The 57,671-nt window shown below is 50.3% G+C and carries 46 protein-coding genes and 1 pseudogene (1 of these 47 running past the window's edge); 7 read left to right on the forward strand and 40 right to left on the reverse strand.

The window, feature by feature from the left end:
- Positions 1-150: 150 nt before the first annotated feature.
- From ACTHRH_RS20410 to ACTHRH_RS20485, 16 genes are all read right to left on the reverse strand, one after another.
- Positions 151-1,008 carry a MurR/RpiR family transcriptional regulator gene (locus ACTHRH_RS20410; protein WP_144939410.1) on the reverse strand — a complete coding sequence of 286 codons (858 nt, stop codon included), beginning with the start codon at positions 1,006-1,008 and terminating at the stop codon, positions 151-153.
- A 152-nt stretch (positions 1,009-1,160) separates the two neighbouring features.
- A complete protein-coding gene (locus ACTHRH_RS20415) occupies positions 1,161-2,900 on the reverse strand; it encodes a hypothetical protein (RefSeq protein ID WP_440417410.1) in 1,740 nt (579 codons plus the stop codon).
- A 43-nt stretch (positions 2,901-2,943) separates the two neighbouring features.
- Positions 2,944-4,200 (reverse strand): efflux RND transporter periplasmic adaptor subunit, encoded by a 1,257-nt coding sequence (locus ACTHRH_RS20420; protein WP_440417412.1) that lies wholly within the window; start codon positions 4,198-4,200, stop codon positions 2,944-2,946.
- 28 nt (positions 4,201-4,228) lie between these two features.
- Positions 4,229-7,330 carry an efflux RND transporter permease subunit gene (locus ACTHRH_RS20425; RefSeq protein ID WP_144939397.1) on the reverse strand — a complete coding sequence of 1,034 codons (3,102 nt, stop codon included), beginning with the start codon at positions 7,328-7,330 and terminating at the stop codon, positions 4,229-4,231.
- Between the two features lie 271 nt (positions 7,331-7,601).
- Positions 7,602-8,333: a glycerophosphodiester phosphodiesterase gene (locus tag ACTHRH_RS20430; RefSeq protein WP_440417414.1), complete on the reverse strand. Its 732-nt coding sequence runs from the start codon at positions 8,331-8,333 to the stop codon at positions 7,602-7,604.
- 257 nt (positions 8,334-8,590) lie between these two features.
- The gene (locus ACTHRH_RS20435) at positions 8,591-8,722 is read right to left on the reverse strand and encodes a hypothetical protein (protein ID WP_379286125.1); all 132 of its coding nucleotides are present in this window, start codon (positions 8,720-8,722) and stop codon (positions 8,591-8,593) included.
- Positions 8,723-9,195: 473 nt separating this feature from the next.
- On the reverse strand, positions 9,196-10,011 hold the full coding sequence (locus ACTHRH_RS20440) for a carbohydrate ABC transporter permease (RefSeq protein WP_440417416.1): 816 nt from the start codon (positions 10,009-10,011) through the stop codon (positions 9,196-9,198).
- A 14-nt stretch (positions 10,012-10,025) separates the two neighbouring features.
- Positions 10,026-10,883 carry a carbohydrate ABC transporter permease gene (locus tag ACTHRH_RS20445; protein WP_440417418.1) on the reverse strand — a complete coding sequence of 286 codons (858 nt, stop codon included), beginning with the start codon at positions 10,881-10,883 and terminating at the stop codon, positions 10,026-10,028.
- Between the two features lie 69 nt (positions 10,884-10,952).
- Entirely contained in the window at positions 10,953-12,287 is a 1,335-nt protein-coding gene (locus tag ACTHRH_RS20450) for an ABC transporter substrate-binding protein (RefSeq protein WP_440417420.1), read from the reverse strand.
- 19 nt (positions 12,288-12,306) lie between these two features.
- Positions 12,307-13,308, reverse strand: a complete 1,002-nt coding sequence (locus ACTHRH_RS20455) for a Gfo/Idh/MocA family protein (RefSeq protein ID WP_440417422.1) — start codon at positions 13,306-13,308, stop codon at positions 12,307-12,309.
- Positions 13,309-13,541: 233 nt separating this feature from the next.
- On the reverse strand, positions 13,542-15,218 hold the full coding sequence (locus tag ACTHRH_RS20460; RefSeq protein WP_440417424.1) for a response regulator: 1,677 nt from the start codon (positions 15,216-15,218) through the stop codon (positions 13,542-13,544).
- On the reverse strand, positions 15,208-16,992 hold the full coding sequence (locus tag ACTHRH_RS20465) for a sensor histidine kinase (RefSeq protein ID WP_440417426.1): 1,785 nt from the start codon (positions 16,990-16,992) through the stop codon (positions 15,208-15,210). Before ACTHRH_RS20465 ends, ACTHRH_RS20460 begins: the two co-directional genes overlap by 11 nt.
- 161 nt (positions 16,993-17,153) lie before the next feature.
- The gene (locus ACTHRH_RS20470) at positions 17,154-19,079 is read right to left on the reverse strand and encodes an FtsX-like permease family protein (RefSeq protein WP_144939393.1); all 1,926 of its coding nucleotides are present in this window, start codon (positions 19,077-19,079) and stop codon (positions 17,154-17,156) included.
- A complete protein-coding gene (locus ACTHRH_RS20475) occupies positions 19,054-19,833 on the reverse strand; it encodes an ABC transporter ATP-binding protein (RefSeq protein ID WP_144939391.1) in 780 nt (259 codons plus the stop codon). Before ACTHRH_RS20475 ends, ACTHRH_RS20470 begins: the two co-directional genes overlap by 26 nt.
- Before the next feature lie 102 nt (positions 19,834-19,935).
- A complete protein-coding gene (locus tag ACTHRH_RS20480) occupies positions 19,936-21,039 on the reverse strand; it encodes a sensor histidine kinase (protein ID WP_440417429.1) in 1,104 nt (367 codons plus the stop codon).
- A complete protein-coding gene (locus tag ACTHRH_RS20485) occupies positions 21,032-21,748 on the reverse strand; it encodes a response regulator transcription factor (protein WP_440417431.1) in 717 nt (238 codons plus the stop codon). Before ACTHRH_RS20485 ends, ACTHRH_RS20480 begins: the two co-directional genes overlap by 8 nt.
- 170 nt (positions 21,749-21,918) lie before the next feature.
- On the opposite strand from ACTHRH_RS20485, the gene ACTHRH_RS20490 reads away from it, so the two are divergent.
- Positions 21,919-22,236, forward strand: coding sequence for a hypothetical protein (locus ACTHRH_RS20490; RefSeq protein WP_440417433.1), 318 nt, complete (start codon positions 21,919-21,921; stop codon positions 22,234-22,236).
- A gap of 227 nt (positions 22,237-22,463) precedes the next feature.
- On the opposite strand, the gene ACTHRH_RS20495 is transcribed toward ACTHRH_RS20490, so the two are convergent.
- The 7 genes and pseudogenes from ACTHRH_RS20495 to ACTHRH_RS20525 form a co-directional block, all read right to left on the reverse strand.
- A complete protein-coding gene (locus ACTHRH_RS20495; RefSeq protein WP_440417435.1) occupies positions 22,464-23,033 on the reverse strand; it encodes a DNA-3-methyladenine glycosylase I in 570 nt (189 codons plus the stop codon).
- A gap of 228 nt (positions 23,034-23,261) precedes the next feature.
- Positions 23,262-23,450, reverse strand: a pseudogene (locus ACTHRH_RS20500) (NADPH-dependent oxidoreductase); the annotation flags it as partial.
- A gap of 126 nt (positions 23,451-23,576) precedes the next feature.
- Positions 23,577-23,879 (reverse strand): hypothetical protein, encoded by a 303-nt coding sequence (locus tag ACTHRH_RS20505; RefSeq protein ID WP_144939380.1) that lies wholly within the window; start codon positions 23,877-23,879, stop codon positions 23,577-23,579.
- A gap of 79 nt (positions 23,880-23,958) precedes the next feature.
- A complete protein-coding gene (locus tag ACTHRH_RS20510; protein WP_379286139.1) occupies positions 23,959-25,401 on the reverse strand; it encodes an MATE family efflux transporter in 1,443 nt (480 codons plus the stop codon).
- 335 nt (positions 25,402-25,736) lie between these two features.
- Positions 25,737-27,059, reverse strand: coding sequence for a DUF4129 domain-containing protein (locus ACTHRH_RS20515; RefSeq protein WP_440417461.1), 1,323 nt, complete (start codon positions 27,057-27,059; stop codon positions 25,737-25,739).
- A gap of 1 nt (position 27,060) precedes the next feature.
- Positions 27,061-28,164: a DUF58 domain-containing protein gene (locus tag ACTHRH_RS20520; protein WP_379286141.1), complete on the reverse strand. Its 1,104-nt coding sequence runs from the start codon at positions 28,162-28,164 to the stop codon at positions 27,061-27,063.
- Positions 28,165-28,167: 3 nt separating this feature from the next.
- A complete protein-coding gene (locus ACTHRH_RS20525) occupies positions 28,168-29,130 on the reverse strand; it encodes an AAA family ATPase (RefSeq protein ID WP_379286143.1) in 963 nt (320 codons plus the stop codon).
- 305 nt (positions 29,131-29,435) lie between these two features.
- Here ACTHRH_RS20525 and ACTHRH_RS20530 point away from each other — a divergent pair, with 305 nt between their 5' ends.
- Positions 29,436-29,972, forward strand: a complete 537-nt coding sequence (locus tag ACTHRH_RS20530; protein ID WP_144939369.1) for an FxLYD domain-containing protein — start codon at positions 29,436-29,438, stop codon at positions 29,970-29,972.
- A 109-nt stretch (positions 29,973-30,081) separates the two neighbouring features.
- Positions 30,082-31,428 (forward strand): hypothetical protein, encoded by a 1,347-nt coding sequence (locus tag ACTHRH_RS20535; protein WP_379286146.1) that lies wholly within the window; start codon positions 30,082-30,084, stop codon positions 31,426-31,428.
- Between the two features lie 170 nt (positions 31,429-31,598).
- Here ACTHRH_RS20535 and ACTHRH_RS20540 read toward each other — a convergent pair whose 3' ends face one another.
- The 4 genes from ACTHRH_RS20540 to ACTHRH_RS20555 form a co-directional block, all read right to left on the reverse strand.
- Complete coding sequence (locus ACTHRH_RS20540) at positions 31,599-34,760, reverse strand: MMPL family transporter (RefSeq protein ID WP_440417463.1); 3,162 nt, start codon at positions 34,758-34,760, stop codon at positions 31,599-31,601.
- Positions 34,760-35,224 carry a MarR family winged helix-turn-helix transcriptional regulator gene (locus ACTHRH_RS20545; RefSeq protein WP_144939365.1) on the reverse strand — a complete coding sequence of 155 codons (465 nt, stop codon included), beginning with the start codon at positions 35,222-35,224 and terminating at the stop codon, positions 34,760-34,762. Before ACTHRH_RS20545 ends, ACTHRH_RS20540 begins: the two co-directional genes overlap by 1 nt.
- 442 nt (positions 35,225-35,666) lie before the next feature.
- A complete protein-coding gene (locus ACTHRH_RS20550) occupies positions 35,667-36,494 on the reverse strand; it encodes an aldo/keto reductase (protein WP_144939363.1) in 828 nt (275 codons plus the stop codon).
- Between the two features lie 155 nt (positions 36,495-36,649).
- Positions 36,650-37,348 (reverse strand): hypothetical protein, encoded by a 699-nt coding sequence (locus tag ACTHRH_RS20555; protein ID WP_440417439.1) that lies wholly within the window; start codon positions 37,346-37,348, stop codon positions 36,650-36,652.
- A gap of 356 nt (positions 37,349-37,704) precedes the next feature.
- Here ACTHRH_RS20555 and ACTHRH_RS20560 point away from each other — a divergent pair, with 356 nt between their 5' ends.
- A complete protein-coding gene (locus ACTHRH_RS20560; RefSeq protein WP_379286151.1) occupies positions 37,705-38,760 on the forward strand; it encodes a CotH kinase family protein in 1,056 nt (351 codons plus the stop codon).
- 64 nt (positions 38,761-38,824) lie between these two features.
- Here the strand turns inward: ACTHRH_RS20560 and ACTHRH_RS20565 are convergent, their stop codons facing one another.
- Together ACTHRH_RS20565 and ACTHRH_RS20570 are read right to left on the reverse strand one after the other, a co-directional pair.
- A complete protein-coding gene (locus ACTHRH_RS20565) occupies positions 38,825-39,262 on the reverse strand; it encodes a hypothetical protein (RefSeq protein ID WP_144939357.1) in 438 nt (145 codons plus the stop codon).
- Positions 39,263-39,494: 232 nt separating this feature from the next.
- A complete protein-coding gene (locus ACTHRH_RS20570; protein WP_186328416.1) occupies positions 39,495-39,668 on the reverse strand; it encodes a hypothetical protein in 174 nt (57 codons plus the stop codon).
- 340 nt (positions 39,669-40,008) lie between these two features.
- Here ACTHRH_RS20570 and ACTHRH_RS20575 point away from each other — a divergent pair, with 340 nt between their 5' ends.
- Complete coding sequence (locus ACTHRH_RS20575) at positions 40,009-40,683, forward strand: DUF2642 domain-containing protein (protein WP_440417441.1); 675 nt, start codon at positions 40,009-40,011, stop codon at positions 40,681-40,683.
- A gap of 65 nt (positions 40,684-40,748) precedes the next feature.
- Here ACTHRH_RS20575 and ACTHRH_RS20580 read toward each other — a convergent pair whose 3' ends face one another.
- From ACTHRH_RS20580 to ACTHRH_RS20630, 11 genes are all read right to left on the reverse strand, one after another.
- Positions 40,749-42,116 (reverse strand): ABC transporter substrate-binding protein, encoded by a 1,368-nt coding sequence (locus ACTHRH_RS20580; RefSeq protein ID WP_440417443.1) that lies wholly within the window; start codon positions 42,114-42,116, stop codon positions 40,749-40,751.
- Between the two features lie 125 nt (positions 42,117-42,241).
- Positions 42,242-44,179 carry an FAD-dependent oxidoreductase gene (locus tag ACTHRH_RS20585; protein ID WP_440417445.1) on the reverse strand — a complete coding sequence of 646 codons (1,938 nt, stop codon included), beginning with the start codon at positions 44,177-44,179 and terminating at the stop codon, positions 42,242-42,244.
- Between the two features lie 78 nt (positions 44,180-44,257).
- A complete protein-coding gene (locus ACTHRH_RS20590; RefSeq protein WP_144939349.1) occupies positions 44,258-44,641 on the reverse strand; it encodes a DUF2304 domain-containing protein in 384 nt (127 codons plus the stop codon).
- Positions 44,638-45,369 carry a glycosyltransferase family 2 protein gene (locus ACTHRH_RS20595; RefSeq protein WP_222126706.1) on the reverse strand — a complete coding sequence of 244 codons (732 nt, stop codon included), beginning with the start codon at positions 45,367-45,369 and terminating at the stop codon, positions 44,638-44,640. The genes ACTHRH_RS20590 and ACTHRH_RS20595 overlap by 4 nt, the downstream gene beginning before the upstream one ends.
- Positions 45,370-45,384: 15 nt before the next feature.
- The gene (locus ACTHRH_RS20600) at positions 45,385-46,599 is read right to left on the reverse strand and encodes an ArnT family glycosyltransferase (RefSeq protein ID WP_440417448.1); all 1,215 of its coding nucleotides are present in this window, start codon (positions 46,597-46,599) and stop codon (positions 45,385-45,387) included.
- 485 nt (positions 46,600-47,084) lie between these two features.
- On the reverse strand, positions 47,085-48,161 hold the full coding sequence (locus tag ACTHRH_RS20605; protein WP_144934956.1) for a sensor histidine kinase: 1,077 nt from the start codon (positions 48,159-48,161) through the stop codon (positions 47,085-47,087).
- Positions 48,162-48,192: 31 nt separating this feature from the next.
- Entirely contained in the window at positions 48,193-48,885 is a 693-nt protein-coding gene (locus ACTHRH_RS20610) for a response regulator transcription factor (RefSeq protein ID WP_379286166.1), read from the reverse strand.
- Between the two features lie 157 nt (positions 48,886-49,042).
- Positions 49,043-49,387 carry an EamA family transporter gene (locus ACTHRH_RS20615; RefSeq protein ID WP_144934950.1) on the reverse strand — a complete coding sequence of 115 codons (345 nt, stop codon included), beginning with the start codon at positions 49,385-49,387 and terminating at the stop codon, positions 49,043-49,045.
- Between the two features lie 227 nt (positions 49,388-49,614).
- Complete coding sequence (locus tag ACTHRH_RS20620; RefSeq protein ID WP_144934947.1) at positions 49,615-50,622, reverse strand: alpha/beta hydrolase; 1,008 nt, start codon at positions 50,620-50,622, stop codon at positions 49,615-49,617.
- A 984-nt stretch (positions 50,623-51,606) separates the two neighbouring features.
- Complete coding sequence (locus ACTHRH_RS20625) at positions 51,607-52,140, reverse strand: hypothetical protein (RefSeq protein WP_260982037.1); 534 nt, start codon at positions 52,138-52,140, stop codon at positions 51,607-51,609.
- Between the two features lie 57 nt (positions 52,141-52,197).
- The gene (locus tag ACTHRH_RS20630) at positions 52,198-53,394 is read right to left on the reverse strand and encodes a ParM/StbA family protein (RefSeq protein ID WP_144934944.1); all 1,197 of its coding nucleotides are present in this window, start codon (positions 53,392-53,394) and stop codon (positions 52,198-52,200) included.
- Positions 53,395-53,823: 429 nt separating this feature from the next.
- Between ACTHRH_RS20630 and ACTHRH_RS20635 the strand changes: the two genes are divergently transcribed.
- On the forward strand, positions 53,824-55,500 hold the full coding sequence (locus ACTHRH_RS20635) for a hypothetical protein (protein ID WP_440417452.1): 1,677 nt from the start codon (positions 53,824-53,826) through the stop codon (positions 55,498-55,500).
- A gap of 369 nt (positions 55,501-55,869) precedes the next feature.
- A protein-coding gene (locus ACTHRH_RS20640) for an FIMAH domain-containing protein (RefSeq protein WP_379291137.1) crosses the window boundary here: on the forward strand, positions 55,870-57,671 show its beginning. Its footprint extends 2,488 nt past the window's final position; 1,802 of the gene's 4,290 nt are visible here — the first part of the coding sequence; it begins with the start codon at positions 55,870-55,872; its stop codon lies beyond the right edge, outside the window.

Here is a 57,671-nt window from a genome sequence, read left to right on the forward strand (position 1 = left end):
GCAATCCCGAGAATACCCTACTTTTTTGTCGCCTGTGAAGGCTCCAAATCTTGGTACACAGAATACTTTACGCCATCACTTTTAATCGGCACATTTTTCCATAAACGTGCAAAATTAAGTGTACTTATGCTCTTATTATCGGCAGGGAGCTTAGCCGTTTCTTTTGGAAAACCGAACGGCATTCCTTGTTTTCTCAAGAGCGAGAATATTCTCGTCGTAATTCTGGCTGGCAATGCCGACATATAAAATGTCAATGACATTAAGCTGCGCAATTCGGGAAGCCATCGCTCCGCTGCGGATGCTTTTTTCCAAGGAGCTGGTAAAAAGCCTTATTCCCGCCAATTCCATGACCGGGTTATTGCCGAATTTGGTCAAGGAGATGATCGAGGCCCCGCTCTCCCGGGCTACCGTCAACGCCTGGATGATATCCTCAGTCTGACCGGAATAGGATATCCCGAAGGCGACATCGGTTTCCATCAGATTAGCGGCAAGAGTTGCCATCGAATTGAAATCGTAGGCCGCCTCGCACCAGCGGTTAATTCGGGTCAGCTTCTGCTTGAAATCCTCGGCGATAACTGCGGACGCACCGACTCCGAACACCGTGATCTTACGGGCCGAGCTCATCGTTTGGATCGCGTTCTCCACATCGGCTACCCTCAGCACCGACATCGTATCCTGAATCGACTGAATATTGTTATGGGATATCGATTCGATGAGGGAGCTGGTCGAACCGTCCATCTGTATTTCTTGATAGGAATTGATTTCCCGTGTGTTCTGTGCCAAATCGGCAGCTATCTTGATCTTGAGCTCCTGAAACCCTTTGAGCTGCAGGGACCGGGATAACCGGACAATCGTAGCCACGCTCACGCCGGCCAGTTCGGCCAGCTTCTGTACGGACAAATTGACCACCTTGTCCGGATGCTCCAGGATATACTTGGCCGCCTTCTGCTCCATCGGCTTCAACGAGCTTAACGCTTCCCGCAAACTTACTAATCCGCCACTTATCATATTCAATCACTCTTTCCCCATAGTCTACTCCTATATCCTCTCAAAAACCGTTACTCAAATTATAATGAATATAATTTCCCTAATCAAATATTGCCTTGAAATTTTATTCCTTAACAAAAAAAGCCCCCGCCGAAAAGACAGGGGCCTTGGGATTAATGCTGTTTCAATGTTTTGACAAGCCGTTTGGCTTCTCCCTGCGGAGTTTCAATCGCTTCGTAGATTCGAATGGTTAATGGGTATTCGTACTGATCCGTTCGCAAATCTTTAAACTCTACCGTTTGCACCCCACTGATCAACCGGTTCATTCCCGTGAACGAGAAATGCTCTTGAGCAATAGTCCGTCCGAGTGTATCGATCAGTTCGACCTTCATGGTGGAGAAGCTCTGATCGAGAACCACTCTGTCCTTCCGTTGAATGTCCAGATCCAATTGAAGTTTATACGAGTAAGTGACATAGCCCGGCATCGGGTTCGTGCTGGTCAGGAGCGTCCAATCCTTCAGTTCGACATCGAACGGATAGAAGGACAAGCGCGAGCTCGTTTCGTCCTGCTTCATGATCTCCGTCTGATAGGCGCTGATCGTCGTACGATAAGGCTTTGCAGTCTGGCTGTCCACCAGGAATAACCCCAGCTTCTCCTCGTTCTCCGATTCCGGGATGGCAAATGAATAGCTGACGGTATAGCTTAAATTGGGCATCAGCTTCTCCGTGGAAGAGATTTGGCGGACCCCGCTGTACGTATATCCTCCGCTATTCTTCAAATCGACATCGAATACGGGCACGGGCACGGGCTGCTCGCCCTTGTTGCGAAGCTTGAATTTGGCAATCGCCGTCTTATAGCCTTCCCCTTGGTTCTCATGCATGTAAAGCTCGACCAGCGATACGTCCACATCCGGATGAATTAACGAATTCACGTCGTCCACCTTCATCGGGGTGTCCATCACATACCGGTTTAACCCGTGCAAGGAAAAGCCCGTCTTTCCCGGCAGAACCACGTTCAATCGTCCTATCTCGTACGGAATGGGAGTCAGCTTGCCGGTCGGATCGGCGACCATGAAGTTTTCCTGAGTGAGCAGGTTGAAGCTTTCCAGGTCCACATTATTTTTGACCGGGATGGCGTAATGGATATACTCCCGTTCCCCCGGCTCCAGCGTAATGGGCTCCGTCTCTGCCCGTTGTCCCTTGAACACGGACTTCCCCGACTTGCCTTCCAGCATAAAGTCGGGAACGGTCTCCATCGTCGTGCCCGGATTCTCGACAAGCAGCGTTATCAGCTTAACCGGACCGGTTGGCGTATTCTCTTCCTCCACTTTGGAAGGGGTATACCGCAGCGGGGAAGTCAGCGATGGAATCGTGAACGATTCTCCCCATTTCAGTACCGCGCCCTGCCGGTTAATTTCATCCCCGCTGCCCGTCCATTCCAACTGCTGAACCGGTACGGTCAGCATTTCGGTCTCCACCTTGGGGTATACATACATATCAATATCGACCCAACTGATTTCCGAAACGTTGAACCCGGTACGGTCGACCGAGGTCATATAACTGAGCTCAATCTTCTCCTTGGGCTGCACCGTCCTTGCATTCGTTGCGCTTGGCTGCAGCGTATATTGCAAGCCGTCCGACGTGCGCACCCTGACTTCATAATCCGGCACCCGCGCGTTGCGGCCGCTGTTATTCTCCATCTTGACCACAATTCCTATGCGCGAACCGGTATCGTTACGTTCGTTAAGGACGCTCTTCACTTCGACGGACAGAGCTTCCGTCAATGAATAGACCGCGCTCGTCTGCTCGGCTGCAGCCGGAAGGTCACCCGCCGCATAAGCACTGTATCCGGAAGACAGCAGGGAGGCGGTCAGAACGACCGCCGACAATGTTTTTTTCCAACGTACTACCATAGTTTCTCCTCCCCAGGACGTTCTTCTTGCTATTTCAACGTTTTTAGTCGGCTACTTTAACGGTTTCCTGATCCACCAGTTGATGCTGTCCCGATATGACCAGCCGCTCCCCTTCTTCAACGCCCGACAGAATTTCTTGATTCAATCCGTCCAGCCGGCCCAATTCCACTTTCCGTCTCTCCACATGGTCCTGCTTGAGGATAAAGACGTAGCTGTCGGAGCCTTCCCGAACAATGCTGGAGGTCGGCACGGCTAAGACAAGCTGCTCCTCCTCGGTAAGCATCAGTTGAACACGAGTTCCCGGCTTCAATTTATGCTCCTCGTTGGGCACCTCCACATTCAACTCGTAGGTTTTCGTATCCACATTCATGACATCCGCCAGGTAGGTTATGGTTCCCTGCATCTTCTCTCCGCTGTCCGGCACATAGAAGGATACCTGTTCTTGGCCACGCAGGTAGGAAGCCGCCTCCTCCGTAAGTCTGGCCGTTATTTTGGCGGGATTCAATTGCTCGATTCTTCCAACCTGTACCCCTGGAGCCAGGGTGGTCTTTTCGACAACGGACAATTCGGTCAGAATGCCGCTCACCGGCGCTTTAACTTCATAATACTGCAGGCTCCGGTCAATCTCCTGCAAGTTTAGCTGCGAGGACTCCAATTGAACCTCCAGGGCAGCCATCGAATTGGACGATTCCATCGTGGCAAGCTTCTTGCGCATAATATCCAGGTCCATTCGCTGGTTGTTCAGTTGGGTTTCCATCTGCTCCAGCTCCATCTTGGTGGCCTGCCCGAGATCATAATCGTTGCGCAGCTTGTTGTAGTTTTTCTCCATTTCGGCAATGGCCTGCTCCTGCTTCTGAATCGAATTCTTCATCTCGGTCAAGCCGTTGACGTAGTCTCGCTGCGCACGCTCCAACTCAGCCTGGGCGCTCTTCACGCTGAGCAGCCCTTTCTGCCGCTGTACCTGGACATCATGCTTATCGATCTTAAGGATGACATCCCCTTCGTTGACATAGTCCCCGCGTTTCTTTACCAACTGAACCACATCGCCGTTCGCTTTGGCGAAGACGTCCATTCTTAGAGACGGAACGACTTCGGCCACTTGCTCCAGCGGTTCTCCGATTTTCTGTTTCTCTATATTCATCGTCTTAACCGTCTTCACCTGCTGTTCTTGCTCCACAGACGGGTTTGCAGAGGTCACCGGATCGGCACTGCAGCCGGAGATTAGGGCCGCGCTGATAACAACCGCTCCAAGCACTGCGGAAACCTTAGTCCGTTTGTTCATTCGTTCCATGTGCTTCATTATGCCTGATTCTCCTTTACTCTTACGATTATTGGGCTGCGGAAGTTGCCGTTGCTTGGGACGCTTTCGGCGATCTGCGGAAGATCCGTGCCAGCCTTCTATTCACAGAATGAATTAAGTCATAGACGATCGGTACAATAACCAGCGTCAATATAGTGGAGGTAATTAATCCTCCAATGACGACGACGGCCAACCCTTTGGAAATCAAGGCTCCTTTGGAGAAGCCCATCGCCAGTGGCATGAGAGCAAATATGGTGGCTCCTGCGGTCATCAGAATGGGGCGCAAGCGCTCCATAGCTCCTTCGATAAGCGCGTCGCGAACCGGAAGGTTCTCTTCCCGCAGCTGCTGCACGCGGTCTATCATGACGATCGCGTTCGTTACCACAATCCCGATTAACATCATGAATCCGATCAAGGAAGTGACGTTCAGTGATTCCGAGGTAATCAACAAGCCCAGCAATCCGCCGATTACAGCCAATGGCAGAGAGAACAGAATGGCGAATGGCGCACTGGCATTTCCGAAGGTGAGAACCATGATCAAATAAACAATGAAGATGGCAGCTCCCATCGCGACGAACAAGTCACCAAATCCTTCGCTGATGTTATCCGATACACCGGACACTTCCCGGGTGACACCGGACGGAAGCTCCAATTGATCCAGGGCGGCAGCCACTCTGGCGCTTACTCCGCCTTTGTCCTTGCTGTCGATAGCAGCCGTTACCCGAAGCGTCTGACTCTGATTATCTCTGGCGATGGACACCGGAGCGTCAATCTGCCGGAGCTTGGCGATTTCGTTCAGCTGCACCTTGGCACCGGTAGGTGAAGTCAATTGGATCTTTCCTAATGCTTCCAATGAATCTTTGTATTTATCGTCTAGTTCAACTACAGTTTTGTACAGGACATTGTCAAATTTCAGATCACCCAGCTTTTCCTTGCCGATCCAACCGGCCACCGTCTGCATGACTTCCGCTGAAGTCAGACCGTATACTCTCGCCTTGTTCTGGTCCACCATCACTTCAACTTCGGTCTTCAATTCACTCAGACTGTCCTTGATCGACGTCATCTCCGGGAATTCCTTCAGCTTCTCCTTAACAAGAGCAGCCGCCTGCTGCAGGACCAATGTATCCTCGCCTTTAAGCAGATAGGAGAAGTCCACTCCCCCGCCGCCGTCTCCGCCGAACGAAATCAATGAGCCGGAAACCTGAGAGCCTTTGGGAAGCTCGTACAAGACTTGCTCTTTCAATTCATTCAATGCCTTCTTGGCATTCGTAGCTTCAGAGGCTGCGGTAAACAGGGTGGCCTTATAAGGAACCACATCTTCACTGAAATCATAGCCTACCAGCGATTCGATATAAGTGAATTTAGGCTGTCCGTTAACGTCCTTCTGTTCCCGAATCATATCTTCGATTTCCTTCATCTTCGCATCCATCATTTCCATGGACGTTTCCCTCGGCATGTTAACCGACAGATACATGTGCTTGTCTGATTCACTCTCCGGCATGAAGGAGATGGCCAGGTTGGGAACGATCAGAACAATGGACAGGATGAACATCAGCCCGGACAACAGCAAAGTTTTGATCCGATGCTTTAAGCTCCACTCCAAAGCGCTCTTGTAACGCAGAGTAACTTTGCCTACGGTATGTTCCTTCGCTATACTCTTGCTTCTCATGACCATCAATTTGGCCAGCATCGGAATGACCGTAAGTGCGACCAACAGAGAAGACATCAGCGCTACACCTAACGTAATGGCAAAAGGTCGGAATATCTCCCCGATCATGCCGCCTATGAAACCAAGCGGCCCAAACACTCCCACGGTGGTTATCGTAGAAGAAGTGATGGCGGCAGCCACCTGCTTGGTAGCCATCAATATAACCGATTCGTTGCGCTCATGCGCCTTCTGCAACTGGCTGTAAATATTCTCGATAACAACAATGGAGTCGTCCACGACCCGCCCGACCGCTATGGCCATTCCGCCTAACGTCATAATGTTAAGAGAGATGCCAAGCGGCGCCATGACCATTAGAGTGATCAATATCGATAGCGGAATGGAGACCAGCACGATCAAGGTCATTCGTACATTCCTCAGGAACAGCAGGATCATGATGGAAGCCAGCAGCGCACCGAGCGCTCCTTCTTGAACCATGCCATGGATCGAATTCTCTATATCGGTTGCGGAATTGTAAATCGTCTGGAAGGCGATGTTCGGATGAGTCTGCTTCCAGACTTCGATCATCCGGTCTACTTCGTTGCCGAATTGGACGGCGTTGGCGCTCTTGGTCTTGTATAAATGAACCCCAATAGCCGGCTTATCATCCAGCCGCCCGATAAATTTCGATTCGCTGATCGCCTCTATAGAAGCTATGTCCCTAAGGGTTAAGGTTTCTCCTGTCGGCGCGGTGAGCTTCATATTCTCCAAGCTGTAGATGGAATTAAACTCTCCCGTGATCCGAACCATCTGGTTATTTCCACGAAATTCAACGGTTCCCGCCGGACTGGACATAATGGAAGACTGGATATAACCGGCTACCTGTGCCGGTGTGAACCCGTAACGGCTAATCGCCGTCGCGTCCAGCTTAATGGTCAGCGCCGTCTCCTGATTCCCTATCGAATCGACGTGGTCCAGCCCGCTAACGGAGTTGAAGCCAGGCAAAATAACGTCCCGATAGATCTTGTCAAGCTCTGCCTGATTCATGCCCTCCTCACCATAGATGGCCATGTAATAGACCGGCGACGAAGCAAATCCGAATGTCTGTACTTTGGGCTTCTCCGCTCCCAGCGGCAGCCGAACGTTAGCGACCAGGCTTTCAATCTCTCTCTTCGCCTTGTCGAGATCGGCACCCTGCTTCAGCTCGACCATAATATTGGAGTAATTATCGCTCGAGGTTGAAGTCAGGTTTTTCAAGCCTTCCATGCCGGATATCGTCTTTTCCAACGGTTTAGTTACATGCTCAAGCACATCACTGGGCGGTGCCATATATTGCGTGTTGACCATAACCATGGGTAAGGAGATATCGGGCATACTTTCCACTTTCAATATAGATGAGGCATACATTCCCCCGCCAACGAGCATTATCATCATGATGATTAATGCCGCTACGTTTTTCATGGAAAATTTCGTAATACTCTCCATATTGGCTTGCTCCCCCCACTCCTGTTATTGGAACGGCCTTGGTCGGCCGAACCTTTCTAATTTTATTCACAAATAAGTATATCGATTGTCCCTATGGGTGACAGGTGGAAAAAGTCATAAAATGGCTATGATGCCGGTCATATTTTCCATATGACCCTTGTAATAAACCGATATGACCTATGATGCATTAATAAACTTTGCGTAAAAGAAAAGCAGCCCAAGGGGCTCCCCTGGACTGCTCATGCGAAGGATATATTATGAAATATCCGGGTTATTTCCCGGTCAGCAGCTTCTGCAGCTTAGCCGGGCAATCGGTAATAATCCCCGATACTCCGGCCTCAATCATCTTCCTCATATCATCCTCATTATTTACAGTATATACATAGACCTCATAGCCGCCTTCCCGCAAATCCCGGATATCCTCGGCCTGGATATAACGGAAGTGAGGATGAACCGAGTATAAAGGCGCCGGGCTTAAATCGGCATAGCCTCTGTGGCTGTACAGCTCATCGTAAAGAATCCCGATCTTCAAGTTCGGCTCCAGAGCCTTAAGACGAGCCAGACATTGATGGCGGAAGGAGGAAACCACGACGGAGTCCAGCCGGTCCGAGCTCCGAATCTGATCGACCAGTTTACCTTCGACAGCTCCATCATAAGTATTCTTCAGCTCGATGTTAATCATAATATGCTTCGGAACCAGTTCAAAAACCTCTGACAATAGAGGGATTCGCTCCCCGCGGAACGATTCGTCAAAACGGATTCCGGCGTCCAGCTTTTTCAGCTCTGCCACCGTCATGGAGCGGATGGCCCCGGTTCCATCCGTCGTCCGGTTGACCGTCGAATCGTGACAGACGACAATCTCCCCGTCCGCAGTCAGATGAATGTCCAGCTCCAATCCGTCTGCCCCTTGCTCCAGAGCCTTCTGGAAGGCGATCAGCGTATTCTCGGGTGCTTCTGAAGCTGCTCCCCGGTGACCGATATTCATTGTCCTGTTTGTGTTCATAACAATCTCCTTTGAATGGTTGGTGAGTACTTGCCAAGCCGCACAGCCGCATGACAAAAAAAGACGCGATAAAACCACAAGCCCTTCGCTCTCGCAAAGCCTTGAATGCTTGCAGGTTTTCTCAGCGTCTCCACCTGAATTATTTGACTATCCCTATTATGTCAAGCTCATTCTGATCCGTCAATAGATTTCCTGGGCAAGCCGGCCCCGAATAAGCCGCTTCGTACGGGTCTGCCTCGTCCAGACATTATATTCTTCTATTTCTTGCGCCGTTTCGGGTTGATTTCTCCCTTTATCTTATTCGTTCTTGCATCCACAATCTGTATACTAAGCCCGGTGAAAGCACGGTTCAGCTCGAAGAGTTCCGCTATGGCTTCTTCTTTCGTCATTGGTCCCCAGAGTCTTCTTCCCTTATAACAAATATAATAATGCAGCATCGATTGCTCCATTTCGACGGCCCGCATCATTGGGTCAGAACGTTAATGGACAGTACATATTCTCGATGAAGAAACTTTGCTTAAGGAGGGCTCCCGTTCCAGGGAACCGCCCTCAAAATCTATGGTCCATTATATCATATCCGCTGTTGATTCCTGCCGAACGATTGGAGCCAGTAACCGCCAAACGGAACTGTGGGAATCGCAGCCCGTTGGGCCGTGCGAATATCGATCTCCATTTTTTCTCCGCGGGAAAGCTGAGGCTATCGGGTCAAAAACATGCAAGGATTATCGCCGGAAGCATCCGAGAATCCGCCAAAAGATTAAAAATCCCTGCACTTTCGGAGCTTTTACGAGTTCTTGCCGTTACTTCCGCTGTGACCAAACTGAAGGATCGTGGTTTGTCTTTGACGATAATACTTCCCGGGCTACTTTACGGCTCCCATGGTCATGCCTTTAACCAAGTGCTTCTGCACCGCTATTCCGAAAATAAGCATGGGAAGCATAACCAATGTTCCCGCTGCCGTCAGAGGCCCCCACTCGGTGCCCTGAAACGTCATGAAAGAAGTGATTAAAACCGGCAATGTCTGCGTCTCTCTTCCGGTCAGGACAAGCCCGATCAAAAATTCGTTCCAGACCAGCAGCATGGACAGGATAAAGGTCGCTGCGATCCCTCCCCTGGCCACAGGGACAATGATCCGGTAAAAAGCTTTAAACTCTGTACAACCGTCTACAAAAGCCGCCTCACGAAGCTCGTTCGGAATGTCCTCGAAGAAAGTGAGCAGCATGAGAACGACAAACGGCAGATTCATCAAAGTATAAACGAAAATCATTAGCAAGTAAGAATCCGATAGACCAATTTTCACGGCAATAAAATAAACAGGCAGCAGCATGAGAATCGGCGGAGCAATTCTCGCACTGAGAATGAAGGTTACCCACTTCGGCTTGCTGCGAAAATGGAAATAAGCAAGCGCATAAGCAGTCACCATGCCTAGACACAGGCAGAGAACGGTAGACACGCTGGAAATGGTCAGGCTGTTCAACAATGCCTTGAAGAAATCCGATCTGGAAAAAACATCGTCATAGTTGTCGAACGTAGGTGTAAATATAAACGCAGGAGGCAGGGCAAAGGCATCCTTGTAATTTTTGAGCGACGTCAAGATCAACCAGACAAAGGGCATCATAAAGAATAACAGGATCACTACGACACCCAGATAAAATAACGTTCCCTTCGCTGCGCGCATCCTCATCCCCCCTCCTAACTGTTTCTCGAGGTCATCGATTTATAAACAAATGTAAAGACAAACGTCAGCAGCACCGTAATGGACAAGTTTATAACCGTGGCATAGCTCAGATTGAAGTTATTGAAGCCTTGAATATAAGCGTACATATTGGCCGTCTCCGTTGCCAATGACGGACCTCCGCGTGTCATGACATAAATGATGTCAAAGGTCTTGATGCTGTCCATGAGACGGAGCAGCAGAGCAATCAGGAGAGCCGGCTTCAGCAGGGGCAGAGTAATATGCATGAAGGTCTGGACAGGACTTGCTCCATCCACCTTGGCCGCTTCCAATGGCTCGCTGGGCATCGCATCCAGCGCCGAAGCCAGAATGAGGAAAACAAAAGGCGTCCACTGCCATACATCGGCAATAATAACGGAAAACATAGCCAAGTCTACGCTCCCTAGCCAATCATGCTTGCTTCCCAACCCGATCAGCCCAAGATAATAATTAATAATCCCGGCGTTCGGATCGTAAAAAATACGCCAGATCAGCCCGGATACCACCGGCGTCATAATCATTGGAATCAGCATCAGCGCCCTGACCAGCTTGCGGCCGGGAAATTGCCGGTTGAAATAGAGGGCGATGGCCAGACCGAGCGCCAGTTCTATAAAGGTGGCGATTAGAGAGAATTGCAGAGTCTTTCCGACCGAGGTCCATGCCCGCTTATCCTGGAACAAATCGCTGAAGTTAGACAAGCCCACGAAAGAAAAGGTTTGTTTAATCATGCTGATATTGTGTAGGCTTAAGTAGATCGAATATCCAAGCACCAGCACTGAAAAAAACACAAGGACCACCACGCTTGGCATCAGCCAATAGCGCTGGCTTTTATGCATCGCTTTCACTTCCTTATAAGGGCCAGGGCGAATTTCTCGGCTCCTGGCCCTTAGTTATTAGAACTATGATTATTTAGCCTCCAGCAGCCGGTTATTCAAATCGTTCGCTTCCTTCAGAGCTTCCTCTGCCGACGTATGCCCGGTCAAGGCTTTGGAAATCGCGACTCCTGTATTGTTAATCATCTCATTGGCTTGCGCGATTTGCGGCAAGTAATCCATATTCCCTTCTTCGATCGCTTGTAGCATAGCGTCCTTGAACCCACCGAACTTCTCTACAAACACGGGCTCTTTCATGGCGCTAAGCGAGGTGACGCCGGCATTCGGGTCGATGGACATCGATTTAACCTGCTGTTCCTTCGATGTCGCCCAGCTCATGAACAACCAGGCCGCTTCTTTGTTCTTGCTGTCCTTAGAGAGGTAAATTCCGTGCACTGTCAAGGTGGAGGCTCCGCCCTTCGGGTTGTCCGTCTGGGTAGGCACCGGAGCATATCCGACATTTCCTACGATGGAGGACTCCTTAGGGTCTTCATTAAAGGCTCCGTTGACGGTAGCATCGATGGTCATGGCGGCTTTGCCCTGCTGGAACAGCAGCCGGTTTTCTTGCCAGCCGAAATTGGCAACCCCCGTCGGTCCGTATTGCGTCAGCAGATCACTATAGAATTCGAGCGCCTTGACAGCTTCCGGAGAAGCAATATCGGACTTGCCCTGACCGTCCAGCCATTGTCCCCCGAATCCCCATAGGAACGTCGACCATACATAAACATTCTGAATGCCTTGCTCTCCCCGCAGAGTGATCCCGGCGATTTCTCCATTGGTCTGTTCATGGATCGTCTTCGCCGCACTCATCAGTTCGTCGTAGGTTTTGGGTACCTGAAGGTTGTATTTTTCAAACAGATCTTTGCGGTACATCAGGAAGTTGCTTTCCCCATAAACGGGAAGACCGTATGCTTGCCCATCCACCTTCATGACTTCCAAATATTTAGGAACAAAATCCTGACCGTCAAAATAAGAGCTTAAAGCCTCGTTGTTCATAAATTCATTCAATGGCTCCACATAACCGGCATTCACATAGCCGATCCCGTGAACCATATCATCCATGATGACATCGTAGCGGCCGGAACGGCTCGAGAAGTTCATCAAGGCTTTGGATGTCAGATCGCTATAAGGGACAATCTCCAAATTGACCTTGATTCCCGTTTGCTCTTCGAATTCCGGAAGCATTTTTTGAATCGCGTTGCTCGTCGGATGGCCTTCCAGAAGCACATTAATTTGCTGGCCCTGATACGGCTTGTCCCCGCCAGCACCACTGCTGCCCTGAGGGTCCCCCTCATTGGAATTGGAGCATCCCGCCGCGACGGATAATGCCAGCAAAGGAACGGCAATAGCTTTAATCGATGTTTTCATCCTGACCCCTCCCCATTCATTATGGCTGTACTGCTACCGGACGGCCGGTCCGCAAGGCTTCTTCCATGGAATGCGCGATATACACCGCTCTACAGGCTTCTTCCACTGTAATTGGAAGCGGATCACCCTCCAGGACTCCTCTGACGAACGAGGTTAATTCCTCCTTCATAATTCCCGTCATCCTGCCGTACATTTCTACTCCGTAGGCGGTATCAGGGAACGTAAACCGGGTGCCGGTGTGAACCGAAATATTCTGATGGATGATATCGATGTTTACTGCACCCTCGGTTCCGGTAATGTCCAGCTTCGCATCAAGCTCCAGATGTTGCTCCGGAAGCACCCAGCTCGTTTCGTAATTCCCGATCATTCCCGAAGCAAACCGGAGAGTCGTTAATGTGGCGTCCATCACTCCGAACGAGGACAGGCGTTCACTGACGCCGACAGCGTACACTTCGACAATACGGTCGCCCGTTATCCACTCTATAGCGTCGATATCATGGACGCCCAGGAACATGAGGACGGACGTTCTTCCTTTTAATCTTTGCCCATTCAGGAATGAATTGTTCCGCCTGGCGTACAGATGCAGCGGCTTACCGATCTTCCCCTGTTGAACCGCCTGATATGCTTGATAATAACGCGGGTCCCAGCGAAGAGTATGTCCCACCATCATCTGAATGCCCGATTGTCTAACATGCTCCACAATCTCCTTGGCTTCTTCGATATTTGCGGCCAAAGGCTTTTCCATCAGTACGTGCTTGCCGTACTTGCAGGCAAGGACAGCCAGCTCATAATGCTGGTCATCGGCCGTACAAATACTGACCGCATCCAAATCCGGGATTTGAAAAACCGCTTCCAATCGATCGCAAGCGGCAACCCCATATTGAGAGGCGATCCTCTCACTCAGCTCCCGGTTAATATCGCAAACGGCGGTTAGCTCCACATTCGGCATTTCCGCATAAATCCGGGTATGCTGCTGGCCCATAACTCCTAATCCAATGACGGCAACCTTTAGTTTACGCATGATGATGCTCGTCCCCCTCTTTCTCATTCAGTCTTGCTTTACGCTTGTTATCAAGCGCTTACATTAATTGTAGGCGGACAGGGAGGCCTAAGGAATGCACATATCCCGGGACAATGTTCAATATTTTTCTCACGCTCCCGGCACCCATCGGGAATGGTTCACTTTTTTTCGATCCATTGTCAATATTTATTGAATAGCATCTCTACAGAAAAAAACGCCTGACGGCGTTCTTTTCAAATATCGCGGTTTATGGCTTCGTGTCGTGCCAAGCTTGAGCCTTCATTCGATTTATTTTGCAGCTGGTTCCGGTATTGCTGGGGACTGACACCCATCATCTTCTTGAACACTCTGCCGAAATAGTTAATATTATCGTAGCCAACCTTCTCTGCAATCAGGTAACCGGGCCATTGGGTTTCCCGCAAATATTCGGCCGCTTGCTCCACACGGATCTGGTTCAGGTAGGCAGTGAAGCCGATCTGAGTTTCCTTCTTGAACAAATAGCTCAAGTAGCTTTCGCTCATGTTCGTCATCCGGGCCGCCTGACTCAACGACCAGTTATCGGCGTAGCTTTCCTTCATCTTAAGAATGAGATGGCGAATCTCTTCACGATAAGTTCTGCCCAGAGCCTCCCGTACCCGGCCAAACTGAAGGCCTATGAACCGCCCGAACCATTCCTCGGCTTCATGAACGCTCTGCAGTCCGATCACTTGCTTGTATAAAGGCGGTTCGGCGTCATGCTCCTCCGGCTCTTCCGGATCATATTTTTTCAGACCGCTATGGATGTGATGGAGCAGTTCCAGACACACCTGAATGTTATAATCAACCGGAGGGCGGATTTCTCTCATTCGCCTGAACAGGTTCGCGACCGTCCTCTTTAACCCCTCCTCATCCAGAAGCTCGATCTGCCGGCGTAATTCGTCCCCGATTTCCTTCGTCAAGAGAGGCTCCGCCTCGGCCGGTAGCCCCTTCATCGCGCTATAGTTGTATACGGTTTCTTTATGGTCTAGAAAATATTGCTGCACCGCTTGATAAGCTTGGATATAAGCCTGCTTCAATTCCGCTTGCCCTGCAAAAATACCACTGACGCCAATAGTGACGGAGATCCCCAAAAATCGCTTTAGCGCGCTGATGATATCCTTGCCCATCGAGTCCACGATCTCCGCCTCGCCGGATTCGCCGGCCGACAATGGAACCAGCAGAATGAGGCTGTGATCATTGTATGGAATCACGCTGCCCTTCTTCCACTTGTTCAACTCCAATTCTGTCAGATTGGTCAAGGTTTGGTAGACTTCGGCATCGATGGATGAGCTAAGGGACGGAGGATGAATATGCAGCAGCATGAGCACATGCTCCCCATGCCAGATCCATCCGCAATGGTCAGCTTCCTCCCGCTTCCCATTAGCCGATGATTCTGACGGGTCTGCGGAAGCAGCGCCTTCAAGCCAGTATCGGAACGTCTTCTCCAATTTATGACGGGCGTCGGCTTCAGTAGGGGGAAGAGAGGCATCCTCTTTCCGCAGCTCCTTGCCTGCGGCGATTTTACCAGCCGTTTCCTGAAGCAGTTCAAGCAATTCCTCCGGCTTCATGGAAGCCTTGAGAAGATAATCGTCCACCCCCATCTTCATCGCCTGCCGTAAAAATTCGTATTCATTATGGCTGCTCAGAACAATAATTCTCATATCGGGGGCTATCCGCTTGGCCTTTTCAATTAATTCAAGCCCATTCATATTAGGCATGACAATATCCGTGAGAAGAATGTCCGGCCGGTACCGTTCTATCCCCTCTAGCGCCTCGATCCCGTCCGAGGCATCACCCACATAAACAAAACCATGCTTCTCCCAATCAATTACCGAGCGAATTCCAAGCCGAACCAGAATTTCATCATCGACCAACATGACCTTACTGAGCATGAGGCTCCCTCCCTTCTGCCATTCGTCTGTACGGAAGCGATAAGCGCACTATCGTCCCCGCTTGGGGTGTGCTCTCCAACGACAATCCGTAGGCGGCCCCGTATTGGAGCCTGATCCGGTCATGCACATTCCTGATCCCGATTCTGTCTGCAGGGACGTCCTCAGGATCCGCATACAGAGAGGCCTGCATGCTGATAAGCTTGTCCGCATCTATTCCGACCCCATTATCTGTAACCGTGAGGATCATCAGCCCGCCCACCTGCTCCGCTCGAATCATGATCGTACCTTTCCCCTTTAAAGGCTCGATTCCGTGAAGCAGGCTGTTCTCAATAACCGGCTGAAGGATAAATTTGATGACCTGCGCATACAGCAGCTCCTCCGGCACATCATATTCCATAGTCAGCTTTTCGTTGTATTTAATTTTCATAAGGGCAGCGTAGTTGCGAATATAATCGAGCTCCTCCTTCAGAGAAATCACATTCTCTTCCCTGCCCAGAGCGGACTCCATAATTCCTCCGAGATTGGACAGCATGTCTCCTACTTCGCGGTCATTGCGAATATAGGCCATCCACTTGATGTTATTCAGCGTATTGAGTATAAAGTGCGGATTGATCTGAGCTTGAAGCGCTTTAAACCGAAGCTCTTCCTTCTGCTGATACTGCTCCTTCAACCGGTTCAGCAAGTCATTGATGCGCCGGATCATTTTATTATAAGTATCGGCCAACAGGGAGATTTCTTTCGGCCCTTTCATGATCAAGACATTCTCTGACGACTGATTCTCGAAAGCCAGCATTTTTTTGGCCAACAATTTAAGCGGTTTGCTGATGCTGTAAGAGATGGTTATGGTAATCAGGATGAAAATAATAAAGATAATGGCGGTTATAATAACATTCGCACGCCGGATGTCGAAAATTTCTTTAAAGACCATATCGTATGGAATCGCTTGGACAATTTTCCACCCGGTTTGATTGAAGGTGGAATAGTTAATGATCGATTTATTTCCATTGTGCTCTGCAATGGTCTGGCCTCGCGGCTCCTCCAAGGCTCCGGACGAACCCCATTCCTGCCGGAAGCTCTTCCCCAAATCGTTGGTATTCGGACTGGACAGGACAACTCCGTCCTTATCCAAAATGTAAGTATCTCCATCCAGCTTGGACAAATATTTGCTAATATCTGCCTCGCTTACACTGAATAACAGCACTCCAACAGGATTCTGGGTTAGAGGATCAAAGACGTTCTTGGCCAGAGAGACGACAGGACCGTTATCGGCAAAGGTATAATTATGGCTGTAGAACCAAACCAGCCGGGAAGGCTCCCGGATCAATTCTTGATACCAGTCATTCTGTATCAGCTCCATATATTTGTCCGCTTCTGCATGACGGGTGCTGAGCCAATTTCCCTGCTGATCCAGAATGGCTACATAAGCCGTAAAATTATAATAAGAGAGCTTCTGCACGATATTGTACTTGATGGCAAGACGGTCATATTCACTCAAGTCTCCGGGATTCTTCAACAGATGGATAATGTCAGGATCCGCGGATAAATCCGTGGTCAGCTTGAACATATCCTGCAGAACGGATTCGATGCTCATATTGATGAGCGATAAGGCATCTTGAGAAGAATTTCCGATTTTCTCCTCGATGATCCTTTCCAGCGGTTTATCGATGAAATAGAATGAAATAAGAAAGGGAATGACAAGGAAGAAAACAATGGAGAAAAAAATTTTGTTTCTTATCGAACCGGGCCTCCTGTGCAATCCGTTGATGCGCCTCATGGTCGTCCCGCTCCTTCTCGTAATGAAAGCGTTTGTTTAATTATAACACCCTTGGCCGCAGACCGAATGAAAAAATGCCGAAATCGCAGTCCGGCTCGATCCCCGCGGAGAAGAAAAAAAAGAACACCCCGGTTTCCGGGGCATCCTGGACGAGTATCGATTTATTTCAAAATACGCCTCATGTATGCATAACGAGTAAGGATAAAATAGAGGTACTGCATAAAGAAGAACAGGCCGATGACGACTAATCCATACTTCCAGACACTGACGGCAAGCAGATTCCCAAGCGCTTTGAACGCGAAGCAGGCATGGACCGTACCGACCATAAAAGGAATGAAGAAAACAAGCCCGATCTGGGTAGTAACCACTCTCTTCAATTCCGCCGGCGTCATGCCGATCTTTCGCAGGGACCTGTAGACGGCCTGATCCTCCTGCAGCTCTGTGAACCATTTAAAATATATCATGCTGCCCGCCGCTATAAAAAACAGCACGCTTATGAAAATTCCAATAAACAGCGTTAACGAATTCGCCTGGGTCATGTCCAAGTAATCCTGAACCCGCGAGGTAAAATACGGCATTTGCTCCTGATCTATTTCTCTGATCACCCGGTTCACCGTATCATTCGTCCGCTCCCAGTTCTTCAGTTCAAAGCCGTAATATCTTATTTTGAGAGTATCCGGGGTGGAGCCCATCAACTGTCTATAATGCTCATCATTAATAATGAGGAAGGATCTTTCCCGATAGCCCGTATTCCCTAATCCTTTATTGATCTGCCCATCCATTTCAAAGGTCACCTTATGCTCGCCTATCGATGTTTCCAGCAGGTCCCCCTTGGCGAAAAAATCATGTCCCAATATATTTCGGTACGGAAATACGAACAGCGCATGCCCCTCCTTCACCTTCACCGGCTTCCAGGACTTCCGCTCAGCGAGCTCATTATATTTGCTTGCCGGTATAATGAGCGCCGAAGTTTCCGTCGTGTTTATATATTTAATTTGAAAGGGGACAATAACCCCCGTCATTTCGAATTCATATTCGATCTGCACCTTTTCCTGCCGCATAATGTCTCTAATTCTCTGCGGGTCCATAACCGGGTGGCCTTCCATCCCTTGCTCTTCGTATCCTATCGTTTGTGGATACCGCTCCAGCAATTGGCTTCGGGAATCATGGTAGAACACATAGATGGTACCGGATGCGGTCAGAACGACCGCACTGAGAATGGAAACCGCAAATAGCAGCCGGGCATTATCTTTCATCTTGAAGACGAGTTGGGAAATCGTGATCAAGTGAGTTTGCTTGTAATAGACGGATTTCATTCTTTGCAGCTTGCGGAATATGGCCGTGCTTCCTTGTGTATACAGAAAATACGTTCCTGTTATGACAAGGAACAGCACGACAAAGAAGGTTTTGACAATGTTTGACATGTTGGAAATACACGCCAGATAGTACCCTGTCCCAAGACATATCAGCGACAGGAGGACGAGAAACCATGAGAAGGCCGGCACATTCTTCGGTTTTTTGGCCGCTTGGAGCAGATCGATAATCTTGCTGCGCCTAAGCCGGAACAGGTTGAACAAGGTAATGACCTGGAACAGCAGGAAGAACCCTCCCGCCGTGATCCCTACCGCCTTGGGAACAAACCGGAACGGAATCGGATCATTGGTTTTTAACAATTCGGCCAAGGTCATAAAGAACAGCTTCGCAAACAAAGAACCGAACGCCATCCCAACGGCAATGGAAACAAGCGCGATAATCGAGCTCTCATACCAGACCATTCTCTTCAATTGCCAGTGGTTCATCCCGAGCAGCGTGAACAAGCCGAATTCCTTCTTGCGCGATTTAATAAATGCAGAATTGGAATACAGCACGAAAAAAAACGAGAAGATGAAAATGATATACTCACAGGCGATAAGCCCGTTGCGGACCTTGTCAGCGGCCCGGATCGTTCCGTTCACGACACCCGGATGGAAAATAAACTCGGCATAGATGAAGAAGATCATGACGGAAAATACGCTGCTCAGAAAAAAGGCTATATACTGATGCCAATTCCCGGCAACGTTCTTAATGGCGAGCTGCCGGTATTTCATCGAAGGTGCCTCCCAATACGCTCAACGAGTCCAAGATTTGCTGAAAAAAAGCTTGTCGGTTGGAGCCTCTGCGGATTTCCGAGAAAGGCTTGCCGTCCTTGATAAAGATGATTCGCCCGCAGAAGCTTGCGACGAACGGATCGTGCGTCACCATCATGATTGTCGCGTTCTGCCGTTCATTCACTTCTTTAAGGGAAAGCATGACATCGTTGGCCGATTTGGAATCCAGATTGCCCGTCAACTCATCGGCAAACAGAATGGAAGGCCGATGAATCATGGCTCTGGCAATGGCCGTCCGCTGCTGCTGCCCTCCGGATACTTCGAAGGTCCGCTTGTTCAAGATGGATTGGATGCCGAGAATATCCGCGATCTCCTGTAGTCGTTCTTCCATCACCTTAACGGGCGTGTTGTCCAGGACGAGAGGGAGAATAATGTTCTCCTTGATAGATAGTGTATCCAGCAAATTAAAGTCCTGGAAGACAAATCCGAGCTGCCTTCTCCGAAACAGGGCCAGTTTATTCTTCCTGAGCCGGGAAGGGTCCGTCCCGTTAATTTCTACATGACCGGATGTAGGAGTATCGATCGTGGCCAATATATTAAGCAGTGTGGTTTTGCCGCTGCCCGACGGTCCCATGACCCCCACGAATTCGCCCTCCGCAATTTCCAAATGGAAGTTGTCGAGCGCTTTGTAAGTCATGCTGCTTTTGGGGGAGCCGTATATTTTCGTCAGCGCATTGGCTTTTAACACGGTCATTCCGCTTCCTCCGTTCTTTTTCTCCGATGCCGACAGAGGGCCTTCCGTTAAAATTTGTAGGTAACCTCCGTTCGCGGGAATATCTTGCCGTCATTCTTCATCCTATGAGAAGTCATACATGGACGACGGTTTCGGGAAGAGGATGGTTACCGTCGTTCCCTGGCCTTCCTGAGAGGTAACCGACAGACGGTGTCCGAGCTTTCCGCATACTTGCTGGGCCAGGAACAACCCCATCCCCGTAGACTCTGCCGTTGTTCTTCCGTTGGACCCGGTGAAGAAAGGGTCGAATACGCGCGGAAGATCCTGCTCGGGGATGCCGATCCCTTCGTCCTGGATGGCAAGGCTCCACCCCTTCTCCTTCTCTTCGATCGTAATCTTCAATTGCATGGCCTTTATCTCCCCGCTGTCCTTATCGTGCGAAGAAGTTGTCTTGCGTTTAGCCACAGAATATTTAATCGCGTTGGTCAGAATCTGGCGAAGGATGAACTCCATCCACTTGCGGTCCGTCTCTACATAAACCTCCTGTTTCTCCGCAGTTAACTTAGGGTAGAGGGAACGAGCGATCCATACCGATTTATATTCGTTAATAACCCCTCTTACCAAAGAAACGAGCTCTATCCGATCCGCCTTCAAATCCAGTTCGAATTTCTCCAGCCTGGCCGTGTGGAGCATCATGCTTAACCCATGGCTCAGCCGATCCGTTTCCTCCCTGATGCTTTGAAAGAGCGGCTTCCATTGGCCGGAAGGGTCATCTTTAGACGCTTGCTGGACCAACAGATCGATGACCGAGACCGGGGTTTTCATTTGATGAACCCATTGATTGGTGAAGTTCAGGTGGTGTTCCTGCTTAGCACGGTACTCATGAAGCTCTTTGGCATAGAGCCTGTAACAGGTATGCAGCAATTCCTGCACACGCAACTGCTCCTGTGTCACCGCAGACTCGAGGCTCAGGATCTGGTCTGGTTTAATCCCGTCTTCCGATATAAGAGCCAATTGGCGATAGAAGGTTCGCTGACGCACATAATCGATGAACAGAAAGCAGGTCAATCCGGCCAGTGATAAAATAAAAATGTAGAATAGATTGCCCCAGGGGAGCAGAACTCCTTCATGCGAATAGCTTAAATAAACAACCAGCACGATGAGAACCACGTTGATTAAATAAACAAACATGTACATCAAGCGGTCTTTGAGAAAGGATTTAAGCATCTGCCGACTCCCTCTTCCATACCGGCTCCAACCGGTATCCTTGTCCCCGCACCGTCTCAATGGCACCCTTAATGCCCAGCTCCTCCAGCTTCTTGCGCACCCGGGTCACGTTTACCGTCAAAGTATTGTCATCGACGAAATCGGCATCATCCCATAATTCCTCCAGCAGCTCTTCGCGGGTAATAATTTGGCCGACCTGCTGAATAAGGCAATTTAAGAGCCTGAATTCATTATGGCTTAAGATGATTTTGCCGCCGTTCCACAGAACTTGGTTCTTGGACCTGTCCAGACCCAATCCGTAAACTTCATACAAATCGCCGGAGCCCGCAGACACTGAGGCATATTCGCCATACGCCCTGCGGAGCGCTCCTTTAATTTTGGCCACTACGACATCCAGGTTGAACGGCTTGGTTAAATAATCATCTCCCCCGTTCTCTATGGCCATAACTTGATCCATCTCCCCGACGCGGGCCGAGATGAAAATAATCGGGACATTGGATATCGTGCGAATCTGCCTGCACCAATAAAATCCGTCGTATTGAGGCAGGTTGATATCCAACAGAACCAAATGAGGACGGTTCTCGACAAACTCATTCCTAATATCGTCGAAACGGGTGGCACGAACCACCTCATAATTATATTTGCGAATATAACCGCTCAATATTTCAGCGATTTTGTCATCATCTTCCACAATCATAATCCGATACACATTTATCCCCTCCGTGTAGGTCACACCCATTGCTTGGGACCGCTGCAAAACGCGACTTCTTCGTAACGCGAGCCCATGGATGGAATTTCCTTGGCCTGCGCATGCTAATGACAACAGATCCGTCCACCCGGATCTCATTATTCCCGATGCCTAGGAAAGGAGAACCTACGTTGACTCAACAAAAACAGCATCAGCAATCGCTGGAAAACGCCATTCAAAACGCTCATCATGCCCTTAATAGCTCTCAGGACGCAGAGCAGGCGGTAGAACAGGCTATGGCCAGCTCTGATCCTCAGCAAATGCAGCGGGCCCGCCAGATCGTTGGCCAGGCTAACCGCGCAGTATACGATGCCGAGGAAAGACTGCGGGCCGAAGCGAACGAATCCCAGGAGCAGCAGACCGTTCAAGTTCTGGAGCAGCTTGAACAGGCGAAGCAGGATCTGTCCGAGGCCTCTGAGCGGACAGAGCAGCCGAAGCAAATGCGTTAGAGCTTCTCCAATGCTCATTGGCGCAGACGTTGGAGCGTTTCCTACCCAGGAAATCGCTCGGACGCAGCAGCCGTATTCCGCTTAATCTCGCAGTCTCTATCATCTGCGACGCATGGAGCCGGCCGTGAAACCGAGCACTTGCCCCATATTCCCGCCGCTTCTTCAATGGCGGGAACTTGGAGGCTTGTCTTTCATACAACCATCTATCCTATATATCCGTTGTAGATTTACCGGCCGGCTCGGCCTGCATACAGAAAGCAATCCGCTGTATGGTCATTGACCATGCCGGCGGCCTGCATATAGGCATAGCAAATAGTGCTCCCCACGAATTTGAAGCCCCGGCTTTTCAAGTCTTTGCTCATTCTGTCGGACTCTGCCGTAGAGGCAGGGACCTCCTGTATGGCGTTCCAATGGTTAATGATTGGTTCTCCGCCGACAAAACCCCAAATATACCGGTCGAAGCTGCCAAATTCCTCCTGTACCTTAAGAAATGCCCGAGCGTTGGCAGTGGTCGCCTCCAGCTTCAATCGGTTGCGGACGATGCCCGGGTTATTCAGCAGTCTTTCTATATCCGCCTGCCCGTATTCGGCTATCCGCTCCGGGTTGAACCCGTCCAGAGCCTGGCGAAAGTTTTCCCTCTTCTTCAATATTGTCAGCCAGCTAAGGCCGGCCTGCATTCCTTCCAGAAGCAGCATTTCAAACAGCTTGCGGTCATCATGAACGGGAACTCCCCACTCACTGTCATGGTATTGGATATACAGCGGGTCGTCCGTAGTCCAAGCACATCTTTTCATCATGAGCGCCTCCGTGCTTTTATCAATTATTATACCTTTCGAAATTACCTGTTCCAAACATTGATTTTTAGAACATGGCATGGCAAACTGAAACACGAACGCTACGAACTACTAATGTGCCTTTTTAGAATAGAAATAACCTATTAAAAAATGGTTCCGACCATCATACGGATGATCGGAACCATTTTGGCCACCGGATTCCGGTTACTTTCTATAACGAATCGTGATCCATTAGCTGCGAACCGATTTTAATGCGGCAGACCAGCTAATCACCTGATTCAGCATTTCGTTCACATGTGGAATGTGTAATTCTGCAGGCTTAAAAATCGTATATTGCTCGAAATCGGTAAATAAATTTAACGCGGGGTGTGTGCGAACATCTGCCACTTGTAATTCTGCCAGAATTCCGCGCCCTCTTTCTTATCTTTTTCCCCCAAAAAAACTGCCGACAAAAGTCATTTCGTCGGCAGTACAAGCTGTCCTCATTATATATCCAGATCTTGTCTCACGTTGATCGCCGGGCTGCCCATCTCGCTCATCGCTAAACTACATAGCCCTTCTAATCTTGGAGATATTGTATAACGAAACTATAATCGCAACAATACGAAACAGATAACCGACAATGGGAATAAAGCTGAGAACCGCCATCAAAATATTCAGCCCTGTCGAGAACATCGTATCGTTCTTCAGGAACAAAGAAAAGATGAAGCTGATAATGACAAGCGGAAATACCCAACCGGACGACCATAAATACAAAAACGGAATAAGGGCGAACACAAATCCGATAATGATAGCAATCTCGATTATTATTTGAATCGCACCCAGCAAACGCGCAGTATCCCGGTTCATAGTTCTTTTCCTCCTCACAACTTATTCGACTATATTATATTTTACGTGACAGCAAGCTATACGTTTCAGGCAAATCGGGCTACATGTTCATCGTTTTCCACTTTCCGCCCTTATACCGCCGGTAGATGAGAACAGACCGGATGATCTGATCCGCCGCAATTCCCAGCCAAGCCCCCAGTATTCCCCATTCAAACCATAGCACGAACAGCAGGCTGAGAATGACACGGAAGCCCCATACTCCGATGAAAGTGGAATATAGAGGAAACTTCGTATCCCCGGCTCCGCGCAGCGCCCCCGCCAATATAAACTGAGTCGCTTGGGAGACCTGAACAAAACCGACCACTCTCAGGGCTATGCTCCCCTGCTTGATAATCTCCGGGTCATTCGTATACGGCATCATAATGTATGGAGCGAACAGAATAAAGACCACGCCCAGCGAAGCGGCCACGATGACCCCCAGCTTACGGATCTCCCAGCCGAATTTATCCGCCAGCTCCGGCTTGCCTGCTCCGAGCGATTGGCCTACCATCGTAGTGGCTACGAGCGCGAAGGCCATTCCGGGCATAAACGTCAGTCCGAGAATGCTGAAAGCAATCTGATTGGCGGCAAAGGTGACCGTCCCCAATCCGGCGACGACCTTGCTGAAAATAAGCTGGCCCCCGCGCATGGCGAATTGTTCGCCGGCTGCGGGCAGCCCGATTTTTAATATTTTCCGAATCAGTCCGACATCGAAGCGGAAGATCGATTTTAACGTCAGCCGGACGGTCGATTGACCGCTGAACAGAACATACACAACCCAGGTCATAGCGGTAAAGTTAGCTATCATTGTAGAAATCGCCGCTCCTACCACCCCAAGCCGCGGGAAACCAAACAGTCCATAGATCAGCGGAAAGCCGATAAGGACGACCAGTGCATTGGACAAGACATTGATTTTCATAGGGGTCTTCGTATTGCCCGAACCCCGTAATATGGCCGACAAGCTCATGGAGACCGTCGTGAATCCGATTGACAGGAAAATAATCTTGGCGTACGCCACCCCTTCCACCAGCACTTCGGGGGAGGCACCCATTAATATGAGCATATCTTCGGCATATATATAGCTGAACAGAATGACGACTACGGCAAGGATGATGTTCAACAGGAAGGCCTGGCCTGCGGCACGATTGGCTTCTTCCACATCGCCCGAGCCGATGGAACGGGCCACAATGACCGTAGTCCCTACGTTCAAGGTCATAAATAGGGCCAACAGAAGAAAAAAGGGCTGATTCGTCAGCCCGACCGCAGCCACAGCCTCCGCTCCTACCCGCCCTACCATGATCATATTCAACATCTGCACCATATTAAGCAGCAGCATCTCTACGAGGGACGGTCCGGCTAATTGAAGAATGCGCTTTCGGACGGCTTTTCGGTCATCAATATCGACTTCGGTAAAGGAGTCCGACAACTGACCGGCATCAGGACGAGCTTTCCTCTTGCCTGGTTCCGGGTTAGGACTCGCTAGCTCTCCCTTAATTTCGTTCACCTTCGCTTCTGCAACTTGGCATTTTTCCTATATTATACTAGACCCCGCCTGATAACGCATTCGCAGCCAGCAGTTGCCTGAACCCCAATTCCTCCAAATGTTCCATAAATTCACTGAGTTTCAGGAAGAATCAGCCATTTTGCGGTAGGTTCGGTGCTCTGCCGTTCCCCTTCGTGCAAATGGCGAGAAAAGCCGAACCCCCAAGGCCCGGCTTTTCTTGTAAATGAAGTTGGCAGAGAGAGAGGAGATTCTCTTAATAATAATTTATGCTATTCCGTTCCGATAGCTTGGATGATAGATAGAGAGAATCCGCCCTTTTCTTAATTATGCGGGGCTCACTTGATTCTAAGCCGCTGCTTGAGCCGTTCCAGATCGCCATTCGGTTCCTGCTCCCCGTATCTTGCCTGCTCATAAGCTTCTATAAGCGGCTCGATGGAATCGCCGTCGGTGATCCCCTTCCCGCTCCATTCACGCATAGCCTCCTTGGGAGTCCATGACGCGTCGAAGGGGCGCCCTTGCTCCACCTGCTTCCAGATATAATGCCGATACAGATAGCGGGCCTTATCCCGATCGCTGCGCAAGGCTTCCCACTTCGGCTCCCGGTTTCGCCATTGCTCGAACCAGGCTTGAAGACGGTCTGCGGTGCTTCTGCGCCAATGACCGAGCCCGCCCTCCAGCTTCTCCTCCTCATCGGTATACCCGCTGCTCTCGGATAAATCCAGGCCCTGCCTGTTCATTCTCGCGGCCAGCCACCGGTTAAGCCAGCGGGCAGCAGCGGCCGATTTCTTGGCGAGCCAATAAAGAAGCGCCAGGGAAGCAAGCAGTATAACGATGTAAAAGACGAACAAGGCCGCCTTCTCCAGCCAAACGAAGAATGCGGACGGCTCTCCCCTCTCGAGCCCGGGAGGCGCGGACAGGTTTGGAGCCGAGGGAGACTCAGGCGGCGGAAGCTCGGCTTCTTCGGAGGAGAACAACGTGCTAAGCCAGCCGATCAGCCGTGCATACAGCCAGGCAATGCCGTCCTTCATCTGCTTCCAGAGACTGACAAGCATGATCAGAACCAACAGGAAGAGAAGAAGGAAGCGATTCTGCCACAGAAGGCCCGCCCCCAGCTTCTGCTCTTCTTCCGCCTTCTGATTCTTGTTGCGGGACAGTGCCGCCCATTGCAGATGAACGTGGTTGGACATGAGCATGCTGACGACCAGGGAGGCCAGTCCTAGCCAGAACATCAAAGGAATATAAGGGGTCAGCCTCTCCAGCTTGAAGTAAAAGATGGAGGTGACGAAATAAATAATCGGCCCGAGCCAGTAGAACATCTCCGGGTAAACATCGACCGCATTCCGGAAGGCCATATACGCCCCCCTATAGAAGGCGAGCAAGCCGATGGCCCAGGTTACCCAGCCGGCCAATTCGTTGCCATAGACGGCTATGGAAATCAGCCCGGTAACAGCCAGAGCATACAGCAGCAGCCAAAACCTCCTCGTTATCCGGAGAAGGACAATCGAGGTAGTACCCGCCAGATAGAATACCGCCAGCAGAACAAGCCATAGCGGAAGCTTGCCTTCTAGGGAGAGGAAAATGCCGGGCAGAATGGCTAACGGCATAAACAACAGCATCTCGATGCAGCCATGCATCCATCCCTTTAACGATAGGATCATTCTACGCACTGGCCTGTTCCCCCCCTTCACTGCGGTTCAGCGGGATGATTTCCACCCTGTTTCCGTTTGATTCCAACCGATGGATTTTATCCTGCATTTTAGCGCTTACATAAGGTGTGATTAACAGATAGACTGTGTTCTGGTTTCCGTTCCAGGCTTCCGCCTCGAGGAACGCCGACATCTCGCAGCTGCACTCTATAACCAGCTTGGCCATGGTCTCATAGAGCAGCGTCAGATGCTCTTGTCCGCTGACCGGCTCGATGCGCACGGCCTCATTCGGCTGATCGACGGTATAACCGTTGCATCCGAACCCGACCTCCATCCCTTGCCGGATACCATCCTCCGCCAAGGTCGCCGCATAGGAGATTCCCCGTTCGATCAATTCGGGGTCGGTGACTGCGTTCCACATTTCCTCAGACACTTCGAAATTAACGCAGATCATCAACCGGTGATCGGCCGTAAACCCCCGGTTATGAACCTGGAGCGTGCCGACCCGGGCCGTTGCCTTCCAGTTCACATCCTTCATGGAATCCCCATAGCGGTATTCCCGGACGCCATTGATCATGAACGGGTCCTCCATGATCCAGCGGCGTACGAGCAAGTCTCCCTGCCAGCTGCGGTAAGGAAGGGGAATCTCTTCCATAGGGACGGTCTTCGGGTAGACCAGCAGCTGGGCCGAAACGGGGACGGTCTTGAAGACCGACTGCATTCCGAGCAGATCTCCGCAAGTGAGGGTGGCGGTATCCAGCGAATAGGCCCCTCTCTTCATGCAGCGGATATAATGCCGGCGGGTGATCTGGGTGTAGGGCATCAAGCTGAACAGACTGGAGTGATTCTGGAACATCTGGCCCCCGCTGATATTCAGATTATACTGCTTCTGAAACTGCAGATTGGCATGGATCAGCGACTCCAGCTTCAACCAGGGAACAGGCAGCCACTTGCGGTTGGCGATCCTCTCCACCAGCTGGACCTCCTCCCCTTCGAAGACGGCAGCCTTGTTGAAGCTTCGCCCGACGGACAGATGCTTGAGAGCTTTTCTTTTATATAGAAAGCTCTGGGCAAGTACGACAATAAAACTGACAAATAAAATCCAGTGTATGCCCATTTCTTACCTCTTAAGCAATGACTCTTCGGAGGGAGTCTCGGTCTCTCCCAATATTTTATCGATCACCTGCTCGTCCATCCGATCCTTGTATCGCATGGCGTTCCTCAACAGGATTCGATGAGCCAGCACCGGCTTGGCCATCGCCTTCACATCATCGGGAGTGACATAGTCTCTTCCTTGCAGGATTGCGTAAACTTGAACCGCTTTCAATAAAGCTTGGCTTCCCCGCGGACTGACGCCCATGGCCACCTCGCTATGCGCTCTCGTTTTCTCAACGATGGCAATCATATATCGCAATATATCTTCGCTTACCTTGATCTGCGAATACCGGTCCTGCGCCGCTACGATATCCCGGGCAGATGCGACGGCTTCGATCCGGTCGAGCGGATTTTCTTCCTTAAACCGTTTGAGAATATCGACCGCTTCCTCCGATGTCGGATATCCCATCTTAACTTTGATCAGGAAACGGTCCAACTGGGCCTCCGGCAATGGAAAAGTCCCCTGATTCTCGACCGGATTCTGCGTAGCGATAACCAGGAACGGCCGGTCCAGGCGGCGTGTCTCGCCATCCACCGTAATCTGCCGTTCCTCCATACATTCCAGCAAGCTGGATTGGGTTCGCGGAGTAGCGCGGTTAATCTCGTCGGCCAGGACAATTTGCGAGAAAATGGGACCCTCTCTAAACTCGAAGTCACCCGTTTTCTGATTGTAATAATTAATTCCGCTCAAATCGGAAGGCAGAAGATCAGGGGTAAACTGAATTCTTCTGAAGGTGCATCCCAATGATTTGGCCATCGCCTTGGCCAGCAGTGTCTTCCCGGTTCCCGGAACGTCCTCCAGCAGGACATGGCCGGAAGAGACAAGCGCAACCAGCAGCAAATCCACAACTTCATCCTTACCGACAATCACCTGGTGAACGTTATGCCTGATTCTGTCCGCCAACGTTCTGATCTGTTCAAAATCCATTGTTCCCACCGCCTATCCTGTAAATGTTTATGCTTCCATCTTATTCTACTATACCTTGGATGACGGAAGTTTCCCATCTGTTTTCAATAAAAAATGCTTTCCGATAAACTTCGCTCCGAAAATGAAACGATCCACCGGCCATCCCCGTATATGATAATCTAAATGCGGTATAAGCAGACTCCTGCTTCATCCCTGCGACATTCGCCCTATTTTTCAGGCAGATGGTTTTCTTTTCGCTCGGGACCGTTTATGATTTACAAGGTGTTGTGCCCTATTTCTTGAGGTAATCGGAGGTGGTTGTTCGCGTGAATATTACATCGATTTTTATTACTCCCTGGGCTTCCATTGCATTAGTGCTCACTGTCGTTGCGGCAGTCTCGCTCATTCTCGGCAAATATGACCGGAAGACCATTCTTTCGGGAACCTTGAAAGCTTTCTTGTCCTTCTATGCCATTACGGTATTTGTAAACGGTGTGATTCAATATGAGAGCTTCTCCGCAGAGCAGCATATGAATGAAATTCTGGACCGCCAATTCGAAACCATTCAACAGCAAAAGTCGAAGCTCTCCACCGCCGATCAATTGGTGATAGCCGTCAGCTCCGGGAATGATGATGGCGATTATATCAGCGAAGTTTATGTCGGTAACTATAGTCAGCAGCACTTGGCCAGCGGCAAGCTTAACCTGATGCTGTACAACAAGGACGGCAACAAGGTCATCTCGGAAACTATCGAGGTTACCGATCTGAAGCCGGGTGAACGCAGGAAGCTGAAACGCATTTATACGGATGATAAAATCGAACAATTCCGATACCGGTGGATGACCTACAAGACAGCGAGCTAAGCAGCAGAATCCAAACTTATATAGAAGTAAACCCCGTATACTTTCAACGAACTTAAAGATTTATGTGATATAAAAGATATTCGCAGCTTGCTAAGAGAGGGGATGACTTATGGAAACATGGAATACGGATAAACCTGTGCTCTACGAACGTCAGGAAGTAAAAATGCAGCCCTTCTATTGGATTCTTACCTTCGAAGCTCTGTTCTTCCTGTTGGCGTTAGGCTTAGGCTTGGTTGCCCTGCCTTTCTATCTTGTTCAATTTAGCACAGTCTGGGCCGTCATTTGCTTTATCGCCGGACTGCCGCTCGGAGGATATCTCATCTGGGCAGCCGTGAGAGCAGGACGTCAAAGAATATGGGAAAATGACCACCTGGACCGCTATCGGTTGTTCGAGGACGGGTTCGAGTTCGAGCAATATGATAAGAAGTTGAAAAGCAAAAAGAGCGCGTTCGTTCCCTTCTCCAAGGTGGAAGAAGCCGTGGGCTCGAAATTTATTGCAAAATACCACTATGCGTATAGAAAGTCGGGCTTTTTCGAGAAACAGCCTTACGCCCATATCTTTCCCGTCCTGTTCTTTATATATCGGGAGGCGGGCGAAAGGAAGCTGGCCCGGATCTATTTCAAAGATGACCACAGCATCAATCAATGGCTGAAGGAAACCGGCAAGAACGGTATTCCGATTCGGATCTGTATTCATCCCTTGGATATTCTTCCCGACGAACAACTGCTGGAGGTTTACGGCAAGGAAAGGGAAGAGTGGCCTCTGTCGGACTTCGGAGACGAGGATGCGGCCAATAAATCGGCAGACGGGGCCGTTGATCCATCCGGCGGCATAGGCCAACAAGGCAGCATGGTCGAAACCGATGAGGGGGCTGGCGGCAGAGGCGATGCACGGCATATGGAGGGTCCCGGCCGTTATACCGGAGCCCAAGGCACCCATCATCAAGCCAGGGGGTGGACGGGAGTCGGCAGGCCCGCGGATTTCCACCTCCGTTTTGAGCAATTGGCGACTGCGGCCTCACGCGAGCAGGCTAACCGGCAAAGGGAGGTAAAGCTGAAGGAAGCCAAAACCAAGGCCGCGATCCCGTTCTGGCTTCCTTATATTCTGCTGGCACTCGGGCTGGCTTTGCTGTATGGAGCGGCTGACCGCGGAATAATCTCCACGGGCAACTGGTGGATCGGCTTGGCCGTATACCTTCCGGCTTATGCGGGTTCCGTCTATCTCCTGAGGAAAGCGACGATCTGGAAGGCTCTCCTGCTTATTCTGCTGTCCTTCGTCATCCTGTTCGTGACCATGATGTTCGTAACGGAGACGGGGGCTAAAGAAACCGAGGTTTTCTTCGAGAGCTTGCTGACCGCGTACTTTGTTTCGGTTCTGCTCAGCATCGTCCTATATCCTGTTCTCTTGATCTTGCGGAAGAAACGCCCTTTGAAGCATCATGACAATCCTTCCTGATGCTGTAAGAGCTTAAAGATTCCTATGTAGTAAATAGAGAGGCGCATGCTCTGCATGCGCCTCGTTTTTGTTCAAATATAAGAAAGTATAAGTTTCGCCTTATACTTGTTCTCATATTTCATCGGTAAACGCGCCTGTCCCAAGGACGGCGATAGCCGTTTATCCTTGTATTACATGGACAGATCCTTGCCCAGGCTTTCTTTGTCTTTGGGGGCGAATGGCCACCAGTTGGCGGAGCCGAACGTCCTGATCATCACCGGGACAAAGAATGGCATGAAGGCAAAAGCATACAGGAAGAGCCCGGTAATGGCTATCGTGGCGATCTGCAGAAGCGACAGAACGCCGGATGGCAGCATCGCCGCGAATGTTCCTCCCAAAATTATCGCTGCCGAAACAATGACCGTCCCCATATTTTTCATTGAATGGAGCATGGCTTCTTTGACCGGCAAATGTTTGTACTCGTTGAAGCGGTCCATCAGGAATATACTGTAATCGACGCCCAATGCGACCAGAATCACAAAGGCGAAGAATGGCACAGGCCAACTGATTCCCGCATAGCCCATAATATCGACGAACACCACTTCAGCTACCGCGACGGATGTGAAGTAAGTCAGAATAAGCGACAAGATCAGATAGAGCGGCATAATAATCGATCTGAGCAGCAGAATCAGAATAATCGCTATTCCAATAAGCATCAGCACTACGGTTCTGGAATAATCCGCCGCCGAAATTTCGTTCAGGTCGGCGTACATTCCGGTCACACCGCTGATACCGTAGGTAGAATCGGCCAATACCGTGCCCTTGACTGCTCTGTCCACGGCCGCTTTGATTTCATCGATCTTGGCAATGGTCTCCGTACTGTAAGGATTGCCTGTAAATACGACATCCAGGGTAGCTACTCTGCGGTCGGGAGACATGTAAGTGTCGAATACCTGTTTGAAATCTTCGTTCTCCAGCACTTCCGCCGGAATATGCCATCCCGCCATCGTTTCATCGGAGGAGTCCGCCAGTCCGTTCAAATATTGCTGGGCGGATTCCAGTCCGCTGGACAGCTCGGACAGGCCTTCCACGCTTTGGTCCAGCCCTTCGGTAAGCTGAGCAAGCTGATCATCCAGTTGGGCGAAACCTTGCTGGATCTCCTTCTGGCCGGCGGCAATTTGCTCCAGCCCCTGAATCACTCCGGGCACTTTGGCCACAATCTGTCCTTGGCCGTCCGCCGCCTGGTCCATGCCGGTCCGCAGCTGCTCGATGCCGGATACTAATTTGTCCAGGCCCCCTGCTAACAAGGTTTGCCCTTCCACGGATTGTGCCAGGCCGAGGTTCGCTTGTTCCAGCGAAGCTCCGACTTTGGCCAACTCCGCATTAAGCTGTGTCAAGCCTTCGGCCAGCGGCCCGATGCTTTGGCGCACTTGGGACACCGCTGCCTGAATGGCTATAAAATCCTGATCCTGCTTCAGGTCCGGATAGCGTTCCGCCAAGTTCTGAACACTGTGTTCCATTCCTCCAAGCCCTTCGCTTATTCCACTCAGACCCTTCTCGATCTCCCCGTATTTCCCGGCGAACACAGTGATGCCGCTCTCGATCTGCTTGTAGCCGTCGAGCAGTTCCCGGCCTCCCGCGGCAAGCTGCTCCGCAGACTGCTTGGCCTGCTCCAATCCTTGCTTCAAATCATTCGCACCGGATGAGCCTTGACGGATCCCTTGCTCGATTTGCTTCAACCCTTGATTTAGCTCCGTCATGCCGAATTTAAGCTGATCGGTGCCTTGCACCAGACTGCCGACTCCTTCTGCTGCTTTGGAAAGCTCAGGTCCCGATTTGCTTAGCTCGGCGCTGGCTGTTGCCAGGCCTTCACGGATTTGACTCAATCCGTCCGTGCCTTCTCCCAGGCCCTCATCCAGCTTCTTCACCTGCTCGGTGACCAGGAGATCCTTCAATTCCTCTCCGACAGGCCGTGTCGCGCTGCGAATGGACTCTACGCCCTCTACCTTCTCGATCTCCCGGCTGATCTTCTCCATGGCCGCCAATGCTTCCGAAGTATCCATCGGCCGGTCATTCTTCAGCACGATCTTGGCCGGCATCGACTGACCGGGGCCGAAGCTGTCGGCGATAATGTTGAACGCTTTGACCGAGTTATAATCATCGCCGATTTCATCGAGCGAGTTGTAGGATTTAACACCGTCATAGGACAATAACAGCGGAACGACCAGCACTGCCATAAGCAATAAGGTCATCAGCGGGCGTTTCCAGGAAAAGCGTCCGGCCGCCTCCCACATCCGGCTCGGTTTATGCTCGAGAGTTCCCTTAGACGGCCAGAACAGCTTGCTGCCGAGCACCGCCATAAAGAAAGGAACCAAGGTAAGCAGAGCGATCAGCAGTACACCTACTCCGACCGCCACCGCAGCCGCGGATTGATATAGAATGAAGGTCGAGAACCCGATGGAGGCAAATCCGACCATAACGGCAAGACCGGAGAAAAATACAGTCTTGCCCGCCGTCCGATAGGTTTCGACTATGGCGGACCATACGTCATCCGGCTGCTTGACCAGCTCTTCCTTAAACCGGCTTATCAGCAGGATACAGTAATCGGTCCCGATACCGAACATAACGGCAACCATGAAGATTTGAGTAAAATTGGATAGCGGGAAGTTCACCCCGTCTACCAGGAAGGCGACGATCGATTGCGCCGCCAGATAGCTTATGCCTACGGCCAGCAGTGGAACGAACGGCGCAACGGCCGAGCGGAATACGATAAACAAGATCACCAGAATAAAGATGACCGTGATCACTTCGGTTCGCTTCAAGCCTGCCTCGGAGCTGGCCACCACATCTTCATCGATAAAATGACTGCTTGTCAAATAATGCTCTACCTGCACATCTTCAAGAGCTCTGTAGAGGGAATCGCTGACCTCCGCAGTCGAACGTCCCTCCCAATCTCCTCCGAGCAGCACCATGATCGTCTTTCCATCCCCGGATACAAGCTGCTCCTCCAATTCCTTCTGTTCGAAATGGCTCGTCACGGAAGTAAGCGCCAGCTGCTCTTTCCTGCTGTCGAGCATCTGCACGGCTCTCTCGATTTCCGTAAGGTTGTCGGCGGTCAACCCGTCCTTGTTATGAAATACAAGGACCGTATCGCCAACCTCATTTCCGCTTCCCTGCTTGTCGACCTCCTTCAGAATATCGTCCGCAAGCGAGGAAGAATATCCGTCCGGAACCGTTATCTGTCCCTTCTCCCGAACCAGATCGGCCATATTGGGCGCCGTTACGAACAAGACTGCCACCGCGGCTATCCAGACAGCCAGAATAAACCATCTTGCCTTTAGGATTCCTCTTATCATTGGGCCTCTCCCCCTTCTCCGTTATTCTGCATAAGATCGGCCAGCATCTCGTAACAATGAATAAAGGTTTCAATTTCTTCCTCACTGAAATACTGCAGATACGAGCCGATTTGCTTCTCTATCTTGCTAACAGCCAACCGGCGAACCCGTTCCCCTTCCGCGGTCAACGACAAGTAGACCATTCTCCGGTCCTTATCATCCCGAACACGCTCAATCAGCCCTTTATCCTCCAACCGGGTAACAATGGCCGTAATCGCACTCTTGCCTACCCCGAAAACATCGGCCAGCTCCGTAGGAGTACAGAGCTTCGAACCGTGAAGGTAACATAGGATAGCGTGCTGCTCAATCGTCTGGCCATCCTCAATACTATCCCGAATGATGAGACTGATCCGCTTATTGACGACAAAATGAGCCTCTTCATACCGCTGAATCCACTCCTTCAGCTTCTGCTCCTTGCTCAAGACCGATCCCCCCTCCCCTTGCAGACTATTTAGTTCTATCAGTGAATAGTTCTATCATTGAACTATTAGACGTTATAAACTATACCAACTTTCACCGTGCAAAGTCAAACCATTTCCTTGTGAATCCACAAGTTCCAGTTCCGTGGCTGATTTTCTAAACGGCCTGATAATTTTAAGCTAAATCGTCTTTACCAACGGTTTTTATTAGTGCAGCATTATACCCCTTATACTTCGCGAGTATCGAACCTCCGGGTCAATTTTCACTAGGGTTCGTAAGCTTAAGCACGACAAAAAACCCGGTCCAAGACCGGGTTGTAGAAATATGTATAACCCAGGGCAGCTCCGCCCCGATATTATAACCCGCCCTAGAAGGCGGAATCCGAATCAACCGAATAATGCTGCCCTGATGTTCAACCGTGCTTAGGCGAGTTCACACCTTGTCTTAGAACAAAAATTCATCCGGATTGCTGCCGAATCTTTTGTTCTCATTCATGCCGTCGATTTTCTCCATTTCCTCAGCAGACAGCTCGAAGTCGAAAATTTCCGAGTTCTCCTTAATCCTGTGCTCATTAATGGATTTCGGAATAACGACAACTCCATTCTGCAGATCCCAACGCAGCACAATCTGAGCCGGCGACTTCCCGTGGGCCGCGGCGATCTCCTTCAATACCGGATGATCGAGGTTGCCCTGCATTAGCGGGCTCCAGGCCTCCATCTGAATCCGATGCTCCTTACAATATTGCAGAAGCTCTTTCTGCGATAGCAGCGGGTGAGTTTCCACCTGATTCACCATCGGCACCACTTCCGCATCCGCCAACAGATTATCCAAATGATGGATGTGGAAATTACTTACGCCTATCGCCCGGACGAGACCTTCTTTATAAAGCTTCTCCAGCGCCTTCCAGGTGTCCTTGTACTTGTCCTTGCCCGGCCAGTGAATTAAATACAAATCTACATATTCCAAGCCGAGCTTCCTGCGGCTCTCTTCAAAAGCCTTCAGGGTCTTATCATATCCTTGATCTTCATTCCACACTTTAGTCGTAATGAATAGTTCTTCCCGGGAGATGCCGGATTCCGCGACTGCTTTGCCCACTCCCTGCTCGTTGCCATAAATGGCGGCCGTATCGATGCTCCGGTAACCTATCTTAAGAGCGGACCGGACAGCATTCTCCACTACTTGGCCCTCCTCGACTCTCCAAACTCCAAGTCCCAGCCAAGGCATCTTAACTCCATTGCTTAATTCCGTACTTTCCGCCAAACGATTGACCATTACCTTTCCCTCCTAATCGATACTTGTCCTTCATTTGTCTACATAATAATCATATCACGTTTTGTTAAATCACACCAAATCGGAGCAAATTATGTATAAAAGACCGAAGCCGGCTCTTTCCGAACCGGCCCCGGCCGTTGGCTATCCTTAGATAATTACCAGGCTTTTCTCCGCAAGCCGCTTTGTCTCCGTTGTACTCTGCTTCTAACGCGGCTTCCAACTCTGCTTCTAACACGGCTTCCACGGGAATCATCCCGTCTATGGCCGCTTCCCCGGGTGCTTTTTTGACCGCTTCTATGACCGCGTCCGTGACTTACGTTCTGTCCGCTCCTATGGCCGCTTTTGCTGCCGCTTCTATTTCCGCTCCTATGACCGCTTCTTTGTCCGCTTTTGTTACCCCCGCTCCTATTGCCGCCACTCGAGCTTCCTTGACTCTTATTCTTCTCTTTCACACAAATGCTGCGAATATGGAAGATCGGAACACGAATCACTTCTTGTTTTACGACTAGAAGCAGATGGGTGGAGGTTACGTCAACGATGAAGCCTTCCAGCTTCTCCGGACCGCCTCCGTTAATTTGTACGAAGCGGTGCTTTAAATTTTCCAGAATGTCATGGAAGCTGTCCCCTTCATGATACCGGGGGGCCTCGTCGTAAGTGGAGCTCTTGTTTTCCCTATTTTCCGTTATGCTTTTGACATGACTGTTTTGAACATATACGGCTCCGTCGCTGCAGTGCAGAATCAAGTAGTCGGATTGAACCGCCAAGAGCTTACCCAAGACCGTATCCGGTCCTCCACGGTTAATTTTTACTTCCTTGCCTATTAACGACGCGAGATAATTGGATTCGTTACTCATAAATCATAACTCCTCTCCCTTTGATTTGAAGCGCAAGAGCATCTTCTCTCTCAATCTCCAAACGAAACGACTCGAGATAAAACTTTAGCAACAACCCCGGTCGATCCCCCCTTTCAACTATCATTAATGTTTATTTCTACTTCAAGTATATGTACCCCGTAGATTGAAGGGACTAGTTGTAAATCCCGATTCTCTATAATTCCACCAATATCTATCAACTAATGGAAGGGTTGAGAGATTTCACGGATGGCAGAACCGGGACAAATGCCGTGACCACTGGGGGAACGCCTGCATAAGGTAAGGTAATTGCCTATGCATAAGGGCATCTGTTTAACATGTGGAAGGTGGATATGTTCATGAGTTTGCCTATTCGACATGTAGTCATTCGAGGCCATCAATTGGATCAGCTTCAGGAAGACGTATGGAGCAAAAAGTTTGTGGATGCCTATATCGTTAACAATGGCACCCGGGAACCGATAAAAATAAGATATCGTGGAGGGCATACCCGGGAATATCCCAAAAGATCGTTTGAAATAGTAAAGGACAAACAAACCTATCACTGGAATGCCGAGTATGATGATCCTTCCATGATCCGCAATGCTCTTTCCTTCCAGTTCTTCCAATGGATCGGGGTCCCCAGTCCGCAAACCAGGCATATTCGGCTTTATATGAACGAACGAAGCTTGGGAGTTTATTTGGAAATTGAAGCCGTGGACCGGTCTTTCTTTAATAGAAGGAAGATTCCTATACAATCGATCTTCTATGCCATAAATGATAACGCGAACTTTCATTTAAACGATCCGGAAACCAAACGCAGGAAAGATTCATTGTTTGACGGTTACGAATTAGTGATGGGGGGCGACAAGAGCCGCCGGCAGCTGCAAACCTTCATTGCCAGACTGAATTCATTAAGCGGCAAGAAGTTATACTCCTTCCTGTCAGGTAATCTGGATATAGACAATTACTTGAAATGGCTGGCTGGGGCCGTATATACCGGAAATTATGACGGCTTCGATCACAATTACGCCTTATATCGCCATAGGGTGCGCAAGGTCTATCGCATCGTTCCCTGGGACTACGAAGGAACCTGGGGAAGAAATTGTTACGGAAAGCCATGCGGCAGCAATCTGGTTAGAATAACCGGGTATAACCATCTGACCAAGAAGCTGTTGGAATATTCCAAAGTGCGTAAACGCTATAAAAAGATTCTTGAAAATATATGGCGCAATACCTTTACTACAAAACGAATTATGCCAGTAGTTGATCAGCTCCACTCCAACATTTCCCCCTATATTTACAGGGATTATGAACGAAAATGGTCCTATTCCACTTTTCAGGGGGAACCCGACTTTATTCGCAACTATATTGTAGAAAGAAGGCGGTTGGTGGCGAGTGAATTGACCAAGCTATAGCGAAGAATACCCGTCGCCTGCTTAAGCTTGGCAGCATGACGAAAAAGAAGGGTTAGGACAACGCCTAACCCTTCCGTCTTCCATTAGCCGTATTGCTAATGACTGCTGTGGTGTCCGTGATGCCCACTCCGGTGATCGTCCCGATGTCTGCTGCGGTGTCCGCGGTGACCGCTCCGGTGATCGTCCCGATGTTTGCTGCGGTGTCCGCGGTGACCGCTCCGGTGATCGTCCCGATGTTTGCTGCGGTGTCCGCGGCGCCCACTCCGGTGATCGTCCCGATGTCCGCTGCGGTGATCGCGGTGATCGCTCCGGTGATCGTCCCGATGACAGCTTCGGCCGCTGCGGTGATCGCGGTGATCACTCCGGTGATCTTTCCGATGACAGCTTCGGCTGCTGCGGTGATCACTGCGTTGAACGCTGCGCTGACAGCTTCCGCAGCCTCCGCTGCCCTGACTTCTTTCTCCCCGCTTGCGGCAAGAATCGCATCGCTTACAGCAGTCACTGCTTCGGCGTTTTCCACCCCATGTCAAACTTGAGCCGGTTCGTTCTACGCTGCTTTTTCTTTTGCCACATGAACAGCCCCAGTGCTTTTTCTTTCGGTTCTTGCCACTTGCTTTTTTCTTGCTTCCCCAGCAAATTTTGGACATAGACATACTCCCCCTACGGTTTAATAATGTAGATTAATCAAACGATAGCTTGCATGGAATCAATGGGATGGCCGCTATCGCTCGAATCTACTTCTCGTATGCAGGCTGCGGGTGTGCAGCTATGACGGGTGTTTCCAAATAGAATGACTCGGGTTGAGAAGGCGGCGGGTAAGGCTCCGCTTGCCATTCCGCGACTCCGGATGGCTTCAATAAATAATAGATTGAAACCCCTGCCGCCGTAATTATTATTAATAGAATCAACTTATTTTCCCCCTTTGCTCCTTAATCCCTGGCTGTCTTAAAATCAGGGGACATCGGTTCTTCTTCTCTATCTACCGCCTTCCACATATCATTAGAGGTTAATCATACTCCATGTTTATGTATAGGATTTATCCCTTGCTTGAGCGTTACGCCCGATGATAGAGAAAATCCACTTCTATCTACTAACGTGTCCGCCTCTTTCAGCGCATCTACCACTTCTATGGATCGAAGCGGATTTTATAGAAAGAATAGTTGGACATCCAGTCCTTCTACTCTATGAGATACATATACTTGTAGTAGAAATAAACACTAGTGATATTCGGAAGGAGGTTGTTACTTGATGGGTCACCTTCGTTCTCTTGTCGGTCAAACGGTTGAGCTGGAAATCTCGGGAAGACACAGCCCAATCCAGGGGACCCTGGTGGATTTGGGAGATGATATCCTCGTCATTCATAACCGTTCATTGCAATTTCTATATATTCCCCTTCTGCATCTTAAGACTATCCGGCAGGTTTTGCTTACGGGAGAGGACATGATCCCTGTTCCAGGGGAAGCCCCTTTTGACAAACAAGCCGAAACCATTTCTTACCGTAAAATACTGATGAACGCCAAGGGTGTTTTCTCTGAGCTCTATATTACCGGGAGCCAATCCATCCACGGTTACCTGACCAGCATTATGAATGACTACTTCGTCTTCTATTCTCCGGTGTTTCATACAATTTACATTCCCTTGCACCACGTCAAATACTTGATTCCTTATACGACCGGTTCCACCCCTTACTCCCTTCATCACGAACGTTTTCCGGTTAAGCCGGCAAGCCTGACATTATCCCGTACTTTCGACCAGCAATTGAAGAAGCTGGAGGGGGAATTCGTGGTTCTGGATCTCGGGGAGAATCCCAGCAAGATCGGACTGCTTCGGTCGGTGGATGCCCCGACATTGGATCTGGTCACGGCCAAAGGGGAAACCGTAGTTCTTCATATGGACCATATCAAAACTATCCATCTGCCTTAACGAAAAAAAGAAAACCGGCCCCATCCATTACTGGAGAGGCCGGTTTTCTTCGTGATAAAACTACCTTACTCTTTGGCTTGATTCAGTTCCGCCTGACCTTTCTCTTGAATATCGTTCATGGCTTCATCCACGCTCTTCTCGTTCCTCATTACCAACTCCAATTCCTCACGTATCATTTGGTTCAGGGAGGATAGGAAGGCTGCCGGCAGCTTATCATAGTTGCTGTACAAGGAAGTCTCCTCCGGCTTCAGCTTGTAGAAAGCCTGGATATTCCGGTCCTCCGGATCTTTAATATATTCGGTCCGGACCGGCAGGCCATTATTACCCAGCGATCTGGATATGACCCGCGCATACTCATCTCCGCTAAGGTATTTAATAAATTCCCATGCTGCACGGGGGTTCGATGTTTTAGCATTGATGGCAAAAATTTGATTAAGCGAGAAGAAACTGCTTGAATCAGGGTTGCTTGGATCTACAGGGACCGTCACGATGCCCCAATCCGGCATCTTGTCCTGCATCACATCTTTCGCACGCTGAAGATTTCCAAGCGCATAGAAATAGTCCACCGACATGGCAGCCCGGCCGCCAATAAACACCTGCTCCTTAAAATAGTCTTCCATCGTATAGAATGATCGCGGACCGGATTCCATCTCTTCCTGATGCAAAGCCCCCGATTGATAGGCATCAAGCACCATTCGGAAGATTTGCCTCCAGCTATCCGTATTTACGGTTACGGCCATACTGTCGGGATTAACATAGGTCTGCCTCATCGTTTCGCCAACCATTCTTATTGCGTAATCCGGAGTCGTGTAATTCCCCAGGCTCAACCCGTAAATTTTCTGACCATCCTCATTGGTTCCCGGAAAACGCCCGGCCAGATCGAACACTTCCTGCCAGCTCATCTGGTCCCGCGGCAAGGGAACTCCTACTTGTTGGAACAAATTCTTGTTGTAGAACAAGGCTTGTCCGTTGAAGGTCGGGGACATTCCATACAGCTTCCCGTCACCTCTAGACTTTAGATAGTCAATAACGCCCGGCAGAATGCCGTCCAGATCAAAATTGCTTTGTTTAATCAAGCTATCCAGGTCGGTTAAATATCCTTCGGCTGCGTACTTCTCATATTCATCGGCTGACAGCATAAGAATATCGGGCTGCTTCTCTTCAATAAATTTTCTGAATTCCTCTCTGTAATCGGTATCCGGCTTATATATCTCTTGTGTGGAAACGACCTCTAGGTTGATATTCGGATATTTCGCATAGAACAGGTTGCCGTAGGTCTGGAAGAAAGATTGCTCATCATAGTACATCACTTTGATGGTAGCCGATTCTTCTTCCCCCCACTCTTCGGTTTGCTTCCCGCCTCCCAATGTACAGCCTGACAATAGGATTGCGGATAATAGAACAAGCCATCCGCCTCTCACCCACCGCCTCAAATTTCTCACTCCTCCCAAAGAAAATACCATATACAAGTAATAATAACATAATGTCCCAGTTAATCTGCTTAATATTATCTTAATTCTCTCTCATTCTCCCATCCGGGCCGCGTTCATTGCGCTGATCACAACTGTACATCGGTCAGGCTTTCTATCGTATCTTTAAGCAGCATGAAGGCTTCCCCATCCGTTAGCTGCTCCGGATCGGCGACAAGATCCACTGTGGCCTGCGTAATGATTGACTTGTTCAACAAATCATTGACGGCCTGTTCCCGGGTGGTTTCCAATCCGGCGGCTTCGGCTATCGTCAAGCACGCCTGCTGCAGACTAAGAGGCTTCTTGGCAGGCTCCTCCACACCCTTCAAGGCCGTATAAGGGTCACCCGGCAACTGCTTGGGGAACATCCGTCTGGCCCCATTCATCTGATTAACCATGCGCTGGGCATTGGAGGCCCGATCCAGATCGAACGCTTGGTTGCCGTAAGAACCATAAGCCAATCCCATATAAACAGCAGCTTTAAGTCCGGCATAATTCTTATGCTTCATGTATGGCTGAGGCTCCAAGGTATAAGGCTCCAGCTCCATTCCTTGTTCATTCAGCCGCTTCTGGAGCACTTCAATCAGCGGTTTGGATGCGGCCATCTCACGGAAGGTGACGCCGTGCTCCTCCGCTAATTTCGCTGCAGCTCCGGCCGCCTGGCCTTCGGCCATTCCGGTCGGGATGACTCTCGCACTCCCATGGGCCAGAGTGTCATAGCTGGCGGACCGCCCGACCACCAGCAATCCGTCGATATCCTGCGGAACAATGCTGCGGAACGGGACGGCATACTTCATCGGATGTACAACAATGGCGCCGTCATCCGAAGGCGAGGTCCGCTGAATATCCGCCGGATAAGAACCGAAGGCTATGCGATCCCATTGGTCGCGGTTTTCCAATAAATCAATAATACTGAGCCGGTATAATCCGACCATATGTCTTGTCTCGCGAACGTACAGCTCCGGGGCAATGGCATCCAGTTCCGCATTCTCAAATTCTTTGTACTGCTTGAGGTATTCGACCACATTCGGAATTTCCTGTTTCGCCAATTCCAATCCTTCCTCGCGAGATTCCGGATCCAGCCCGTCAATGTTGAAGATGTGCAGCGCGTTGATCAAAATCGTACCGTCCCGCTGCCGGCCTATGTTCAGACCGCGCATTTTGGTCCGTTCGTTATCCAGCGGCAGATAGCCGCTCATTTCCTTCCCATATCCCCATGCGGACATTTTGCTGACGCCGGTATTGCTGTCTCCGTCACCGTTCAAGCGATCGGCAATCAGCTTCCAGGCTTTGTCATCCATATTCTTCAGGCGGAAAATAGCCGTCACCGCCATCCGCGAATTCGGGTCCCCTATATCCTCGCGGCCCATCGTGAACTCCACCCCGGCAGCCGCGGCAATGTCCGCATCCTGCGTCGCATCGATGACCGACTTCGCCAGAATGTCCTGTGTCGATCCGTCCGCTTTCGTCACCGTAATTCCCTCCACGGCCTTCGCGCTTCCTTCGGAAACGATCGGCTTGACGTCTTGTGCAGACATGTAGAGATCGATATTGCTCTCCTTGCTCACCAAATCGTAGAAGGCGTTGGCCGCAGTCGTCACATCAAAGGAATGGCCTTCTGTTTTTTTGTACCATTCTCTAAAAATCCCTTTGTTAAAATAATCCTGCTCCTGACCGGGCAAGGGCTTGCTGGTCCGGTCCCAATTCATGTCGATACTGTTCAGCCATCCGACCGTCATCAGGCCTCCCAGTATTTCACGCTGCCGATTTTCGATCAGCAAAGTCTTAGCACCGTTGCGCGCGGCTGAAACGGCCGCACTGATTCCTTCCGGGTCGGTGCCGACGACGATGACGTCATACTTATCCTGAAGCTGTTCCACCGAAACCACCTGCTTGAGCTCCCTGCCCGCCGGCCCGGCTGCCGGAGCCGGAATTTCTGCTTTTCCTTTAAAATAAAACCAACCCGCACATGCTCCCAGAAGAACAACTAGGGCAGCGGCAACTGTAAATAATCGTTTCTTAGACATAGTGCACCTCTTATTTTCTGTAAGTTTAAACAACTAAACGCGTCGTGTGCCTGACGTGATGTCTTCTCTATTTGTTCGTCAACGGCCAGAATGTATATTCTGATCCTGAACCCGGCCTTCTTCCAATTGTCGCAGCCTCTCCTCATAGAGCGCCGCCGACTGGGCCAGCCTGGTCGTCCGTTCGGTTAAGCGGGATACCGCTACGGTTAAATGCAGCAAGATGAACAATATCCCGAGAACGGCCAACACATACAGCAGCGAAGGAGGGTACGAAACGTTAAGCCGGACAGCCAGCCAGTCCAGCCCGTACGGAAACAGGGAGAGGACCATCATGACGCCGCTTAATGCCAGCCATAAGAAGGAATACTGCTCCTTCAGCTTTTTTAACCGGACCAGCCGAAGGATGGCGATCAGGAAAGCGAAGCTCAGTCCGAAACAAAGATAGAAGATATAAGCGGTCATGATGGCTGCTCCCGCCCGGCCTTCCACGAATGCGAAAGGAAGATTGCCAGCGTTACTTTAATCATGTAGTACATCGACTTGAGCGCTGTGATGCTCGATTTTCCAAATGCCCGGCGGCGCATCGTAACCGGGGTTTCAATAAACCGGAGCCCGTGATTGTTCAACAGGATGAGGGACTCCACCTCGGGATAATCCGTCGGATATAATTGCGCAAACAGGGAGATCGCCCTTCTCCCGCATACGCGAAATCCCGACGTGGTATCCGTTGCCTGATGTCCGGTTAGCCTGGAGACAAGAGTCGAGAGGAGGCGAATACCGATCTTCCTCAACCAGGTCGATTGATACCCTGCCTTGTCCAGAAAACGGGAACCGATCACCATATCCGCCCCGCTGTTGACCAGGTCGCTCAACAATTGACGTAAGTCCGCCGGATCATGCTGACCATCGCCGTCGATTTGCACGGCTATATCGTAGCCTCCATTCATAGCGTGCAAATACCCCGTCTGAACAGCGCCTCCTATGCCCAGGTTATAGGGCAGATTCAAGACGGCTGCTCCGGTAAGCAGAGCCTGCTGCAAAGTGTCGTCCCCGGAGCCGTCGTTAACTACGACAATATCCGCGTATGGGGCATGGACCCGGATATCTTCTATGACGGCTTTGATTTGTTTCGCTTCGTTGTAGGCCGGCACAATAATCAGCACTTTCAAATTAAGAGAAGAGAATGACATGGAGCATCCCATCCTTTATCCTTCGATTTTGGACACTTGAAGCCTCCGCCTGGCAGACAGCCATTGCCAAGCCTTCACGCCGACAATGCAGTCGATCATAATAATCAGAGGCATCGTCATGACGTTATACCGGTATTCCGGTACAAAACCGAGCCGAATCAGCGTCATCGCCGCTATGATAACGACCAGCAGAGTCGGCATCTGCCTCCAGCGGAGGAGAATGGCAACCGCAGCCAGCACTCCCGGAAAAAGCAGGGCATGATGAACCCGATCCGGATGGACCCCGGGAATGACATTGTAGAAAGGCTCGTGGCCTCCGCCGTAATAAACATGCTCATAGAGGTACTGCAGCTTGCCGGCGGTGTACCATTTAACGAACAGCCACGGTTGGGTCGAAAATCCGGTCTTCAACCTTTCCCAGGCCACTTCCATCTCGGTTTTTCCGGCTTCATCCACCAGTCCGTCATCATAGTTTTTGTACGGGTAGGTTCCGGCTTTGAACGGATTGGCTTGGGTGGCGGTAATCACCCATTCGTCCAGCGTCACCGCATTGCGTATCCACCAGGGCATAAGGACAAGCACCAGGCCGATTAAGGATAAAGCAAACAGCTTCAGAACCTCTCTCGTATTCTTCTTCCAGAGCCAGTAGAATAAGTAATTAACGGCAATCAGGGGCAGATATTCCGGCCGGACCAGAACCGTCAGACCCAACAGGATACCCGAGGCCAGAGCCATTGACACCGTTGGAGTGCGAAATACCCGGATCTGGGCCCATATGTGTGAAAGCAGCAGGAAGATACCGAGAACTTCCGTAAGGATGGCTCCGTTCGCCCATACGAAGGGCGGATAGATGGCGGCCAGGAATGCTGCGGCCAGACCGCCTGCCGCATTGGATAACTGGCGGGCGATACTGTACATCAGCCATACGGACAACAGGCTGAGCACAACCTGGGCCATCCGGATCCAGGGCAGCGGATCGTTCAATTGGTAGACGGCCAGCCAGTAGATCGCCGCCATGAATAGGGGATACCCCGGTGTTACCTGAGCATTCGGGCTGGTATCGTTATAAGCGTAGACTCCTTGCTCCAGAAGCAGCCGGACCATGAGATCATAGTTGATAGAGTCATGGGGCATTTCATGCGCGACCGACCGCAGGAAGTCAACCCGCAAATAAGCAGCCAGCAGAAGAATGGCTATTAACGCCATCAGAATGATTTTGGATCGGTTCATGGATTCATCTCCTACAGGAAGACTTGATGGCATTAGTATACAAGCTACTTATTAATGACTCGTTTGCTCCCTCTTATCGGGCGCTTAAGTAATCCTTAACAAAAATTAATAATTGATGGCACCCGAAAATGATTCGAATATCCCTTCGAGGCTCCATCCCTCACCGTAACGGAACTCAGCAGCCTTATTTCTTTGATCCGGCGTCTTCACTAAAATGTAGCGGAACTCAGCACCTCTATTTGAGAAATCAGAGGCAAAATCCTCGCAATTTGAAGGCAATAACGTCTCTCAGTTCCGTAAGAATTCGAACTCGGCCCTTTGTCGCCCAATAACGTCTCTCAGTTCCGTAAGACGATACCCATGCTTTGCAGGATAGGCCCGATATCGTCTATTTCCTTCCACATTTTCTATTCCTGTAAAAATAAAGCCGCCCGGCTGCCCGGACGGCTTTTCTGTCGACAATAGTTATATGAATAAAGAGGGTGTTAGGAGATAAGCGGAAATCTGGTTTCGAACACCGTTTGTGCCCGGCTGCTTTCAACCGTTATTTTGCCGCCGTTCATCTCTACAATGCTTTTGGTAATGGCCAACCCCAAGCCGGAGCCTCCGGACCGGGAGGATCTGGACTTCTCAGCCCGGTAGAACCTGTCGAATATACGGGGGAGGTCCTTCTCGGGAATGGGTTTCCCGTAATTAATGATTTGTACGACGGCTTCTTCCCCGTCCATACTGAGCCGGATATCGACATATTTCCCGTCCCGGCCATAACGAATGGCATTCGATATCAGATTCTCGAAGGCCCGCACCAACTGATTGCCGTCCGCCTGGACAGACAGCTTCTCGCTGCTCGCCATCATGCGGTAGGTCATCCCCGCCTTGGTCAGGAGCGGATTGAATTCTTCCGCGAGCTGTTTTAACAACCCGTTAAGATTTATGACCTGGGTCTCAAGCTGCGGCCCTTTGTCATGAATGGACGTATATTCAAACAAGTCGTCGATCAGCTTTTTCAATCTTAATGCTTTATCATACGCAATATTGGTGTAATAACGAAATTCGACTTCATCCTTGTAGCGGTCATTCTCAATCAATTCCAGATAACCGAGAATCGAGGTAAGCGGCGTGCGCAGATCATGGGAAACCCCCGTAATCAACTCATTCTTCGTCTTCTCGGCCAACCTCTCCTCTTCAATCGATTTCTTCAGCTGCTTGGTCATAGTGTTGATGGTTTCCGCGACCATCCCCAATTCATCCGATGATTTGGCGACAATCTCGTAAGATAAATTTCCCTTGGCTATCTCTTGCAATCCTTGAGTAATTTCCTCCAGATAACGGATAATTCTCTGGCTTAGGAGGAAGAAGAAGAACAGGAAGAGAATCCCGCCGCAGACTACCATAACGGGGATAGAGCCAATATTGTGCACCACCCACCTAACCGTGGAGTTATGAATCAGCAGGAGGGCCAGTTGATAGCATAAGAAAACAGTTATGGCCGAGAATGCCACGCTGAGGATGAATACAAATATAAACTTCCAGCGAACGGTGCGGATGAATTTATTTCTCATCTGGATCGCCTCCGGTCCCTCCCCTCTTCCGCTATTCGATGGTGTAACCTATCCCCCAAACCGTCTTGATGTACTGCGGTTTGCTCGGGTCCTTCTCAATTTTCTCGCGAATTTTGCGAATATGAACCATCAGCGTATTATTGGCCTCAAAAAAGGGCTCGTTCCACACTTCCTCATAAATTTGCTCCATGCTCAATACGATTCCCCGGTTTCTGGCCAGCACCTCCAGAATGGAAAATTCTCTGGGGGTTAATCTCACTTCATTCTGGTCCACGGTCACCTTATGCGTGGCAATATTGATGACTAAATCATCGATAATCATTTCGTTATCGTTCTTGGACGGCGACACGTTGAGCTGCCTGTACCGGCGGAGCTGCGACTTGACCCTGGCCAGTATCTCCAGAGGACTGAAAGGCTTGGTCACATAATCGTCCGCCCCTATGCTCAGTCCGGTAATTTTATCGATTTCCCGGCCTTTGGCAGACAGCATTATGATGGGCATATGCTTCTCTTCCCGGATTTTCATACAAGCTTGAATCCCGTCCATGTTCGGCATCATGACATCCAGAATAATCAAATCGACATCATTCGTATTTAATAGCTCCAGAGCCTCTGCCCCGTCGCTGGCCTTCAACAGGCGGTATCCTTCATTTTTCAAATATATCTCCAAGAGGTCAATAATTTCCTTCTCGTCATCCACAAGAAGAATCGTCCCTCCGAACATACTAAACCCTCCTCAGTTCCGATCATTGATCCGTCTAGGCGTCAGGCGGATTCTCCCACTAATATAGCATTCCCATTATACGATATCTCTTAAAATATTCTTAAGGAGATAGCTGGAAATCGAATCGGAGGCCAATTTTGAAAAACTCGGATACCCATTATCTGGAAACGATATAGACTCCAACCAGAATAATGGCGATCCCCACCCAGCGCGTAATCGTGATCGTTTCTCCGAAAACCGGACCGGCCACAAGCAGCGCGAGGACATAGGCTATACTCTGAAGCGGATAAGCAACGCTTAAAGGTAATCGTGACAGCACGACAAACCATAACACCGTTGCCGTGCCGTAAAGCGCCAATCCTCCGTAGATGTAGAACGAGGTCGCTAATTTGGTCCAGATCAGCCCGCCCGCTTTTTGAAGTCCAAGCTTGAATAAGGTTTGGCCCAGGACTAGCAGGACAATGTTGCCTAGCAATATCCCGTAGCTCGTGAGATTTTTCATGCGAATCACCCGTTTCAATAATCTGTGAAATCTCACTTAATATAGCACTCTAGCTGCAAGGAATCCCTTAAAATATTCTTAAGGGAGACTGTTAATATAATTGTCCAACGCCAAAAAGGCCGCCTATTAAAGTCAGCCCTCTTGGTCATCCGATTGTTAAATTATGTGCCTATATTACACCCGGAATCGCCCGTAACCTTCCGTTCCGGCAATATTCGCTCATGGAATCATACCGTCAGGCTGTCCGGCCGTATAATTTCCTCGAGAAATTGAAACGTTCTGCGCAAATATTCCTCAGGATGGGTGCGGAAAATCATCTCGTGAGGGGCATCCGGCAGCAGCCAGAGCTTGGTCCTGGGCTCATCCTTCTGATTCTCATAAAACCGGGTGATCGTTTCATAAGGGGCCTTATCGTCCTGTTCGCTATGAACCAATAAGATCGGTATGGGATAGGACGTCTGATTCACCGTCCGATAGGGCACTTCCTTGAAGCTATGTCCATTAAACACGGGAAGAAACATGCTGACCAAGGCAATGGATGGGAAACGGGGAAGCAGGCTGGCCTGCTGCTTGATATTGAAAAACATCGTTTCCGGGTCCAGAATAAAGGTGCTGTCCAATATCATTCCATCAATCAAGTCGGTATTAAGAGCCGCTTGAAGGGCTGTACCGGCTCCCATGGAGAAGCCCCATATAAAAACGTGCTCGGCCCCCCTTTGTTTCACATAGTTAACCGCTCCGAGAAGCTCCTGAGTCTCAACGATCCCTCCGGTAAATGGCCGGTCCGGGTGGACAAACCCATAGTCAAACATCAGCACATTATATTGGTGCCGATTGATTTCGGCCGCCAATTCGTAGCTTGGAACCCAAGGCTCTTCCCGGTTCGTTCCGTACCCATGGGACAAAATGACGGTGGTCGCGGAGGAGCCCGGAATAAACCAGCCATCGACTATCCGCGATTCATTGGCACTGGGGAATTGAACTTCCTCATAAGGCAAGCCGACGGCCTGCAGGGGATTTGACTGTAGCGGAGGGATAACCGGTCTGGCCAGAACCCATGCAATATAAGCGTAGAAACCAAGTACTGCACTAACAATGACTATACCAATCAATGACAGGCTCAAATATAGCCACTTAAACCGATTAAAGCGATTAGACCGATTAGACGAAACCGTCGGACTGGTAGCGCTTTCAGGAAACAGGGGTGTTGATGAAATAACCGGTGTCGAGTTCATGTTGTCGCCTCCCGTAGTATGACATGATGAAAAATTATGCGAATAATGAATTTATTTCATTATACTATTTAATATTTTCGACAAATAGTACTTTTGGATTACATGATTATTAAGCTTATATTACAGGGACGTAACAAACACAAACGGACACTGATGGAATAAGACAGCCCGCATGGGCAGGGATTTAAGGGAATCTCGTCCATAAACCTATAGTTCATCTTGGTTTAATAGAGGTATGTGCCATGTAAATGAGATAAGATTATATGCGGAAACTGTACCATATATTACTAATTAACCCATTAAAATCTAATCTTTAGTCTAAGTATTTTGTCCTACTCCGGTTTTGTCCAGGGAACAGCCCGTATCTTCCGTATCCGGAGGATGACTTGACAAGAACATCACTTTGCGGCCCGCCTGACGGTACCGCTTGAAGGTACCGGTGACATCTTTTCCGGAAGGGACGTCTACCTTGAAAATTCGTCTGTTTTCATTTTCTGCCGGCGCCGTGCAAGCGGAATGGTGCGTCTAACTGGATTTCATACAGTTAGTTTGCTCTTCTGGAGGGAAAGACGGAAACTACCTTGAAAATCCACCCATTTTCACAATCTGATGGTGCCGCGCAAGCGGAATGGTGCTCTAACTGGATTTCATACAGTTAGTTGGCTCCTCTGGAGCGAAAAGGCGGAAACTAAGTGGAAAAACTGCAGTTAGTTTGTACAAAAAAGGCGATTTCAGCAAAAAACCTTGATTCTAAATGTAGTTTTTCCATTTACTTTAATCACTTTCCACCCTTCGCTTGAATTTACCTACATAAAATACAGTTAAATCATCTTTACCAATCAAAAAAACAGCCGCTGCCGGACGATCTCCGACAGCAGCCGCTGTATATACCCAAGCGATCTCGATCTGAAGCTATAAGCTGCCTATACACAGCCTAGCAGAAATATCAAGTAATCCCGGTCATTACTTGGCATCATCACACGCCTACAGCCAGGATTCAATATCCTCCTCATCGATTTCGTCATCGATCGGCACTTCCGCGTTTTCTCCGCTCGCAGCCGGATCGACATCAACCTGAGGCGGAACCGCCGATGCATCGGCCGGTTCGGAAGCGATCTCCTCCGGAGTCCGCTTGCCCCCTAACGATTCCCCTGAGGGCGATTCTCCGGAAGGCGCCCCGTCGTGCTCCGCTTCGACCGGCATCGCCTCCTCTACCGCCTGCCCGACAGGCGGATACACCGTCTCCGCCGCCGCGGCTGTCTCCATGCTGGCACCGGGATGGAGAGCCCCCATGGAAACGGCCATCGCAGAGGGCGCCGGAATAACGCCTAACGCCCTCTCGGCGGGAATATAATTTTGCAGATTGCGGACCCCGTTCTCTCTGATCTCGTTCTCTATCAAATAACGGATTGAATCCATCAGATTCGTCTGGCTGTTTATCCAGTCGATAATCGCGGGCGCCTCGTTCTTCTTCGTCTTCAAGCTGATATTGTCGCCGGGCTTCTTCAGCTTCTTCATAGATGATCACCCCTTTGGAGCGCCATACATCATGCAGTGCAGAGCCTCCGCATGGGATTAGACGGCTTTTTTCGCTTTACTCTTTAAGGCATCGTAGATTTTGCCGCGGACGAATGCATCCAGTCCCTGGGCATTCATGGTCACGGCATACTGTGCGGGAATATACAGAAGCTGAATTTCCCGCTCGTCACACAGCTCCTTCAGCATGGGATAGAGAATGGAGCGCATAAGAATGCTGCCTCCGCCATAGACACAGATGATATCTATTTCGTTCCTCGCCTTCGTAAGCTGCTTGCGGATATTCTGGATAATGTGGCGGGATTGCCCTTCCAGCGGTCTCTTCAGCGTCTTCATCGCGCGGGCATGATACTTGTGTCTCGGATTTTTGATCACATCGCTGAAGAATTGGCGGGGACTGTCCGGAAGATGGATTAGCCGGTTGAACTCGTCCAACGCCTCTTCGATGGCATAACCCGCTCCATGGTTGCTTCCATGAATAAATTGACGCAGAAATTTATTGCCTTCTGTTATCGGGTACTCGGTCGATCCGTCTCCGATATCGATATGGAGAATTCTCTTATCCTTGAAATAAGAGCCGTTGAACTTCTTGTCCAATCCGTAGGTTTCAACAAATTCTTTGAAAATGTCGCCTTCACGCCAGTTGCCTTCCGTATCCTTCTGAAGCGCGAACGTTACCGGAGTCGCTTCCGGAATAGCTTTCGCATAGACGAAGACAAGCTTGACCGCCACCCGCTGCTTGCCCAGATGAACCGTGACATGATGCGGACCGTTCGTAAACCTTTTCTCAAACTTGGAGGAGCTTTCGTCCGTATGCTGCGTAATCGGCAGCGCCGTCGCCATGTCTACCTGCACTTCCAGATTTTCGACGATCTTCTTCTCTTCCTCGTAAGCCCTCTGTACGGCTACGGCAGCAATCTGTCCCAGAGTATTCACCAGCGGAAGATCGACATCGCTCTTGCGGTCGAGTCCTACCTGCATATTCTCGATCAATTCGCCGCTCTCCAGAGCGAATTTGCCTATGTAATACATTCCCGGACGGGCGGATGGGGAATCGATCGTTACGATCAGTTGATCCTGAAGATTCTTGATAAAGCTTTCCGGAGCCTGCTCCTCACTCCACGGCAGCCGATCTACGGTGCAGTTTACGTTGGGCTGCTGAATCAGTTTCCCGTCGACGATAATATCATGCTCGCTGTTCCCGTTGTCATTTCCTACGAAAAAATGAAATTGCATGTTTGCTGCTCCTCCTCTTCTCTTCTTACCGATCCGCCTTTCGGGCGAATCGCAGTTTTATGAATGTATAGAGTGCTTCCACCAACACTGTCCCTCGGGGACCCGTTAACTGTTCATTTCGACATTACGACCATTAACATAATCATCTGAACTCTGGTGACTGGACAAAGCGGCGTACCATAAATATTCGATTTCCGTATCGAATTTCCTGCCGTCATCCTCATTTCAGTCAATTTGTACTATTTGGTAATACCGAAAGAGGCGTTTTTCAGTCACCATTATACAGCAGCGGTCAGAATGTTGCATCTTTCGCGTCCGTTCGCCTTGCGGCGCCCCTCGAACTTGCGAATTCTGTCTCCCAAACTGGACATTTTCGGGGCGGGAGCCTACAATTCTTGTAGTATACGATAACGAAGGGGGAGCTGCACGATGACCACCATACCGTCAAGACGAACGGAGATTCTCCGTCTTGCCGCGGAAACCGCCTTAACACTGCCCGTTCTGCCATCCGGATTCTGGTTTCATAAAGATATTCGCGACAACCTGTTCTACGCTCTGCATCTGCATCTGGCTGCCTGCAGGGAGGACATCCCTCTTGCCGCAGACCGCCAAACGGCCAAAGATACAGCGGAAAATATGCTGCTTCGGGTATTAAGGCTGCAGCAGCGCGATCCGGAAGCCGAGCGGTACGGACATTGGCCGCTGAATTTAGGGAATGATCCCCAGTCAGCCCCGGCGCATCCCTTGCCGGCGGAGCTTGTCGGAAACATATTAAGCCTGTATTATGTGAAGTTTCAGGCCTATCTAAGCGATGCCTTGAAGGATGAGTTGAAGACCAGCCTGACCCATCTTCACCGCAGCAAAATATACGACGTTCCTCAGCAGGCCTTCCATCACCATGAAGCCAAGCTGTTTAACATGAAAGTTACGCTGGGAGCCGGCCTCGGAGATTCCGAATTAGCAGAAGACGGACATCGGAATCTGCTGGCTATTCTCCATAGGCTGACCAGCCGGGGATTTCAGGAGTACGGCTGTCTGCCCTGGTTCTGGCATTGGGTCCAGGCTTTCACATGCACATGGGAAATCACCGAGGATTCGCAAATCCGGCAAACTGCCGCCCGCGTCCTGGAATGGCTGTGGACCTACCGGGCCAAATGCTACCTGCAAGGGGCATGGATCGGTCCCCGCTCCCGTTCCTTGGCTAACGATGCTCCGGCGGACCGAAATTATATTGCCGATTACATACAATTCGGCGATTTCTCCCTCCCATCCGCCATCTATCGTCTCGAAGGCTTCGCCTTGTTCGATTATGAGGTGCCCGCGGAGATTGCAGCGGCGGCCCGCAGCGGGGAGACGTCGGAATGGAACTTCACCGTTCCTCCGCATCCCCATACGGCCAACGATCAGCCTCTGCATCAGTCCATCTATCGGACAGAGCAGTTCGCTGTCGGCGGCGTCTACGAAAGAGTCGAGGAATTCGACAACGAACAGATCCGCTGGGCCGTTTCTTTGCCGATCCGCAAGGATGCCTCCGCCAATCAGCTCTACTTCTTCCATCCCGGCAAGCATTATAAGCCGGGCGATCTGCGGCATGCGAGCGATTTCGGCGAAATCCTGCTTCACCGCCAGACTGCAGCCGCACTATACCCGGTTCCGGCCGGAGAAGACGGAACGATCGTCGGCGCCCTGCCTTTAGGCGAGTGGACCACCCGCGGCAACGATTGGTTCGGATCGGTGGACGATGTTTACTTCGCCGTTTTCCTGGCCCGTCCCGCTACTGCCACGATCGGCTCGGACAAGCTCGCCCTGACGTGCTCCGGGTCCGACAACGGCGTTGTTGTGGAAGTCGCAAGCCGGGAAGAAGCCGCGGCCCAGGAGATCACTACCCTGGAGCAATGGGCGGAACGGCTCGCCGCCCGGCGCCCGCAGTTTGCCGGCCGCGGGGAGCAGGGCTGCTCGGTCTCTTACCGCACCTTCCAGGGAACAGAGCTTCTGCTGAATGTTCCGGCCGGTGGCGGTACCCCGGAGCGCAAAATCAACAGCAGCGATTTGTCCTTCGATCGGTTCGAGCCGATCGCACGAATGGCAGTCACTTGCTCTTCCTAGGAAATAACCCATTAAAGCTGGAGAAGGTCAGCATTTATGCTCCCCTCTCCAGCTTTTCGTTTAACGAGCATTGTAGATAAATACAAGTGCGGCAATCTTCCCTTTACTGTTCGTACAGATCGCTTAAATTGAACAGTCAGCACAGCGCAACGGGTTTCACCGAACCTTCAAAAAATATTGACATGTATGGTACATGTCCTATAATAAAGGTGAAAGTTCTTCATAATTTTTACAAACGAAGGGGGCACCCACCCCCTTTTTCTCCCCTACATAGTGAAGCGCTTTCAAATACAGAGAGAAAAGGAGGCGTTCTTTGTCCTAATCGGGCTGCAGACCCTTTTGGCAATACACATAAAAGGAGGTATGAACATGAAACTGTTTTTTCTTCGAAAGCCGGTAATCCTTATCTTGGCCGCCCTGATCATCGGGACTATACCAACACACGGATTCGCAGCGGAAGACAATCCTCCCGCCGGGGATACTTTGACCTATTCCTTCAAGCAGCTCGGGCTTCCCGGACAAACGACGCAGCCGGGATGGAATGTGGTCGGAGATGCCAACGCCGCCCCCAAGCTGGTCCCCCAAATCTATGGAGTACAGATGCAATCTTCACTGAATTATCCGACCCGTTCCTTCGAATTCGAAGTTCCGGAGGACGGAAACTACTGGATCCGCTTTAGCGGTTATTGGAGCCCCAATGGGGGAACCGCCGACCTTGCGGTGGACGGAGATTCAATCGGCCGATACAGCTTCTACAGTGTAACCGGCGGCTATGGACCGCTCGTCTCCATGGACACCATACCCCTCACTTCCGGCAAGCATGTGTTTACCCTGAAGGTAACGGACAAGGGCAATGGCCTGGGGAACGGAAACGGCTATTACCTATACCCCTGCGAGTTGATTCTGCTGAATACCGACCGGGTGACGAGCAGCAAGACCCGCAGCACCGTCTATACGCCCGAGAAAATGGCTGCCGCCCGTCAGAACGTTGAACGATTCGCTTGGGCGAAAAGTGCAAGAGACGCGGCCGTCAGCCGTGCCGAAGAATACTTGAAGCTCGGTTACGAGCGATTATGGGAGCTGGTCCCTCCCCAATCACTGCCCAGAAGCTACAATACGAATCAATTCGAGGGCAACTTGAGTCCGGTAACGGGAGGGGCTCTGAAAGAGCTGGGCAACTATCCCTGGGTCGGCGACCCGGTGAATGAACCGTGGAAAATTACCGATCCGACAAGCGGTTACAAGTTCCCCACGAACGATTTCGGGGCCTACTACAGAAGCGGGCTGGACGAGCATGGCATCTTTGATCCGAAGAAAGCCGACCGCAGTCTCCTGGTTAACACGCTATATCCCGAGAAAGGCCCGGATTGGGGAGTAGACGACGGATTCGGGTGGGTAGATCCGGAAACCGGAAAGCGCTATACGTTCATTGCTTATTATACCCATTGGTTTTTATGGATGGGCGGCAACGGCACGGCAGTTATTCCAAATGCCTTGAATTCATTCCGGGACGCTTATATTTATACCGGAGATATGAAGTATGCCCGGGCCGGCATCATTCTGCTGGACCGGATTGCGGACATCTATCCGAGTATGGATCTGTCCGCTCACGACAGTAACATCTATTTGAACTCGCATGGCGGGGTTGTGGCCGGCAAAGCTACCGGCTCCATCTGGGAAACCGCGGTGATCAAAGATTATGTTAACGCTTATGATGCTTTCTTCAGCGCGATCGATGATCCCGAGACGATCTCTTTCTTGAGAGCCAAAGGGGAACAATACCGGCTTCCGCTCAAGACGAGCGCCGTCGGCATAAGGAGAAATATCGAGGACGGCATTCTAAGACAGGTTTACCCGGCTGTCCAGAGATCGCAAATTCGCGGCAACAACGGTTACCATCAGAGCGCACTGGCGCTGGCGGCAGTCGTTCATGACACACTTCCGGAAACGAAAGAATGGCTGGATTTCACCTTCCAGGCCGGAGGCTTGGTCAATAGAATTCCGTACACAGTAACCGGCGGCAACATTCTGGTGAGCATGGTTAACGATGTCGACCGCGACGGCCACGGCAACGAAGCCGCACCCGGCTATAATGCATCATGGATCAATCCTTACATGCTCGTCGCGGATATTTTGCGCGGATATGACAAATATCCGGCTGCGGATTTATA

The organism is Paenibacillus sp. SAFN-117 (assembly GCF_051966115.1).
In the GTDB taxonomy this organism is placed as follows: Bacteria; Bacillota; Bacilli; order Paenibacillales; family NBRC-103111; genus Paenibacillus_L; species Paenibacillus_L residui.

What these genes read in the sequence shown, in the direction of transcription:
- ACTHRH_RS20560 (WP_379286151.1), top strand. Translation starts at nt 37,705, where the DNA reads ATGAGTTTGCCTATTCGACATGTAGTCATTCGAGGCCATCAATTGGAT.
- ACTHRH_RS20555 (WP_440417439.1), bottom strand. Translation starts at nt 37,348, where the DNA reads ATGAGTAACGAATCCAATTATCTCGCGTCGTTAATAGGCAAGGAAGTA.
- ACTHRH_RS20415 (WP_440417410.1), bottom strand. Translation starts at nt 2,900, where the DNA reads ATGGTAGTACGTTGGAAAAAAACATTGTCGGCGGTCGTTCTGACCGCC.
- ACTHRH_RS20575 (WP_440417441.1), top strand. Translation starts at nt 40,009, where the DNA reads ATGGGTCACCTTCGTTCTCTTGTCGGTCAAACGGTTGAGCTGGAAATC.
- ACTHRH_RS20455 (WP_440417422.1), bottom strand. Translation starts at nt 13,308, where the DNA reads ATGCGTAAACTAAAGGTTGCCGTCATTGGATTAGGAGTTATGGGCCAG.
- ACTHRH_RS20590 (WP_144939349.1), bottom strand. Translation starts at nt 44,641, where the DNA reads ATGACCGCTTATATCTTCTATCTTTGTTTCGGACTGAGCTTCGCTTTC.
- ACTHRH_RS20480 (WP_440417429.1), bottom strand. Translation starts at nt 21,039, where the DNA reads ATGCTTAAATCCTTTCTCAAAGACCGCTTGATGTACATGTTTGTTTAT.
- ACTHRH_RS20440 (WP_440417416.1), bottom strand. Translation starts at nt 10,011, where the DNA reads ATGCGCGCAGCGAAGGGAACGTTATTTTATCTGGGTGTCGTAGTGATC.
- ACTHRH_RS20495 (WP_440417435.1), bottom strand. Translation starts at nt 23,033, where the DNA reads ATGATGAAAAGATGTGCTTGGACTACGGACGACCCGCTGTATATCCAA.
- ACTHRH_RS20445 (WP_440417418.1), bottom strand. Translation starts at nt 10,883, where the DNA reads ATGCATAAAAGCCAGCGCTATTGGCTGATGCCAAGCGTGGTGGTCCTT.
- ACTHRH_RS20520 (WP_379286141.1), bottom strand. Translation starts at nt 28,164, where the DNA reads ATGGGCATACACTGGATTTTATTTGTCAGTTTTATTGTCGTACTTGCC.
- ACTHRH_RS20475 (WP_144939391.1), bottom strand. Translation starts at nt 19,833, where the DNA reads ATGACCGTGTTAAAAGCCAATGCGCTGACGAAAATATACGGCTCCCCC.
- ACTHRH_RS20515 (WP_440417461.1), bottom strand. Translation starts at nt 27,059, where the DNA reads ATGATCCTATCGTTAAAGGGATGGATGCATGGCTGCATCGAGATGCTG.
- ACTHRH_RS20610 (WP_379286166.1), bottom strand. Translation starts at nt 48,885, where the DNA reads ATGTTCGGAGGGACGATTCTTCTTGTGGATGACGAGAAGGAAATTATT.
- ACTHRH_RS20550 (WP_144939363.1), bottom strand. Translation starts at nt 36,494, where the DNA reads ATGGTCAATCGTTTGGCGGAAAGTACGGAATTAAGCAATGGAGTTAAG.
- ACTHRH_RS20585 (WP_440417445.1), bottom strand. Translation starts at nt 44,179, where the DNA reads ATGTCTAAGAAACGATTATTTACAGTTGCCGCTGCCCTAGTTGTTCTT.
- ACTHRH_RS20420 (WP_440417412.1), bottom strand. Translation starts at nt 4,200, where the DNA reads ATGAAGCACATGGAACGAATGAACAAACGGACTAAGGTTTCCGCAGTG.
- ACTHRH_RS20505 (WP_144939380.1), bottom strand. Translation starts at nt 23,879, where the DNA reads ATGAACCGGGATACTGCGCGTTTGCTGGGTGCGATTCAAATAATAATC.
- ACTHRH_RS20450 (WP_440417420.1), bottom strand. Translation starts at nt 12,287, where the DNA reads ATGAAAACATCGATTAAAGCTATTGCCGTTCCTTTGCTGGCATTATCC.
- ACTHRH_RS20460 (WP_440417424.1), bottom strand. Translation starts at nt 15,218, where the DNA reads ATGCTCAGTAAGGTCATGTTGGTCGATGATGAAATTCTGGTTCGGCTT.
- ACTHRH_RS20535 (WP_379286146.1), top strand. Translation starts at nt 30,082, where the DNA reads ATGGAAACATGGAATACGGATAAACCTGTGCTCTACGAACGTCAGGAA.
- ACTHRH_RS20635 (WP_440417452.1), top strand. Translation starts at nt 53,824, where the DNA reads ATGACCACCATACCGTCAAGACGAACGGAGATTCTCCGTCTTGCCGCG.
- ACTHRH_RS20430 (WP_440417414.1), bottom strand. Translation starts at nt 8,333, where the DNA reads ATGAACACAAACAGGACAATGAATATCGGTCACCGGGGAGCAGCTTCA.
- ACTHRH_RS20525 (WP_379286143.1), bottom strand. Translation starts at nt 29,130, where the DNA reads ATGGATTTTGAACAGATCAGAACGTTGGCGGACAGAATCAGGCATAAC.
- ACTHRH_RS20595 (WP_222126706.1), bottom strand. Translation starts at nt 45,369, where the DNA reads ATGTCATTCTCTTCTCTTAATTTGAAAGTGCTGATTATTGTGCCGGCC.
- ACTHRH_RS20605 (WP_144934956.1), bottom strand. Translation starts at nt 48,161, where the DNA reads ATGAGAAATAAATTCATCCGCACCGTTCGCTGGAAGTTTATATTTGTA.
- ACTHRH_RS20435 (WP_379286125.1), bottom strand. Translation starts at nt 8,722, where the DNA reads ATGACGAAAGAAGAAGCCATAGCGGAACTCTTCGAGCTGAACCGTGCT.
- ACTHRH_RS20615 (WP_144934950.1), bottom strand. Translation starts at nt 49,387, where the DNA reads ATGAAAAATCTCACGAGCTACGGGATATTGCTAGGCAACATTGTCCTG.
- ACTHRH_RS20620 (WP_144934947.1), bottom strand. Translation starts at nt 50,622, where the DNA reads ATGAACTCGACACCGGTTATTTCATCAACACCCCTGTTTCCTGAAAGC.
- ACTHRH_RS20600 (WP_440417448.1), bottom strand. Translation starts at nt 46,599, where the DNA reads ATGAACCGATCCAAAATCATTCTGATGGCGTTAATAGCCATTCTTCTG.
- ACTHRH_RS20630 (WP_144934944.1), bottom strand. Translation starts at nt 53,394, where the DNA reads ATGCAATTTCATTTTTTCGTAGGAAATGACAACGGGAACAGCGAGCAT.
- ACTHRH_RS20465 (WP_440417426.1), bottom strand. Translation starts at nt 16,992, where the DNA reads ATGAGGCGCATCAACGGATTGCACAGGAGGCCCGGTTCGATAAGAAAC.
- ACTHRH_RS20470 (WP_144939393.1), bottom strand. Translation starts at nt 19,079, where the DNA reads ATGAAATACCGGCAGCTCGCCATTAAGAACGTTGCCGGGAATTGGCAT.
- ACTHRH_RS20410 (WP_144939410.1), bottom strand. Translation starts at nt 1,008, where the DNA reads ATGATAAGTGGCGGATTAGTAAGTTTGCGGGAAGCGTTAAGCTCGTTG.
- ACTHRH_RS20625 (WP_260982037.1), bottom strand. Translation starts at nt 52,140, where the DNA reads ATGAAGAAGCTGAAGAAGCCCGGCGACAATATCAGCTTGAAGACGAAG.
- ACTHRH_RS20425 (WP_144939397.1), bottom strand. Translation starts at nt 7,330, where the DNA reads ATGGAGAGTATTACGAAATTTTCCATGAAAAACGTAGCGGCATTAATC.